Raw genomic sequence first — 56,591 nt, forward strand, 5'->3', positions numbered from 1 at the left:
CGACCGGCCAGACACCGTCGGCATCAACGGCTCCATCACAGACCACACCTCGTCAGAGATCTCCTGTCGCGTCACCGTTCAAGACTCGCCCACGACAGCGCGAAACCTCTTGATCAACACGCCCTAGTCGCCTTCGGCAACGGACATCTAGTCGCCTTCGGCAACGGACATCTAGTCGCCTTCGGCAACGGACATCTAGTCGCCTTCGGCAACGGACATCTAGTCGCCTCCGGCAACGCGACATCTAGTCAGTCGTTGCGCACTCGCGGACTCTTGCGCCAGACCGCGACGGCGGCGGCGATCAGCGGGAGCTGCAGTGGCAGCCGCGCCCAGGCGAGGGTCTTGACGGCCGGGCCGGCGTCCACCACCAGGCGCACCGTGTTGAGGTTCGCCGGGAACACCGCGATCATCAGCGCGGCAGCCGCCGCCGCGGCCCCGCGCCGGGTACGCGGCGGCAGCAGTGCCGCGCCGATGCCGATCTCCGCCGCGCCCGACGCATAGGTCAGCTGCCGCGGATCTCCGGGGATCTCCTTCGGGATGATCCCGTCGAACGGCTTGGGTGCCACGAAGTGCAGCACGCCCATGAAGATCAGCAGTCCCGAGAGCGCTTTCGCCATCCGATCAATCAGCATGGGACGAGTCTACTGACGGTTGGCCCTACTGGCTCAACCTTATTGTGGCGACACCGGCTCCAAGCGCGCCAACAGCCAGCGGCCGCCCTCGGCGGTCATCGTCGCCCAACGCGCGACGCCGATCCGCTCCGGCTCACCGGGCGCACCCTGCAGGGCGATCGACTGATCGACGAAGACCAGCACCCGCGCCCGGCTGCCGGTCCACTCGGCGACGCCGACGTCGAGGACCACCGCCGCCATCTCCACGCGCGAAGTGGTGGCGGCGGGGAACACCACGTCCGGTCCGCGCGTCAGATAGTCCGCGGCCAGCGCACCGGTCAGCCGTTCGGCCACGCGTGCACGGTCGGCCGCGTCGTCATCGGGACGGAAGTTCATCAGGTCGGTGACGGCGATCGCCGCGGCCTGACGGATCGGTGCGGCGGCATCGTCGTCGTCGTCGACCGAGGTGCCGCGCCACGCGAGGACGCCGGCCACCACGGCCACGATCACCGCCACGCTGGTCACCACGGCCCAGATCGCCACGAAACGACGATCCGCGGGCACGGTGAGTCGACGGGCGATCATGCGGCCCGCTCCGTGTCCTGCACCAGCCACCGGTCGCCGGAGCGGGTCATCAGCACGCGCACCGCGACGCGATCGGTTCCGGGGGCGCCGCCGACCAGTTCCGGTGCGGTCGCCTGCGCCACCACCAGCACCGGGACGGTGTCCCCGGATTCGGTCTGTACGCCGGCCGAGATCACCCGTCCGGTGCTGGGCGCACCCAAGCCGGCGACGGCGGCGCGCAGGTCGTCGCGCGCCTTCGAGAGCCGTTCGTGCTGAGCACCGGTGCTCACCGCGAGCACCTGGTCCACGTATTCGTCGGCAGCCCGCGGATCGGCTGACAGCATCACCTCGATGGCCTCGGTCGCACCGGTGCGCGCGGCCGCGTCCCGATCCAGCGTCTCCTGCGCCGAGGCACGATCGACCGTTGCCCACCCGGCGGCCGCGACGAGGGCGACGGCCACCACGAGGGCCGCGATCATCATCAGCCGCAGCCCGGCGCGACGACGTCGGGCCGCACGCCGCAACCCCGGCGCCGCCTCGATCCGCGCCTCCCGCTCGGCACGCTCGGCCGCGGCATAGGCCTCCCGCGCGGCGGTGAGCCGTTTGCTCTGCTCCCGCGTCGCATTCTCCCCCGTCACCTTCTCCGTCGTGCCCGTCACTGCAACTCGTCCAATCCGTTCAACAGCCAGCGATCGCCGGAGCGCCGGAACTCGGCGTTCACCGACTTGGTGCGCACCGTGGGCTCCCCGCGATCCGAGGTCACCACCACGTCGACCACCACCAGCGCGGTCCCGGAGTCCTCGTGCGCGTCGACCACGCCCACCTGTCGCGGCTCCCAGCGCACCGACCGCGTACCCGCCGGCGGCTGCGCCGACAGCGCGGTGGCCACCGAGGCGGCCAACGACGGCGTGATGAGGGTGCGCGCGTGCGCCCGGTCCTGCTCCCAGCTGGCGGCCCGCGCGGAGAACACGTCGGCAACGATCCGACCGGCCTGCTCCTGCAGCTGCGCGGTGGTGTCGACGCGTTCGACGACCGGTTCCCGCCGCTCCTCGGCCACGCCGAACGCGGTCGCCGCGGCAGCGAACAGCAGCACGGTGACGAGGCCGCGCACCACAGCGGCCCGCGGGCTCAGCGGCGCCTCGAGGCGGTCGATCAGCTTCTGCTTCCTCGGGCTTTCTGTACGTTCGGTCATGGCAGGAAGGCCACCCCCGACAGTTTGAGCCGGCCGTCGTCCGGTTCGACGACGACCCGCAAGCGCAATTGGCGCCGGATCTTGCCCGAGCTGCCGTCGGCTTTGACCGCGACGGCGGCGGCCACCAGGACCACGCCGCGGTCGCCGCTGCGACCCACCAGGCCCGCGCCGTCGACCCAGGCGCGGCCGTCGCTGCCCTGCTCCCGCACGAACTCGCTGTAGGCCTCCACCGATCGGGAGAACTCGTCGTAGAACTCGCCGGTCGCGCCGGCCAGGATCTGGCGGACCCGATTCTCGTTGTCGGCGTCGGCGGTCAGCAGCACCTGCACGCGTGCGGTCGCGGCGTCGACGAGCTCAGCGTCGCTGTACCCGTTTCCCCGCTCCTGCGCCTGCCACACCGCGAGCCCGGCCAGCACCACCGCGAGCACGGCGACCACCGCGAGGGTGAGCCGGACGCTGCGCGTCAGCCCTTCGCGCACACCGGCGTCGACTTCCGCCTCCGCCAGTCGCGCATACGCCTGCTTGCGGGCAGCGCGCGCCGCCCGCCATCGCGTCACCGCCGGATCCGAACCTCTTGCCACGGCTCGACCCTACGCGGGGCGCGGTGACCGTCTACTGGCCGATGCGCGTGTTGTAGTCCGAGCGCGCGTCGTGATCGGGGTTCAGGAAGATGGTGTCGGTCTTGATCAGTCGCCGCAGCGCCTGCTTGACCGGGTGCGGAAGGATCGTGTTGACGCCCACCCAGCCCATCGACCGCGGCGCGGTGACGCGGACGCGCGGGTGCGCGATCACCTCCACCACGCGGGCGGCGACCTGCTCGGGCCCGACCGCGGCGACCATGGAGTTGGTCTCGAGTCCGTCGATCAGCCCGGTGGTGGTGAAGGTGGGCAGCACGGTGCTGACGCGTACGCCGCGCGGCGCGAGTTCGGCGTCGAGCGCCTCGGAGAACTCGATGACCGCGGCCTTGGCGCCGTTGTAGACGGTGAGGCCGGGATTCGGCAGTCGCCCGGCGACGGAGGCGATGTTCACGATCTGTCCGCCGCGGCCGTCGATCATGCGGCGCGCCGCGGCCTGGCTGCCCAGCATCACGCCGATCAGGTCGATCTCCACCGTGCGCCGGATCAGCGCCTCGCTGTAGTCGAGGAAGGAGCCCACCGGCATGATCCCGGCGTTGTTCACCAGCACGTCGAGCGGTCCGACGCGTCGTTCGATCTCGTCGAGGAAGGCCGTGAACGACGAGGCGTCGGTCACGTCCAACTCGATGCCCTCCACGCCCAGATCGGCGGCGGCCTTGCCGACCGCGTCGGCGTCGATGTCGCCGAGCACCACGTGCGCTCCGGCCGCGAGTAACTGCGTCGCGGTCTCGAAGCCGATCCCGCGCGCACCGCCGGTGACGGCGATGACCTTGCCCGCCAACGCTTTCCGGACGTCGGCGAGACGACGATCGGCGCGGGCACGACGGGACGACAGAAGAATGGACAGCATCGCTTGCTCCCTCGCGTGCGAAGAGTTGTGGGTCAGTAGACCATCGGCGCCAGGAAGGTGGCGGCGAAGCTGCGCACAGCTTCGGGCGTGCGCAGTGAGTCGTCGGAGGCGGGAACCTCCAGGTACGAGATCACCAGGCGCACATGGATGTCCACCGCGCGGCGCAGTTGATCGTCGGGCATGGTGGCGCCGCAGGTGCGGAGCGCGCCGGCGACCCGCTCGATCACCATGTCGATGAACAGCGAGGTGATCGACGACGTGAGACTCCGGATCTCCTCGTCCTCGATCACCATGCGGTGCAGCAGCGGATCGGTGTCGATCAGCGTGGCGCCGGTGACGAACGCCTCGACCACGGCGTCGGCCGGACTCTGCCCGGCCACCGCCTCCTCCAACTCGGCCATGCCGCGCTCGAAGGTGGCGTTCGCGAGCGCGATCACCAGGTTGTCCTTGCTCGGGAAGCGCCGGTACAGCGTCGATCGGCTGACCCCCGCGGCCTTGGCCACCTGATCCATGTTCGCGGCGCGCAGACCGACCGCGGTGAACTCGGCCGCAGCGGCGGCGAGGATCGCCGTCTCCTGTTCCTCCGGGGTGGTGGTGACGCGGGTTTTGCGCGCAGCCGCCATCAGCGTCGAACCAACGTCACGGGAAGTTTGTCCTTCGGCACCGGCAACGCGCTGTAGTCCATGGGGAGACGGTAGCCCGCGGGCACGGACCATTCGTAGTCGCGCAGCAGGTTGTGCATGATCGTCTTGATCTCCATCTGACCGAAGTACAGACCGATGCACTTGTGCACGCCGCCGCCGAACGGCATCCACGCCATGCGGTGTCCCTTGTCCTCCGCGCGGTCGGGTCCGAAGCGGGTCGGATCGAAGACGTCGGGATCGGTGAAGTAGCGCGGGTCCCGGTGATTCGCGAGCTGCGGGATGGTGACCATGGTGTTGGCCGGAATGAAGTGTCCACTGATCTGCGTGTCTTTGATCGCCATGCGCGGCTGCGCGGGCACCGGCGGACACATCCGCAGCGACTCCTTCATGATGGAGTCGATCATGGTCATTCCGGCCAGGTCGTCGTAGGTCAGCTCGGCGTTCAGCTCCATCGACTGGGCGCGCGCCTGGGCCTGCCACTCCGGGTGCTCGGCCATTCGGTAGGCCATCTGGGTCATGGTGATGGTCGTCGTGTCGTGGGCGGCCATCAGCACGAAGATCATGTGGTTCACCACGTCCTCGTCGGTGAATCGCTCGCCGTCGTCGCCCTCGGCATGGCACAGCACCGAGAACAGGTCGGGTGTGGCCGTCGCCCGCTTGGCCGGGATGTGCTTGTAGAAGAACTCCTCCAGGATCTTGCGCGAGCGCAGACCCTTCCACCATCGGCCGCCGGGCACCGGCTTGCGCACCAGGGCGACGCCGGCGCGGACGGTCTCGATGAACGCCTTGTTGAGGCGGTCGGCTTCGGGCTTGCTCAGTTCCAGACCGAGGAAGATCTCCAACGCGATGTCGAGGGTGAGCTCCTTGAACTCCTCGAACAGCTTCACCTCGCCGGTGGGGAACTTCGCGACGCGGTCGACGATCACCGGCTGCATCTCGTCGAAGTAGCCCTTGAGCACCTTCGGCGCGAACGCCTGCTGCAGAATGTGCCGGTGGTGACGGTGCTCGTCGAAGTCGAGCAGCATGATGCCGCGGTTGAAGAACGGGCCGATGAAGTAGCTCCAGGCCGGGGCGTTGGCGAAGGCGCGGTCCTTGTTCATCAGGATCTCGTTGGCCGCCTCCGCGCCGTGGGCGGTGACGAATCGCGTGCCGAGCGCACTCATGGCGAAGACCTCGCCGTACTGTTCCAGCCGCTTCTGCGAGAAGTCGAACGGATCGCGACGCATGGTGAGGATCTCGAGCAGCCCGTTACGGGTGCTGACCGGGACGGGACGCAGGTCGCTGCCGACTTCCGGCTGAGCGAGCACGGGCATGGCCATGGTTCCTCCTGAAGTCGTGCCGCGAGTGCCGCAGCTCACTCCATTGGAACAGATATTTAGTTTTGTTTCTAGGGTCCGTCCGATTTCCGCGTGTTTCCCGGGCCGGTCAGCGGGCCATGAGGATGGCGTGGCAACGGCGCAGCCGCGCCTCCCACCAGGCGACTCGGTCCGGCGCGGCCAGCGGCAGGTCGTCGTCGGGCGTCACCAGTCGCAGACTCACCGCGCCGCGGCGCGGGACGAACGACGGCGCCACGTCGCGTTCCAGGAGCGCGCCGGTGCCCAACCCGCAGGCATGGTCGAGCATGGGGAGCGCGGCCGCGGTCGCCACCGAGGCCGCCATGCCGACGGCGGTGTCGAGGGCGCTGGAGATCACCACGTCCATCTTGAGGGCGGTGTTCAGCGCGAGGACCTTGCGCATGCCGCCGAGCGGGGCCACCTTGAGGACCGCGATGTCGGCCGCCTCGGCGCGGGCCACCAGCAGCGGGTCCTCGGCGCGGCGGATCGACTCGTCGGCCGCGATCGGCACGTCGACCACGCGTCGGACCGCGGCGAGCTCCTTGATGCTCGCGCACGGCTGCTCCACGTATTCGACGTCGCCGATTGCGCTGATCGCCTCGAGCGCGGTCGGGACGTCCCACGCGCCGTTGGCGTCGATCCGCACGCGCGGAATCAGCTCCCGGACGGCGGCGACCCGCTCGACGTCGTCGTGCAGGGTCTGCCCGGCTTCGGCGACCTTCACCTTGGCCGTCGTCGCCCCCGGGAAGCGGGCCAAGATCTCGGCGACCTCGCTGGCCGGCACCGCCGGCACGGTCGCGTTGACCGGCACGGTGTCGCGCACAGCCGGCGGCGGCCCCTGCCACGCCGCCTCGATGCCGGCCGCGAGCCAGTTGGCCGACTCGACGTCGTCGTACTCGAGGAACGGCGAGAACTCGCCCCAGCCCTTGAGACCGCGGAAGATCATCGCCTCGCGCACCGCGATACCGCGGAACCGCGTGCGCATCGGCAGCGACACCACCTCGGCGGTCTCCAGGATCACGTCCACGGGCGGCAGCTGAGGCTTGCTGGCCCGCACCACGAAGGTCGGCATCTCGCCGTGCTTGCTCGGGATCGCGAACGGATTGTTGTTGCCGGGCTGATAGACCATGTCCCGAGCCTACTGCGGCCACCTCCTCGGCCAGTTAGACACAAGTTCTTCCATTTGTGTCTAACTTGAGTAAGCTGTCCCCATGACGACCGACTTCTCCACCGGTGTCCGCGAGGCCGAACCCGGCATCGTCGACGAGGACGACCTCGACGCACTGCCCCTACGCCTCGGGTCCGACTCCCTACTCTGGAAGTACGCGGGCGACGTACGCATGATCCTGGGATTTCAGCGTCTCGCCGGGACGGAGAACTGCATCGAGCAGCTCGCCCAGGGCGTGGAGGACCACTCGATCATCTTCAGCGACTTCCTCGGTCGGGCGCGACGCACCGGGCCGCCGGTGATGCGGACCGTGTACTCGGACGAGCCGCAGCGCTGGGGGCGGCGGGTGCGCGATTTCCACCGGGACATCAAGGGCACCATCGCCGACGGCTCCCGCTATCACGCGCTCAACCCCGAGCTCTTCTACTGGGCGCATGCGACGTTCGTCGATCAGGTCCTGACCATGACCGACACGTTCGTCCGGCGGCTGTCGTACGAGGAGAAGGTCCAGATCTTCGAGGAGAGCAAGGTCTGGTACCAGCTGTACGGGGTGAGCCCGCGCAGCCAGCCGCAGACCTATGAGGAGTTCTGCGACTACTGGCAGTCGATGTGCGAGAAGTTCGTGCCCACGCGGACCATCGTCTACGCGACCGGCTATCTCCGGAAGGGCGTGCCCGGCCCGGCCTGGCTGCCCGCGCCGCTGTGGCGCGTGGCCGCCCGCCCGCTCAACGGCTTCCTGCAGACCGTCATCACCGGCACCCTGCCGCCCGAGATGCGCGCGGTGTGCGAGCTGCCGTGGGACGACCGCAAGCAGCGCCGCTACGACCGCTTCGCGAAGTTCATGCGGGCGGTGAACCCGGTGGTCAACAAGCTGCCGGTGCGCGTCCTGTACGTGCCGTGGGCCTACGAGGGCTGGGCCCGCGCCGGCATCGATCCCCGACCGCTGCACAACAAGCCGGCCTGATCTTCTCGCCGTTCGTCGCCCGGCGTCATCCCGCCGCCAGGGCGCGGTCGGCGAGCACCGCCGTCAGGGTCTCGGCGCGCAACAGCTCGATGAAGAGTCGCTCGGCCGCCGACTCGGTGTCCGAATCCAGGACCGCCACCAGCTTCCGCGCCAGCGCCATGCCCCGTGCACGGGGATTGCGCTCCAGGCAGGCCTGCAGCCCGGTCAACGTCACCTCGCCTCGCTGCAGCACGCGGTCGAGGAAGCGTGACTGATACTCGACCAGTCCCGCGCACCCGAGCACCGTCAGTTCCTTCGCGGTGACGTCCACGCCGCGTACCTGGGTCAGGTCTTCGACGCAGAAGCGGCGGCCGCACCACGTCCGCGGCACCGTGTTCCCACGGGTCTTCCCGGACAGCGTGGGGCACCGACAGGGTCAGCGGCTGCGGCAGGTCCTCGAGCAGTCCGTGCCACCACGCGGCCGTGGTGCGGTCGAGCACGCCCCGCCACGCCAGCGCCGCCGCACGCACCATCGCGCGTTCGGTGTAGGCGTGTGACTGCAGCCGATACACCCCGCGCCACCGGCTGCCACTCCTCGCGCGCCACCCGCCCGTGGATCTCGCTCCGCGTCAGATCGCACCCCAGCGCCTGCGCCGTGATGATCACCCCGTCCTGGTCGGCAAAGATCCGCGCCAGTTCTCCGCTCTCCCCCATGTGCTGTAGACGCAGCAGCCACCCGCCCAGTTCCCCGCGCCGCGAAACCGACGCACTTGATGGTCACAGCACACCAAGCGCAACAGTCTCGCGGCGCCCGCCGCAGATGTCGCCGGGCAGGGGTCAGGGGGCGGTCAGATATGCGGTGGCGGCGGCCAGGAACTCGCGCGGTCGGTCGCGGTGGACGCTGTGGCCGGCGTCGATGGTGGCGAACTCACCGCGGGGCAGCGCCTCCGACAGGCTGCGCAGGTGGCGCGGCGGCAGGAAGCTGCGGTCGCCGCCGGAGATCACCAAGGTCGGCGCGAGCACCGCCTGCAGCCCGTCCCACCAGTGCGGATCCGCCTGCTCGAACTGCACGCCGACTACCTCGGGCATGCTGCGGTCGAACCGGAGGAACGGCCGCGGGTCGGCGGCCAGCATCGCGAGTCCGCGCACGCGCTCCGCGAGCGTCGAGGTGGGGGTGATGGCTTCGGCCAGGTCCGCGGCATCGCGGGGCATCGGTGGCGGCTCCTCCACCAGCAGGCGCCGCACACGATCGGGTTGGGCCATCGCCAACCGCAGCGCCGAATGCGCACCGAGGGAGTGGCCCACCACGTCCACCCGGTCCAGGTCGAGGCTGTCCAGCACGGCGGCCAGGTCGTCCCGGAAGTCGTTGAGCCGATACCGCTGCGCGCGGCCGCTGCGGCCGTGCCCGCGCAGGTCCACCGCGATCACCTCCCGCCCGGCGGCGGTCAGGGCACCCGATAGTCGCCGCCACGTGGTGTGGTCGCCGCCCATCCCGTGCACCAGGAGCACCGGCGGCTCCGTCGACCCGGGGTTCCGCCCGGCGATCTGCACCGCGAGGTCGGGGCCGCTGCCGTTTCCACCGAGTACACGCACGACGACCACCCTATTCCTCGAGCCCGCCGGCGGCGACAGCGCTGTCGCCCGTTCGGAGTACCCCCGGAGGCATTCGATATGGTGCTTTCCTTGCCATCGGAGCATGCCGCCGATACCGAACGAAAGCTCTCGCATGTCCTCCAGAGTCGTCCTCGTCCTGCTCGTCACCGCCGTCGCCGCCGGTCTGCTCGCCGTGATCACGCCCGCTCCCGCCGACGCCCGCACCCGGTGCACCAAGATAGCCGTGATCGGCGACAGCAAGAGCGAACGCAAGATCGGTGCACGGCAGGTGATCATCAACGAGCTGCAGCGCCGGGGCGTCCCCTACTTCGTGAGCACCTCCAGCGGCCGCACGGTGCATCGCCCCGGCTTCGGCACCGACAAGCGCCACGGCAGCGCCATCGAGGCCGTCGGGCATGCCAAGCGGGCCGGCGCCGACTGCTTCGTCATCGCCATCGGCGGCAACGACGCCATGCGCACCCGCGGCGACCGCCGCATCCTGCGCCAGTCGATCGACGCCCTGATGACCGCCGTCGGTCGCGAGCACACGGTCGACTGGGTCACCAGCACCAGCGGCCACCTCACCGGCCGGTGGTCGCGGCACACCCTGTTCCAGATGACCGTCGAACTCGACCGTGCCCGCGCCCGGTGGCGCAACCTCGACGTGAATCACTGGGAACGCGTCCACGAGTCGCTGCCGTTCTGGTGGCGCCCGGACAACCTGCACTACAACACCGGCAACACGCCGCGGGGCCGCTACACCGTTGACTCCGCCTTCATCCGTGGCAGTCGCTAACGTCAGGGGCATGTCCCAGCCCACGCAGTCCGCACCCTCGCCCACCGACCCGCTCGCCGCCTTCGCCGGCGTCTGGCGCGGCGCCGGTGAAGGCCACTACCCGACCATCGACGACTTCACGTACACCGAGGAGATCGAACTCTCCCCGGTGCCGGGCAAGCCCTTCCTGTTCTACCGCTCACGCACCAAGGCCGGCGACGACGGCCGTCCGTTGCACACCGAGACCGGCTACCTGCGCCCGGCCGGCGACTTGGTCGAACTGCTGATCGCCCAGCCCACCGGTTTCGTCGAGATCCAGCGCGCCGCCCTGGTCGACGGCGTCCTCGACTTCACCGAGGTGACCCTCGGCGCCTCCCCCGACGCGAAGGACGTGCACGCGGTGCGGCGTCGCTTCGTGCTCGACGGCGACACCCTCTCCTACGACATGTGGATGTCCTTCGCCGACGTGCCGATGACCCATCATCTGCGCGCGGCGTTGCAGCGCGCCGCCGACTGATCCACTTGTGCGCGATTCCTTGCCGGGACTCGCCCTGGCCACCGGCGGTCTGCTCGCCGCCGCGACCGGTCTCGCGGTGGGCGGCCTGGTCGGGGTGCTGCCGATCGCCGTCGACTTCCGCGACGTCGAACTCGGCGGCCGTGCCGTTCCCTGGTGGGTCGCCGCCACTGCTGGCCCTGATCACCGCGGCCCTCGCCCACGTCACCGGCATCGCGGCCACGCGGCGGCTCTGCGCCCCGCCTCGCGTCCTTCGTCGCACTCATCGAAGTGCTCGCACCCTGAACTCCGCGACCGCGATCGCCGACCGATGCAAAACGCCCGCCCCACCGAAGTGGAGCGGGCGTTTCGTCGACCTAGGTGGTCAAGATCTCAAGCAATGATTACTTGACGATCTTGGTGACGCGGCCGGCACCGACGGTGCGGCCACCCTCGCGGATAGCGAAGCGCAGGCCCTCGTCCATGGCGACCGGCTGGATCAGCTTGACGCTCATCTCGGTGTTGTCACCCGGCATGACCATCTCGGTGCCCTCGGGGAGGGTCACGACGCCGGTCACGTCCGTGGTACGGAAGTAGAACTGCGGACGGTAGTTGTTGAAGAACGGGGTGTGACGGCCACCCTCGTCCTTCGACAGGATGTACGCCTGGCCCTCGAACTCCGTGTGCGGGGTGGTGGTGCCCGGCTTCACGATGACCTGACCGCGCTCGACGTCCTCACGCTTGAGGCCGCGCAGCAGCAGACCGGCGTTGTCGCCCGCCTGTGCCGAGTCGAGCAGCTTGTGGAACATCTCGATGCCCGTGACGATGGTCTTGGTCGAGCCCTCGCGGATACCCACGATCTCGACTTCCTCGTTCACGTTGACCTCGCCGCGCTCCACACGACCGGTGACCACGGTGCCGCGGCCGGTGATGGTGAAGACGTCCTCGACGGGCATCAGGAAGGGCTTCTCGGTCTCGCGGACGGGGTCCGGCACCGACTCGTCGACAGCAGCCATCAGCTTCTGGACCGACTCGACCCACTTGGGGTCACCCTCGAGTGCCTTCAGTGCCGAGATCGGCACGACCGGGGCATCCTCGTCGAATTCCTGGGCGGCCAGCAGTTCGCGGACCTCCATCTCGACGAGCTCCATGATCTCCTCATCGTCGACCATATCGGCCTTGTTGAGGGCGACCAGGATGTAGGGCACGCCGACCTGGCGAGCGAGCAGCACGTGCTCGCGGGTCTGCGGCATCGGGCCGTCGGTAGCCGCCACGACCAGGATCGCGCCGTCCATCTGGGCAGCGCCGGTGATCATGTTCTTGATGTAGTCGGCGTGACCGGGGGCGTCCACGTGAGCGTAGTGACGCTTCTCGGTCTGGTACTCGACGTGGGAGATGTTGATCGTGATACCACGAGCCTTCTCCTCCGGCGCCTTGTCGATCTGATCGAAAGCGAAGCTCTCGTTCAGGTCGGGGTACTGGTCAGCCAGCACCTTGGTGATGGCCGCCGTCGTGGTGGTCTTGCCGTGGTCGACGTGACCGATGGTGCCGATGTTCACGTGCGGCTTGGTCCGCTCGAACTTCGCCTTCGCCACTTGTGTCCTCCTGGACTCTGGTCTGCCGAGGCGATCCCGGCAGAAGTGATTGACAGTTTATTGCGCCGCAGCGCGGGCCGCGTAAGCGGGCGGGCGAATTACTCGCCCGTCGCCTTCGCGATGATCTCCTTCGCCACGTTCGCCGGAACCTCGGCGTACGAGTCGAAGACCATGGAGTAGTTTGCACGGCCCTGGGTCTTCGACCGGAGGTCTCCGATGTAGCCGAACATCTCCGACAGCGGGACCGCAGCCTTCACGACGCGGGCACCGCTGCGCTCCTCCATGGCCTGGATCTGACCACGGCGGGAGTTCAGGTCGCCGATGACGTCACCCATGTAGTCCTCCGGAGTCGTGACCTCGACGGCCATGATCGGTTCCAGAATGACGGGGCTTGCCATGCGTGCAGACTCCTTCAGAGCCTGCGAACCGGCGATCTTGAAGGCCATTTCCGACGAGTCGACGTCATGGTACTGACCGTCGAGCAGAGTGACCTTCAGGTTGACCAGCGGGTAGCCGGCCAGGACGCCGTACTGCATCGCGTCCTGCGCACCGGCATCCACCGAAGGGATGTACTCGCGCGGGACACGACCGCCGGTGACGGCGTTGGCGAACTCGTAGGTCGCGCCGTCTTCGGCGTCGACCAACGGCTCGAGCTTGATGATGACCTTCGCGAACTGGCCCGAGCCACCCGTCTGCTTCTTGTGGGTGAACTCGTGCTTCTCGACGGTCTTGCGGATCGTCTCGCGGTAGGCCACCTGCGGCTTGCCGACGTTCGCCTCGACCTTGAACTCGCGCTTCATGCGGTCCACCAGGATGTCGAGGTGGAGCTCGCCCATGCCGCCGATGACGGTCTGGCCGGTCTCCTCGTCGAGCTGCACCGAGAAGGTCGGATCCTCTTCGGCGAGCTTCTGGATCGCGGTGCCCAGCTTCTCCTGGTCCGACTTGGTCTTCGGCTCGATCGAGACGTTGATGACCGGGTCCGGGAAGGTCATGGACTCCAGAACGATCGGGTTCGCGACGTCGCAGAGGGTGTCACCGGTGGTGGTGTCCTTCAGGCCGATCATCGCGTAGATGTGGCCGGCCACCGCGTCGTCGACCGGGTTCTCCTTGTTGGCATGCATCTGGAAGAGCTTGCCGACGCGCTCCTTCTTGCCCTTGGTCGCGTTGAGCACCTGGGTGCCCGGATCGACCCGGCCGGAGTAGACGCGCACGAAGGTGAGCTTGCCGAAGAACGGGTGAGCGGCGATCTTGAACGCCAGCGCCGAGAACGGATCTTCCTTGCTCGGCTTACGGGTGAGGACTTCCTCCTCGTTACCCGGAACGTGGCCCTCGATCTCGCCGATGTCCAGCGGGTTCGGCAGGTAGGAGACGACGGCGTCGAGCATGGGCTGGATGCCCTTGTTCTTGAACGCCGTGCCGCACAGCACCGGGTAGACCTCGGAGTTGATGGTCATCTTCCGGATGGCGCCCTTGATCTCATCGATCGAGAGCTCCTCGCCGGCGAAGTACTTCTCCATGAGAGCTTCGTCGGACTCGGCGACCTTCTCCAGCAGCTTCTCGCGGTACTCCTCGGCGCGCTCCTGCAGATCCGCGGGGATCTCGGCGACGGTGGCCTCGGTGCCGATCGCGACGGTGCCCGGCCACAGCAGGGCCTTCATCTCGATCAGGTCGACGACGCCGTCGAAGGCATCCTCGGCACCGATCGGGAGCTGCAGCACCAGCGGGGTGGCGCCGAGACGGTCGACGATGGTCTTCACGGTGTAGTAGAAGTCCGCGCCCATCTTGTCCATCTTGTTGACGAAGCAGATGCGGGGGACGTCGTACTTGGTGGCCTGGCGCCAGACCTGCTCGGACTGGGGCTCGACGCCCTCCTTGCCGTCGAAGACGGCGACGGCGCCGTCGAGCACGCGGAGCGCGCGCTCGACCTCGACGGTGAAGTCGACGTGGCCCGGGGTGTCGATGACGTTGATCTGGTTGTCATCCCAGAAACAGGTGACGGCCGCGGAGGTAATGGTGATACCCCGCTCCTTCTCCTGCTCCATCCAGTCGGTGGTCGAGGCACCGTCGTGGGTCTCACCGATCTTGTAGTTCACACCGGTGTAGTAGAGGATGCGCTCGGTCGTCGTGGTCTTACCGGCATCGATGTGCGCCATGATGCCGATGTTGCGGACCTTGGTGAGGTCGTTCAGCACTTCCTGTGCCATGGGATTCCCTTCGGGGAGTCAGCGGAAAAAGGTCTGCGGAGTACGCGGGCCGCGGCGGTGGCCACTGCGCAAGGCTAATCCTTGGATCAGCCTTGCGCAGGGTTGTCACCAGCGGTAGTGCGCGAACGCGCGGTTGGCTTCGGCCATCTTGTGGGTGTCCTCGCGACGCTTCACAGCGGCCCCGAGGCCGTTCGAGGCGTCGAGCAGCTCGTTGGCGAGACGCTCCACCATGGTCTTCTCACGACGCTGACGGCTGAAGGTCACCAGCCAACGCAGGGCCAGGGTGTTGGCGCGGCCCGGCTTGACCTCGATGGGCACCTGGTAGGTGGCGCCACCGACGCGACGGCTCTTGACCTCGAGCGTCGGCTTGACGTTGTCCAGCGCGCGCTTGAGGGTGATGACCGGATCGGTGCCGGTCTTGTCGCGGGTCTGCTCGAGAGCCTGGTACACGATGCGCTCGGCGGTCGACTTCTTGCCGTCCAGCAGGATCTTGTTGACCAGCTGGGTGACCAGCGTGGAACCGTAAACCGGGTCCTGGATCAGCGGGCGCTTCGGTGCGGGTCCTTTACGAGGCATGGATCAGTTCCCCTTCTTTGCGCCGTAACGGCTGCGAGCCTGCTTGCGGTCCTTGACACCCTGGGTGTCGAGCGAGCCGCGGACGATGCGGTAACGAACACCGGGGAGGTCCTTCACACGACCACCGCGGACGAGCACCATCGAGTGCTCCTGCAGGTTGTGGCCTTCACCCGGGATGTAAGCGGTGACCTCGACGCCACTGGTCAGACGCACACGGGCGACCTTCCGGAGAGCGGAGTTCGGCTTCTTCGGGGTGGTGGTGTACACGCGGGTGCACACGCCACGACGCTGCGGGCTGCCCTTCAGGGCTGCGGTCTTCTTGATCGAAGCCTTGTCTTTGCGGCCCTTGCGGACCAGCTGGTTAATAGTTGGCACTAGGTTCTTTCTCCTCGTGGCCGACGTGGTGTCGGCCTGTCTTTCGTCGCGGTTGGTGCTCCGGGCAGGAAGCTCACCGCACCGGAACGGCGCTGTGAGCAACTTCCGCAACTCGCCCCACCAGGACTTCCGCCCTGGTCAATGAGTTATTCTGCACCCGTAGTCGGGCGTGTCGTACGGGGTACGACTGGTTCACGACCCCCACCCGGCAATCGAAGGTGATTCCGATTTCGGGCGGGCGGCATCTAGCGTGCTGGACACCGACGATCTACTCTACCGCCCGAGTTTCGACAGGTCAAAATGATGGACGTGGGTTTGATCGCACCGTTATCGGGTCGCGTGACGCACCGTCGACTGCCACCATGACACAGGTGTCCGGTGACTCTCGACCTCATCCCGGCGCGCTGCTGATGCGCCCCCCTCTCCCGCGGTTCGCACCGCGGCGGCCAAGTCCTCGTACTGCTCGCGATCCTGGTGTTCGCTCTGTCCCTGCGGGCGGCCGTGACCTCCCTGACGCCGCTGCTGGGCCGCGTCTCCGACGACCTCGGTTTCGGCAACGCCGCGATCGGCGCGATCGGCATGCTGCCGACCCTGATGTTCGGTGTCGCCGGACTGGTCGGTTCGGGACTCGGCAGGCGATTCGGACTGGAGATCGCCACGGTGGGCGCGGTGATCGTGACGGCCGCGGGTACCGGCCTGCGCGGCCTGGCCGGCGACACGTGGAGTCTGATGGCGCTGTCCGCGGTGGCGCTGTTCGGCATGGGCCTGGGCAACGTACTGATCCCGCCGCTGGTGAAGCGCTACTTCCCGCGCCGCATCGCGGCCAGCAGCACCGCCTACATCCTGTGCGTGCAGCTGGGCACCACGGTTCCGGCCGCAGTGGCGGTGCCGGCCGCCGACGCCGTCGGCTGGCGGTGGGCGCTCGCCGGCTGGGCGGTGATTCCACTGCTTGCCCTGGTGCCGTGGATCGCGGTGGCACAACGACGCCGCGCCGAGACATCCGGTGAGATCGAGACCGCCGCGACCCCGCGGCTGCCGGTGTGGCGCTCGCCGATCGCGTGGGGCCTGGTGTTCCTGTTCGGCATGACGTCGCTGATGACCTACTCCCTGCTGACCTGGATCCCCGAACTGCTGGCCGATGCCGGCGCCGACGACGCGCTCGGCGGGACGGCGGTCGCCGCGTTCGCCGGGGTCGGCTTCCTGGCGACCTTCGTGGCGCCGTGGCTGTGCCTGCGCTTCGCCAACCCCTACGGCTTCGTCGTCGGGTTCGCGGCCTGCATGCTCAGCGGTCTCGCCGGGCTGTACTGGGCCCCGTTGACCGGGACCATCGCGTGGGTGCTGCTGGCCGGGCTGGGCGTGAGCTCGTTCCCGATGGCCCTGACGCTGATCAACGTGCGCACGCGCACCGCGGCGGGCTCGGCATCGCTGTCCGGATTCGGCCAGGGCGTCGGCTACCTGCTGGCCTGCGCCGGGCCGCTCCTGTTCGGCATCCTGCGCGAGGTCAGCGGCGGCTGGGGGCTCTCGCTGAGTCTGCTCGTCGTCGCCACCTGCCTGATGCTGATCGGCGGCTACGTGATCTGCCGACCGCGATTCCTGGAGGACAGCCTGCCCGCCGTGTAACAGTGGAGGCTGTGACCACTTCGCTGCCCCAACGACAGGTCATCGCCGCATCTTGGCAACGGGCTCGGGACTGCGGGCTGGCCCCCGACGCCCGACCCGATCCGGTGCTCGCCGATATCTCGTCGTCGGACCCGCTGCTCGATGCGGCCCGGCCGATCCTCGCCCGCGCCGCCGAGCAGTTGCACGGCACCCCGGCGGCGCTGCTGCTGGTGGACCACCGCAGCCGGATGGTGGCGCGGGTAAGTGCCGACGCGTCCCTGGAGCGCACCCTCGCCGACGCCGGTGCGGTCACCGGCGCGACCTTCACCGAGGCCGCGATGGGCACCACCGCGCTGGGCACCGTCGCCGAGGTGCGCGGCGAGGTGGTGATCAACGCCGAGGACCACTACCTGGAGCAGTTCCGGTTCCTGAGCTGCTTCGGGCAGCCGATCATCCATCCCACCACCCGCCGGGTGGCCGGCATCCTGTGCATGACCCAGGCCGCGCCGCGCCTGAATCCGCTGTCGGTGCCACTGGTCCGCGGGGTGGTCGAGGACATCGCCGATCGCCTGCTGTCCCGCTCGTCGTCGGACCACCGCCGGGTGATCGCGGCCTACGAGAAGGCCGCGGAACGACGCGACACCGCGGTCGCCGCCCTCGGCGACGACCTCCAGCTGTCCAACTCCCTGGCCGCGCAACTGTTGGCGCCCGGCGACTTCGGCACTTTGCGACAGCTGGTGGAACAGAACGACGTGCCGCCGACGATCACTCTCCTCTCCGGGGTCACCGTGGCGGTGCAGGCCGTGCGCGTGCCGTCCGTCCGGCATGCCGCGGTGTTCCGCCTCCGTCCGCAGCTGTCCGACTTGTCGCCGGCGTCGTTGCCCTCGCGCAGCACTGCGGCCGGCGCGCCCACGGTGGCGATCTGCGGCGAGCCCGGCACCGGCCGGACCGCCCGCGCATTCACGGTGGCCGATCGGGCGGCCGCGGTGGTGATCGACGTGCCGGCCGCGCTGATCGACGACGCCCCGATCGACCTGGCCGCCGCGCTGCGCCTGGCTCGCAGCCGCGGGCACGGCGTGGTGATCGACGGCGCCGACCTCCTCGACGAACGCTCCCTGGCGCTGCTGCAGTCCGCGGTGAGCGCCCGCAGCGGCGCCGAACCGCCGATCGTGGTGGTGACCGGACCACCCGACACACTCGGCCCCGGCGCGGCGGCCCTGGTGGCGCGCTGCCGCCACCGCACCACCCTGCCGCCGCTGCGCCAGCGCAGCACCGAACTGGCCGCGCTCGCGCAGGAGTTCCTGCGTGCCGACAGCCTCGAACTGGGCGCGGACGCCGCCGACGCGCTGGCATCGCAGGACTGGCCCGGCAACTTCCCCGAACTGGCGATGGTGCTCGAGCAGGCCGCCGCGGTGGCCCGCGCCCGCGGGTCGCGCACGCTGGACGTGCACGATCTGCCGCGCGACTACCGCGGTTCCGCGCGCGTATCCCGCCTCCTGGGTCTCGAGCACGCCGAACGCCTGGCGATCGTCGACGCCCTCGACGCCGCCGGCGGCAACAAGAGCCATGCCGCCAAAACCCTCGGCATCAGTCGCACCACCCTGTACGCCCGCATCCGGGCCCTCGACATCGGGCGCTGACCGCACCCGGTCCACAGCTGTTCACGGCTGTCCATCGGCGCTGTTCAGTTTCCGGACAGCGCGACCTCAGCGAATAGGGGCACACTGAGATCTGCGCCACAGTGGCGCAGATCTCATATGCCCCGTATCGCCGGTCCGCCCCCGAGGCGGCCGGGAGGAGGATCCGATGACCGCCGTCTTGACCCCCGCACTTCTGCCCGCCGTGGCCGACTTCGTCTCCCGTGATCGACAGCTGCTGATCGGCGGCGCCTGGGTGGACGCCGCGTCGGGCGAGAAGTTCGAGACCGTCGACCCGGCGACCGGCGAGGTGATCACCCGAGTCGCCAAGGGCACCGCGGAAGACATCGACCGCGCCGTCGCCGCCGCCCGTGCCGCCTACGAGGGCCCGTGGTCGCGGATGAAGCCCAATGAGCGCGAACGCCTGATCTGGAAGGTCGGCGACATCCTGTCCGAGCGCGCGGAGATCTTCGGCCAGCTCGAGGCCCTCGACAACGGCAAGTCGGTGGCCATCGCCACCGCCGTGGACGTGGGCTGGTCGGCCGACGTCTGGCGCTACAACGCCGGCCTGGCCACCAAGATCAAGGGGTCGTCGATCACCCCGTCCATGCCGTTCGCACCGGACGGCCAATTCCACGCCTACACCCGCCGCGAGTCGCTGGGCGTGTGCGGCCAGATCATTCCGTGGAACTTCCCCATCCTGATGGCCACCTGGAAGCTGGCGCCCGCGCTGGCCGCAGGCAACACGGTGGTGCTCAAGCCTGCCGAGCAGACCCCGCTCAGCGCGCTGCTGCTCGGTGAGGTCTTCGAGGAGGCAGGATTCCCGCCCGGCGTGGTCAACATCGTCACCGGTTTCGGCGACGCCGGTGCCGCGCTGTCGGCCCACATGGACGTGGACAAGGTGGCGTTCACCGGTTCCACCGAGGTCGGCAAGAAGATCGTGCAGGCCGCCACCGGCAACCTGAAGAAGGTCACCCTCGAGCTCGGCGGCAAGAGCCCGAACATCGTCTACGCCGACGCCGATCTGGAGGCCGCCGTCGCCGGTTCGGTCGCCGCCTGGATGTTCAACCACGGCCAGTGCTGCGTGGCCGGCACCCGGATGTTCGTGCAGCGGGAGATCTTCGACGACTTCACGCAGGCCGTGGCCGACGCGGCCGCCGCCGCCAAGATCGGCCCGGGTCTGGATCCGACCACCGAACTGGGTCCGCTGGTCTCGCAGGAGCAGTTCGACCGGGTCAACGGCTACATCCAGCAGGGCCTGGCCTCCGGTGCGCGCGCGCTGACCGGCGGCAACCGCTGGGGCGATCGTGGCTACTTCATCGAGCCGACCGTATTCGTGGACGTGGAGCCCCACTACTCGATCGTCGAAGAGGAGATCTTCGGCCCGGTGGTGGCCGCCCTGCCGTTCGACGACGAGGAGGACGTGGCCCGCGCCGCCAACAACTCCATCTACGGCCTGGCCGCCGGGATCTGGACCAAGGATCTGTCCAAGGCCCACCGCACCGCGGCCGCCGTGCAGGCCGGCTCGGTGTGGGTCAACCAGTACAACGGCTTCGACACCGCGCTGCCCTTCGGCGGTTTCAAGCAGTCCGGCTGGGGCCGTGAACTCGGCGACTCCGCCATCGACGCCTACACCCAGGTCAAGTCCGTCAACATCGCGCTCTGACCCCTCGCGCTTCCGCGACACCCCTCAGCGAAACACCCTCAACAAGTACACCCCTCAAGGAGATCACCGTGAAGACCAAAGCTGCTGTCCTGCTGGGCCCGGGCGAACCGTTCCAGATCATGGAGCTCGAGCTCGATCCGCCCGGCCCCGGCGAGGTGCTGATCAAGTACACCGCCGCCGGCCTGTGCCACTCGGACCTGCACCTGACCGACGGCGACCTGCCGCCGCGCTACCCGATCGTCGGCGGCCACGAAGGCTCCGGCATCATCGAGGAAGTCGGCCCGGGCGTGACCAAGGTGAAGCCCGGCGACCACGTCGTCTGCAGCTTCATCCCGAACTGCGGCACCTGCCGCTACTGCTCCACCGGGCGTCAGAACCTGTGCGACATGGGCGCCACCATCCTCGAAGGCTCCATGCCCGACGGCACGTTCCGCTTCCACGGTCCGGACGGCCAGGACTTCGGCGCGATGTGCATGCTCGGCACCTTCGCCGAGCGGGCCACCATCTCCCAGCATTCGGTGGTCAAGGTCGACGACTGGCTGCCGCTGGAGACCGCCGTTCTGGTCGGCTGCGGCGTCCCGTCCGGGTGGGGTACCGCCGTCAACGCGGGCAACCTCCGCGCAGGCGACACCGCGGTGATCTACGGCATCGGAGGCCTCGGCATCAACGCCGTCCAGGGCGCGGTGTCGGCCGGCTGCAAGTACGTGGTCGTCGTCGATCCGGCGGAACTCAAACGGGACACCGCGCTGAAGATGGGCGCCACGCACGCCTTCGCCACCGCCGAAGAGGCAGCGGAGAAGGTCAACGAGCTCACCTGGGGTCAGGGCGCCGACGCGGCGCTCATCCTGGTCGGCACCGTCGACAAGGAGGTGGTCAGCAACGCCACCGCCATCATCGGCAAGGGCGGGCGCGTGGTGATCACCGGCCTGGCCGACCCGGCCGAGCTCACCGTGCAGGTCTCCGGCACCGACCTGACGCTGAACCAGAAGACGATCATGGGCACGCTGTTCGGGTCGATGAACCCGCAGTACGACATCGTCAAACTGCTGCGCCTGTACGACGCCGGCGAGCTCAAGCTCGACGAGCTGGTGACCCAGCGCTACTCGCTGGAGCAGGTCAACGAGGGCTACCAGGACCTGCGCGACGGCAAGAACATCCGAGGCGTCATCAACCACGCCTCCTGATCGAGCCGCGACCGCTCTGACGCGGTTCCCGATTGACGATTCCGCTCCCGCGCGCCTTCAGAAGGTGCGCGGGAGCGGAGTCGTCAATCGGGAAAGATCTCCGCGCGGGATTTCCTGATGGGATAGCGTCCGGTGGGGATTTGTCGGATACTGGCGGCGCTATGAACAGCCAAGGACCGCTGCCCCCAGCCCGACATCCGGGCGCACCACCGCGACCCCCGCGGCCAATGCCTGCGCCCGGGGTACCGCCGCATGTGGGTGGCGGCCCACCGCATCAGTACGGATACCCGCCGAGCGCGCCCGGCCCGACGCAGCAGATTCCGCGCCAGACCGGCCGCGCGAGCGAAGACCGGTTCCTTCCGCCGCCTCGACAGACCGCAGGGCAGGTCGCGCGCGCACGAGGAGTAGAAACCGCCGAGGCCGCGCCCCGGCGCGATCTTCCAGAGCGAGTGAGCGACGGCCGAATGGCCGGCGCCTACACGTTCGTGGCCATCGCGGTCGGAGTGGCGCTCTGGGGCGCGCTCTTCGTTCTCGGTGGGACGCCGATACTGGCTCTCGTCATCGCACCTCTTGCGATGTGCGTCGGGGTCGCCCTCGCCGCGGAAACAACGAAGTCACGTCGCCTGGCATTGACCTGCTCCGGCATAGCGCTGCTCCTGGGCGCGTTGGTCGCCTCACAAGCGCTACTGAACGTCGCCGTTCTCATCCCGCCGGAACTACTGGCCCTTCTGGTACCGGCGTTGTGTGGACTGGCGTGGAGTATCGCTCGTTCCAGAGATCCGCTCACATCTACGCTGGTAGCAGTGGCTGCTTCGCTGCCAGTCGTTCTGTTGTTCCTTGCCACTGAGGCAGGAATAGCGCTGCGCACCGGCCAATACCTGATGTTTCTCCTGCCTGCGCTGCCCGTCGTCATCGCGTGGGTGTCCGCCTACCTCGATCCCCGCAGCAAGATGGAATTCGCCAGCCCGCCGCGGCGGGTCGCACCCATGGGTCCGCAGCGCATCGTCGTCGGGCACACTGCGGACGGGCAGGCCGTGTACGGCGTGGGTACGCCCCCGCACGGGCCCAGCACCGGACCGAACGGCCTGGCGATCGCATCGTTCGTCTTCGGACTGACGGCGTTGAGCATTGTGGCGGTCATCCTCGGACACATGTCGAGTGCGCAGAGCAAGCGCGAGGGACAGCCGCGCTCCGGATTCGCCCTGGCCGGAATCATCCTCGGCTACATCACCCTGGCCGTGCAGGTCACCGTCGTCGCCTGGTACGTCCTGATCGTCCTGCAACTCAGCGCGCTCTGAGCGCATTCACGCTCGCAACGGTTCCCGATTGACGATTCCGCTCCCGCGCGCCTTCTGAAGGTGCGCGGGAGCGGAGTCGTCAATCGGGAAGGAACTCCGCGCGGGCGGGTCAGTCGGCGATCGAGTGCGGCAGGCGGACCGAGCCGGGGGCCGGCTTGGCCGGGCGCGACGGCGGCGGCACCATCGGGCCGACGTTGCCGTCGGGTGCGGTGTCGAGGTCCACGACGACCGGCGCATGGTCGCTGGGCTTAGTGCCCTTGCGCGCCTTGCGATCCACCCACGCCGCCTGCACTCGCTCGGCGACGGGCGCCCCGGCCACCACCAGGTCGATCCGCATGCCCAGGTCCTTGTGGAACATGCCTGCGCGGTAGTCCCAGTACGAGTAGATCTGCGCCTGCGGCCAGTGCGCACGCTGCACGTCGACCATGCCCAGGTCGAGCAGGCCGGCCAGTTCGGCCCGCTCGGCGTCGGTGACGTGGGTGTGCCCGACCAGGGCGGTCGGGTCGAAGACGTCCCGGTCGGCGGGGATGATGTTGAAGTCGCCGCACACCATGGTCTGGGCGGCGTCGTCGGCCACCGCGGACCGCAGCTTGCTCAGCCAGTTCAGCTTGTAGCGGTAGTGGTCCGAATCCACTTCCCGCCCGTTGGGCACGTACACCGACCAGATCCGGAGGCCGCCGCACACCGCGGAGATCGCCCGGCCCTCCGGCGCGGCGGTCGGGTCCGGGAAGCCGGGCGCCTCGGGGAAGGCGATCCGGACGTCGTCGAGCCCCACCTTGCTGAGGATCGCGACCCCGTTCCACTGCCCCTGACCGAAGTGTGCGAACTCGTAGCCGCGCGCGGCCAGCTCCTCGCCCAGTTCGGCGGCGAAGGCCTCGTCGGTGGCCTTGGTCTCCTGCAGGCACACCACGTCGGGCTCGCGCTCGTCCAGCCACGGCAGCAGCCGCGGAATCCGCGGCTTCACCGAGTTCACATTCCACGTCACCACTCGCATGCGCCCACGGTAGCCGCGCGGCGGCGCGGCCACCGAATCCGGCGGTCGCAGACCGTTGTTCGCAGGTCAGACGGGGCGTATCGTCGAAAGATGACCAGTGATCCGGCGGTCAGCAATGGGGATGTCTACAAGGTCGTCTTCGAGAACGATCGGGTTCGGGTGCTCGAGTACACCGACCGACCCGGTCATCGCACGACGCCCCACCGGCATCCCGACAGCGTCATGTACACGCTGAGCAGCTTCCGCCGACGACTGATCAGCGGCGACGCGGCCCGCGAGGTGCAGATGGACGCGGGGTTCGTCGGGTGGCTGCCCGCGCAGGAGCATGCCGGGGAGAACATCGGCGACACCGCCACCCACGTGCTCTTCGTCGAGCTCAAGGAACCGCCGCCGCACCCCGGCCCCACCGCGGAGCCGCACCTCGGCCCGGCCGACTGACGGCCGTCGCCGATCACCAGACGTCGACGGCCCCGCCGGCACTCGGGGGCGGCGGGGCCGCCGCCGCCTCGAGCAGTCGGGCGATCAGCCCGCGGGTCTGCGCCGGATCGATCACGTCGTCGATCTCCCCGTACCGTGCGACGTTGAGCGCCGAGGCGTGTTCGCGCAGGTGCGCGGTCAGTTCGACGACGGTGCGCTCGCGTTCGGCGTCGTCGGCGATGGCCGCGAGCTCGGCGCGCATGGACAGTCGGACCGCACCCTCCAGCCCCATCGGGCCCAGGTGTGCACCCGGCCAGGCCAGCGTCAGCAGCGGTTCGCGGGTGCTGCCGCCGAGCATCGCCTGCGCGCCGAGACCGTAGCCGCGCCGCAGGATCACGCCGACCAGCGGCACGGTCAGCGCGGCACCGGCGATGAGCAACCGCGAACAGTGCCGCACCATCGCGGTGGCCTCGGCCGCCGGACCCACCATCATGCCCGGGGTGTCCACCAGCGAGAGCACCGGAAAACCGTTGGCCTGGCACAGCTGCAGGAAGCGGCTGGCCTTGTCGCCCGCGTCGGCGGTGATGGCCCCGGCCACGTACTGGGTGTCGTTGCCCAGCACGCCGACGGTCCGGCCCTCGATGCGCCCCAGCGCCGTGACCAGCTCCGGGGCGAACTCGCTCCGCAGGACGGTCACCGACTCCGCATCGCACAGGGTCTCGATGATGGGCATCGGGTCGTAGGCCACGTTCTCGGTCTCCGGGACCAGGGTGCGCAGCACCGTCTGATCCGGCGCCGACCAGGTGGGCGTCGCGCCCAGGAAATAGCCCAGCAGGTCGCGGGCGGCCTCCTCCACGTCGGCCTGCTCGACGGCCACGTCGACCACACCGTTCGCGGCCATCACCTCCAGGGGGCCCACGTCGGCGGCCGCGACGTCACCGAGCCCACCGCCGGCGATCATCGCGGGGCCGCCCATGCCGAGGGAACTGCGGTCGGAGGCGACGATCAGGTCGGCACAGCCGGCGATCACCGCGTTACCGGCGAAACAGTTGTCGTCGACCACGGCGATGCGCGGCACCTTGCCGGACAGCCGCGCCCACGCCGCGAAGGTGGGGGTGTCCAGGGCCGAGGCCAACGGGATGTCGGTGTCGCCGGGTCGGCCGCCGCCGCCCGCCGCGAAGAACAAGGTCGGCAGGCGCAGCCGTTCGATGACGTCGAGGAGACGATCGGTCTTGACGTGCCCGCGCATGCCCTGAGTTCCGGCCATCACCAGGTAGTCGTACGACAGCACGGCGCAACTGCGGCCGTCGATCGTCGCCAGGCCGCCGACGATGCCGTCGGCCACGGTCCGATCCAGCAGTTCGTCGACGGACCGCCGGTCCTCCTGGGCACCGGTCACGAACCGGCCGTACTCGACGAACGATCCGGGGTCGACGACGGCGGCGATGTGCTCGCGGGCGGTGCGGCCGCCCCGCGCATGCAGCTTGGCGACGGCGTCGGGCCGCGCCGCGTCCTCGGTCAGGGCCCCGCGTGCCAGCACTTGGAGCAGGTCCGCGCGGATGCCGAGGAGGTCGGCGGGAGTGTCAGACATCCAGCGCCGCCTTCACCTGCTGCACCCACGCCGCGGTCACCTGCGCGCGTCGCGCCGAGTCGTCGGAGAGGGTGTCGGCCAGGCCGAAACCACGCGCCAGGTCCAAGGTGATCTGGGCCAGTCGGTGGGCCGTGGCCCCGTGCGCGCCGGTGGGATCCAGACCGGCCACGGTGAGCTTGTGCGCCGCCCGGGCCAGCTTGGCTTCCAGCGGCAGAATCAGTTCGCGCAGGTTCTCGTCGGAGGCCGCCGCCGCCCACACCTGCAGGGCCGCCTTGAACTGCAGACCGGTGTAGATAGAGACCGCCCGCTCCACCACGGCGTCGATCCGTTCGGGCCCCTCGGGCAGGTTTTCCAGAGTCTGGGCCGCCTCGGCGGTCATCACCTCGAACATCGACTCGAGCACCGCGGTGATGAGGTCCTCCCGCGCGGGAAAATGATGCTGGGCCGCGCCCCGAGACACCCCGGCCGCTTCGGCGACCGCGGTGACCGTCGTGGCCGACCACCCCTTGGCGGCCAGCATGTCGACGGTCACCGACAGCAACCGCTCGCGGGTCTGACGCGAACGTTCCTGCCGGGGTTCCCGGGCCGCGACGGTCACGAGGAGCTCGCGTCCCAGGAGGGCTTGCGCTTGGACAGGAACGCCGTCATGCCCTCGCGTGCCTCGTCGGAACCGAACAGCGCCATCGACTCGGCGGCCCGCGCGGCGACCGCTTCGTCGAAACCGTCGAGCAGGTCGGCGGTGGTCAGCGCCTTCGACGCCGCCAGCCCCTGCGGCGAGGCCTTGCGCACGCTCTCGCAGATCGCCGCCACCTGCGCCTGCAGGTCCTCGGCGGAATCGGCTGCAGCGGTGAGGAATCCGCTGGCCACCGCGGTCGGGGCGTCGAAGGTCTCACCGGTGAGGAAGTAGCGACCCGCCGAGCGCGCGGTCATCTTGGCCAGCAGCACCACCGAGATCATCGACGGGGCCAGCCCCAGCCGCGACTCGGTCAGCGCGAAGCTCGAGCGGGGTCCGGCGACGGCGATGTCGGCCGCCCCGACCAGACCGAAACCGCCGGCGCGGACGTGGCCGTCGATCATCGCGATCACCGGCTTGGGCAGGTCCAGGAACGACCGCATAAGCGACGACATGGAGCTGCCGACCTCGGCGGTGGCCTCCTCCGGCGTGAGCCCGCGGCCCACCGCTTCCCCCAGATCCGCACCGGCGCAGAAGGTTCCACCGGTGTGGGTCACCACCACCGCGCGGACGGCGGGGTCGGCGCCTGCCGCTTCGATCGCCTCCCGCAACTGCCGCACCAGCGTGGAGCTGAGGGCGTTGCGATTGTGCGGTGAGTCGAGCGTGATGGTGGTGACGGCCGCGTCGGTGGCCGTGCGAACCAGGGTCTCGGGGGTGTCGGTCATCGCGAATCCGTCACTCTCAGTACGACTTCGGCAGGCCGAGGCTGGCCTGCGCGACGAAGTTGAGGATCATCTCCCGGCTCACCGGAGCGATCTTGGCGATCCGGGACAGTGCGATCATCGGCGCCACCCCGTACTCCACGGTGAGGCCGTTGCCGCCCATCGAGTGCACCGCCTGATCGACAGCGGCCACCGCCGCGTCGGCGGCGGCCAGCTTGGCCATGTTCGCCGCTTCCGCGGCGCCCCAGTCGTCGCCGGAGTCGTACAGCGAGGCGGCCTTCTGCATCATCAGCTTGGCCATCTCGGTGTCGATCTTGATCTTCGCCAGCGGATGCGAGATCGCCTGGTGCGTCGCGATCGGCGCCTTCCAGACGGTGCGGTCGTTGACGTACGCGACGGCCTTGTCGAGCGCGTAGCGGGCCATACCGACCGCCGAGGCCGACGCCATGATGCGCTCCGGGTTCAGACCGGCGAACAGCTGCGACAGTCCGGCGTCCTCCGAGCCGACGAGGGCGTCGGCGGGCAGGCGCACGTCGTCGAGGAACAGTGCGAACTGCTTCTCCGGGTTCACCAGCTCCATCTCGATGACCTTGGCTTCGAGGCCGGGGGAATCGGTGGGCACCACGAACAGCGCGGGCTTGAGCTTGCCGGTCTTGGCGTCCTCGGTGCGGCCCACGATCAGCACCGCGTCGGCCTGGTCGACGCCGGAGATGAAGACCTTCTGGCCCGACAGCAGCCACTCGTCGCCGTCCCGGCGGGCGGTGGTGGTGATCATGTGCGAGTTGGAGCCCGCGTCCGGCTCGGTGATGCCGAAGGCCATCGTGAACGTGCCGTCGGCCAGGCCCGGCAGCCACCGCTGCTTCTGCTCGTCGGTGCCGAAACGGGCGATGATGTTGCCGCAGATGGCCGGGGAGACCACCAGCATCAGCAGCCCGGTACCCGAAGCGGCCAGCTCTTCCATGACGATCGCGAGCTCGGCCATGCCGGCACCGCCGCCGCCGTACTCCTCGGGCAGGTTGACACCGATGAAGCCCAGCTCACCGGCTTCCTTCCACAGCTCGTCGGTCTTGCGGCCCTGGCGGGCGCAGTCCTGGAAGTACTGCGGGCCGTACTTTGCGCCCAGCGCGGCCACGGCCGCGCGCAGTTCGGTGTGCTCAGCGGGTTCGGTGAACTTCATTTACGCCTCAATCTCTTCGGAAGTGGATTCTTCGGCCTCGTCGGCGATCACGGCGAGGACGTCCCCGACGGACAGCTGCTGGCCTTCGGTCACGGCGAGCACGGCCACCACGCCGTCGCTCGGGGCGCTGATGGTGTGCTCCATCTTCATCGCCTCCAGCCACAGCAGCGGCTGGCCCTGGGTGACGCGATCGCCCTCGGCGACCGCGACGCGGATCACCGCGCCGGGCATCGGCGCCAGCAACGATCCGGGGCGGGCCACCGACGACGGGTCGATGAACCGGGGTGCGCGCGTGAACGCGACACCGGCACCGGGCCAGTCGACGAAGACCTGCTCACCGACCACCGCCACGCGGTAGCGGCGGGCCACGCCGTCCACCAGCAGCACCGCCTCGGTGGGCGTCCAGGAAAGCGCTTCGACGCCCTCGAGGTCGGGCAGTTCCACCGCGCCGCGGGTGATGCGGTAGTCGACCACGGTCTCGGCGGTCTCACCCGCGTGGGTCGACACGTAGGTCTTGCGCTGGTAGCCGGAGGCCATGTTGCGCCAACCCGACGGCAGCCCGGTCAGCACCGTCGCGGCCGCACGATTGGCCGCCGACTGGGCCAACGCCGCCGCGGCCGCGGCCACCCGCACGCTCTTCTCGTCGGCCAGCGGAGCCGACAGCGCCGCCAGTCCCACGGTGTCCAGGTAGGCGGTGTCGGTGTCCCCGGTGAGGTACTGCTCCTCGCGGAGGATGTTCACCAGCAGGTCGCGGTTGGTCACCACACCGTGGATCTCGGCGTCGGCGAGGCCGCGGGCCAGCATGGCCGCGGCGCGCGTCCGGGTCGGCGCCCACGAGATCACCTTGGCGAGCATGGGGTCGTAATAAGTGGAGATCTCGCTGCCGTCGGCCACGCCGGAATCCACCCGCAGACCCGGACGGCTCAGCAGCCCGAACTGCACATCGGAGGGAATGTCGATGGTGTGCACCGTGCCCGACTGCGGCTGCCAGTCCTGCGCCGGATCCTCGGCATACAGGCGGACCTCGATCGAGTGGCCGGTGGCGGTGGGTTCGGGACCGTCCAGCGGCTCCCCTTGCGCCACCCGCAACTGCCACGCCACCAGGTCCACGCCGGTGGTCATCTCGGTGACCGGATGCTCCACCTGGAGCCGGGTGTTGGTCTCCAGGAAGAAGAAGCGGCCGTCGCCGGCGGCGAGGAACTCCACGGTGCCCGCGCCGGTGTAGCCGATCGACGATGCCGCGGTGCGCGCCGCGTCGTACAGCGCGGTCCGCATCTCGGCGCCGATCCGCTCGACCAGCGGGGCCGGGGCCTCCTCGATCACCTTCTGGTGGCGACGCTGAATGGAGCATTCGCGCTCGCCCACGGCCCAGACGCCGCCGTGCGTATCGGCCATCACCTGCACCTCGATGTGGTGACCGCGCTCGATGTACGGCTCGCAGAAGACGGTGGGGTCGCCGAAGGCCGACTCGGCTTCGCGGCGGGCCGCCGCGACGGCGTCCTCGATTTCGTCGAGTGCTGCCACGATGCGCATACCGCGGCCGCCGCCGCCGGCGGAGGCCTTGATGAGCAGCGGCAGGTCGGCCTCGGTCACCGCGGCCGGATCCAGATCCGACAGCACCGGCACCCCGGCGGCCTTCATGGCCTCCTTGGCGTTGACCTTGGAGCCCATCGCGGTGATGGCGGTCGGCGGCGGGCCGATCCAGATCAGACCGGCATCGATCACCGCCTGCGCGAACTCGGCGTTCTCGGACAGGAATCCGTAGCCCGGATGGATGGCGTCCGCACCGGCGCGCTGCGCCGCGGCGATCACCAGGTCGCCGCGCAGGTACGTCTCGGCGGAGGTGGCGCCGGGCAGGCGCACCGCCGCATCGGCGGCCCGCACGTGGGGCGCGTCGGCGTCGGGGTCGGAGAAGACGGCCACCGTGCCGATACCCATCTCGCGGCAGGTCGCGAAGACGCGGCAGGCGATCTCGCCGCGGTTGGCCACCAGGACGGAAGTGATTTGGTTGCTCATGAGTTCCTCACATCCGGAAGACGCCGAAGTTGGTGGCGCCTTCGATCGGGGCACCGGCGATCGCCGAGAGGCTCATGCCGAGCACGGTGCGGGTGTCCCGGGGGTCGATGACCCCGTCGTCGTACAACATGCCCGACAGGAACATCGGGACCGATTCGGCTTCGATCTGCGCCTCGATCATGGCGCGCAGACCGGCGTCGGCTTCTTCGTCGACGACGCCGCCGCGGGCCTCGGTGGACGCGCGGGACACGATCGAGATGACGCCGGCCAGCTGGGCGCCGCCCATCACCGCCGACTTGGCGCTGGGCCAGGTGAACAGGAAGCGGGGGTCGTAGGCGCGGCCGCACATGCCGTAGTGACCGGCTCCGTAGCTGGCGCCGATCAGCAGCGACAGGTGCGGAACTTTCGAGTTGGACACCGCGTTGATCATCATCGAGCCGTGCTTGATGATGCCGCCCTGCTCGTACTCCTTGCCCACCATGTAGCCGGTGGTGTTGTGCAGGAACAGCAGCGGCGTGTCGGTCTGGTTGGCCAGCTGAATGAACTGGGTGGCCTTCTGCGCTTCGGCGCTGAACAGCACGCCCTGCGCGTTGGCCAGGATGCCCACCGGGTAGCCGTGGATCGTGGCCCAGCCGGTGCACAGCGAGGTGCCGTACTCGGGCTTGAACTCGTCGAAGTCGCTGTCGTCGACCACGCGTGCAATCACCTCGCGCGGATCGAACGGCACCTTCAGGTCGGGCCCGACGATGCCGAGCAGGTCCTCGGAGCTGTACCGGGGTTCGGCCACCTCGGCCGACGGCACGGGCCCCTTCTTGCGCCAGTTGAGCCGGGCGACGATCCGCCGCCCGATGCGCAGGGCGTCCTGTTCGTCGGCGGCGAGGTAGTCGCCGAGACCGGAGACCCGGGCGTGCATCTCGGCGCCGCCGAGCTCCTCGTCGTTGCTCTCCTCGCCGGTGGCCATCTTGACCAGCGGCGGACCGCCGAGGAACACCTTGGAGCGTTCCTTGATCATCACCACGTGGTCGCTCATGCCCGGCACGTACGCCCCACCGGCGGTGGAGTTGCCGAAGACCAGGGCGATGGTCGGGATCCCCGCCGCCGACAGGCGCGTCAGATCGCGGAACATCCGGCCGCCCGGAACGAAGACCTCCTTCTGGGTGGGCAGGTCCGCACCGCCGGACTCCACCAGGGACACCACCGGCAGGCGGTTCTCCATGGCGATGTCGTTGCAGCGCAGGATCTTCCGCAGTGTCCACGGGTTGGAGGTGCCGCCCTTGATGGTCGGGTCGTTGGCCACGATGAGGCATTCGACGCCCTCGACCACGCCGATGCCGGCCACCACGGAGGCGCCGACGGCGAACTGGGAGCCGTAGGCCGCCAGCGGGCACAGCTCCATGAACGGCGAGTCCTCGTCGATCAGCATCTCGATGCGCTCGCGGGGCAGGAGCTTGTCGCGCTTGCGGTGGCGGGCGACGGCGCGTTCGCCGCCGCCGTCGAGCACCTTGCGGAACTCCAGGTCGAGCTCGGCGAGCTTGCCGTTCATCGCCTCCACATTGGCGAGGAAGTCGTCGGAGGAGGTGTCGATCTTGCTCTGGAACACGGTCACTGCTGGTACCCCAATCGCTTTGCTGCCAGGCCGAGGAGAATCTCGTTGGTGCCGCCGCCGATACCGATGATCCGCATGTCGCGGTACTGCCGCTCCACCTCGGATTCGGTCATGTAGCCCATGCCGCCGAACAGCTGCACGGCCTTGTTGGCCACCCATTCACCGGTCTCGACGGCGGTGTTCTTGGCGAAGCAGACCTCGGCGATGAGGTCCTGCTCGCCCGCGGCGTAGCGATCGACCACGGCCCGGGTGTAGACCCGCGCGATGTCGATCTTGCGTGCCATCTCGGTGACGCTGTCCTGCACGCTCTGCCGCGAGATGAGGGGGCGACCGAAGGTCTCCCGATTGCGCACCCATTCGAGGGTCAGGTCCAGGCAGCGCTGCGCTTGCGCGTAGGCCTGCACGGCCAGCGCGGCGCGCTCGGTGACGAAGGCCTGCGCGATCTGCATGAAGCCGGAGTTCTCCGCGCCGACCAGGTTGGCCACCGGCACCCGGGCGTCGACGAAGGACAGTTCCGCGGTGTCCGAGGCCCGCCAGCCCATCTTGTCGAGTTTGCGATCGACGGTGAAGCCGGGCGTGCCCTTCTCGATCACCAGCAGCGAGACGCCGGCGGCGCCGGGGCCGCCGGTGCGCACCGCCGCGACCACGAAGTCGGCGCGAACACCCGAGGTGATGAAGGTCTTGGCGCCGTTGACCACGTAGTGGTCGCCGTCGCGCACCGCGGTGGTCCGCAGGTGCCCGACGTCGCTGCCGCCGCTGGGTTCGGTGATGGCCAGCGAGCCGATCTTGGTGCCGTCGATGGTGGGGCGCACCCACTTGTCGATCTGCGCCGGATCGCCCGCGGCGATCAGGTGCGGCAGGGAGATGCCGCTGGTGAACAGCGAAGCGAAGACGCCGCCGGAGACACCCTGCTGGTGCAGTTCCTCGCACAGGATGGAGGCGTCGATCAGGTCGCCGCCGGCGCCGCCGACCGCTTCCGGGAAGGCCAGTCCGATCAGACCCAGTTCGGCGGCCTGCACGTGCAGTTCGCGCGGGATCTCGCCGTCGGCTTCCCATTGATCCTGGTACGGGAGAATGTGACGGGCGGCGAAGCCGGCGATGGATTCGCGCAGGGCTCGGCGTTCCGGGGTCTCCCAGTCGGCGTTGCTGATGGGCATAGTGCTCCTACTCGGGTCGCGCTGAAGTCGGGTCGGGTCAGGGCAGGAAACGCTGCGGGATCGGCACGTGCCGCGAACGCAGCCACTCCCCCAGCCCCTTGGCCTGGGGATCGAAGCGGACGTTCTCGGCCACGCCGCGCCCGAGGATCCCCTCGATCACGAAGTTGACGGCGCGCAGGTTCGGCAGCCGGTAGCGGTGCACCACCAGGTCCGCGGCCTCGGGCAGCAGTTCCTTGAGCTTGTCGGTGCTGAGCAGCGCGTCGAGCCAGGCGTACTCGTCGTCGCCGCGCGCCCACACGCCGACGTTGGCGCTGCCGCCCTTGTCGCCGCTGCGCGAGCCGATGATCGTGCCGAGCGGTGCCATCACCGTGGGCCCCCAGTCGGTGGTCGCGGCCGGCGCCGGAGCGTCCTCGTCGACCACCAATGCCGCGCGCACCGGCGACGGTTCGATCTCCACCGACACCCCGTCGGGCTGGGTGACGCGATGGTGCACCAGTGCGACGTCGACGTAGCCGGGTTCGAAGACGCCGTAGGGCGAGCCGTGGCCGGGCGGGGCGGTCATGGTGAAGCCGGGGAAGCTGGCCAGGGCTAGCTGCACCGCGGTGTCGGCGAAGCCGCGGCCCACCTTCTTCGGGTCGGTGTCGCGGGCGACGCAGTGCAGGATGGCGCTGGCCTGTTCCTCGGTGTCGGCGTCGGGGCGGTCGTGCCGCACCAGCGTCCATTCCAGTTCGGCGGGACGGCTGGGCAGTTCCGCTTCGAACTGGGTCCGGAACAGTTCGGCCTTGGCCTCGATGTCCATGCCGGTGAGCACCACGGAGATCTCGTTGCGCAGGCCCGCCAGGTTGTTCAGCGAGACCTTCAGGTCGGTCGGCGGGGCCTCGCCGGTGGCGGCCGAGATGTGCACGCGATCGGGACCCTGCTGCGTCAGCTGCACCGAGTCCAGGCGCGCGGTGGCGTCCGGGTTGTAGTAGCGCGGGCCGCGGACCTCGTAGAGCAGCTGCGAGGTGACGGTACCGATGTTCACGGCGCCGCCGGTGCCCTCGTGCTTGGTGATCACCGACGAACCGTCGGGATGGATCTCGGCGATCGGGAAACCCAGGTGACCCATCTCGATCTCGGTGAAGAACGAGTAGTTGCCGCCGGTGGCCTGCGCCCCGCATTCGATGATGTGGCCGGCTACCACGGCGCCGGCGATCGCGTCGAGATCGTCGTAGCCCCAGCCGAAGGCCGCGGCCGCGGGCCCTACGGCCAGCGAGGCGTCGGTGACGCGTCCGGTCACCACGATGTCGGCGCCGCGGGTCAGCGCGGTCTTGATGCCGAAGCCGCCGAGGTAGGCGTTGGCGGTCAGCGGACTGCCGAGGTTCAGTGCGGCGGCCTGCTTGACCAGGTCGTCGCCGGAGACGAAGGCGATCTGCGCGTCGATGTCGAGCTCGGCGGCCAGTTCCCGCAGCGCCACCGCGAGGCCGTGCGGGTTGAGCCCGCCGGCGTTGGTGACGATCTTGACGTCCCGGTCCCGAGCCAGGGCCAGGTTCTCCCGCATCTGGTGCAGGAAGGTCTTGGCGTAGCCCGTGCTCGGATCCTTCATCCGGTCGCGACCCAGGATGAGCATGGTCAGCTCGGCCAGATAGTCCCCGGTGAGGTAGTCCAGCTCGCCGCCTTCGAGCATCTCCTGCACCGCACTGAAGCGGTCACCGTAGAAGCCCGAGGCATTGCCGATGCGTACGACGTCGGTCATGTGCGTCCCTAACTGCTGATGTGTCTGCTGGTGTGGTGCTGATCCGCTCGAGGGGATCTATCCCTGGGCGGCGCGGCCCGCTCCGGGCGGACCGGCGAAGACCTGCGCGATAGCGGCCCACTGGCGGGCGTCGTCGCCGACCACCTCCAGCGCGAGGTCGTCGAAGTGGCGGCGCTGGGTGATGAGTTCGCAGAAGTCGACGGCCGGGCCGCGGACCACGTCGGTCGCATCCTCCGGGCCCCAGACCCACAACTCGCCCGACGGTGCGGTGATCTCCCACCGGAACTCGGACTCTGGTGCGGTCAACCCGTTGACCATGTAGGCGAAGTTGCGCGTGCGCACGCCCAGGTGCACCACGTTGCGGATGCGGTCGGTGCTCTCGCGTTCCACGCCGAGGGCGTCGGCCACGTCGAGCGCGTGCGCCCAGGTCTCCATCAGGCGGGCGGTGGCCATCGACGGCGCCGACATCGGCGGGCCGTACCAGGGCAGCTTGGTGCCTTCCGGGACCGCGGTGAGGGCGCCGGCCAGTCGGCCGCGGGTGGCCCGCCAGTCGGCGAGCAGTTCCTGCGGGTCGCGCGCGGCCTCGACCGCGGCACCCTCGTCGACGAAGCCCTCCGGGTCGGCGAGGGCATCGGCCAGCTGCGCGATGAACCCGTCGGGGTCGGTGACCGCGAGCAACGAGGCGCGGTCGGTCCACAGCAGGTGGCCGATCTGGTGGGCGATGGTCCAGCCTTCGGCCGGCGTCGGCGTGGCCCACTGCTCGGCGGTCAGCGGCGCGACCAGCTCGTCGAGGGAGTCCGATTCGGCATCGAGCGCGGAAACCAGGTCGTCAATGAGAGCCATGCGACGAGTGTCACATCCGCCCCGGAAAAAATCAAGCGCGCTTGATTGTTTAGTGTCCGGCGCACCGCCGGTGCCCGCTCAGCCGGTGAAGAGCACGTCCCCGCCGGCGGTGGCCAGCAGCACGTCACCGTCGTACAGCTCCGCGGTGAAGACACCCAGCCGCCGCCCGACCTTCACCGCGCGGGTCCGCACCTGCAGGGTGCGTCCGTCCACGGCCGGCGACCGGAGGAACGCGATGCTGAAGTCGACGAGTTGGTAGTCCACGCCCGCCGGTGCCGCGGCCTGGCCGGCCAGGGACAGTGCCTGGGCGACGACGGCCGCGATCACGCCGCCGTGCATGGTGCCCATGATGTTGCCCATCCACGGCTCGGTGACGCTCGCGAAGCAGACGTTCCCGTCGTCGTCGACCGAGACCGAACCGCCGAGGAGTCGGCCCAGTTCGCCGAGGGGTGCGCGGCCGTCGACGAGGTCGGCGACGATCTCGCGCCCGCCGCGTGCGAGATCGGCGGTCGGCAGCGGAGCCGCCGCCGGCGGCGCCACCGGCTCGGCCAGATCCGCCGCATCGCCGTCGACCACGAGGTCACGTCCCACCCGGACGCTGCGGGCGACACCGGTGCACAGCAGGCGGCCGTCACGTCCGGTGATGCGCACCGTCGACACGCCGTACGGCTCTCGTCGCATGGACACCTCGGAGGTGCCGTCGAGCATCTCGTCGACCGTCGGCCGATCCAGCATCGACATCGTCAGCCGCGCCTGCACCGTGGACCCGGATCCGGAGTAGAAGAACGACAGGCCGCCGATGTCGTCGAACAGCACGGTGAGCGCCGGCAGATCGATCAGGCCGCGATGGTCGGTCACGCCCGGTCCGAGGGCCTGCACCATGTCGGCGAGCGGCGCTCCGGCGCGACGGCCGATGCCGAAGGAGGTGAAGGGATCGTTCTCAGTCAGGCTGGTCATGTCCCTAGTCCTATCAACACCCCGGCACCGCCGCCGCATCGCATGCCCTATCGTTCGCATCGTGGACTTCCGAATCGAAGACATCACCGAAGAAGAGATCGACCGGCGCCTGAGCGTGGTGGAGCCGCTGACCGACTCCGTGCGGCAGCTGGTCGATGCGGTGATCCGCAGCGAGGTCAGCGACGAGCGGCTCGCGGCAGCCAAGGAGAAGGTCGACGCGATCGTCGCCGACCTGCGCGAGCAGCAGCGACCGGGCAGTTTCGGGACGCCCTACACCAAGGAATTCATCGGCATGCCCTGGGGCAATGCCGCGGTCGGGGCCCGCAACGCGGTGGCTCCGCCGCTGCGCATCCAGCGCTCCCCCGGCCTCGCCGAATGCGAGATGGTGCTCGGTGCCGCGTACGAGGGCCCGGGCGGTTGCGTGCACGGCGGTGTGGCGGCGCTGCTGCTCGACCAGTTGGTCGGCGAGGCCGCCAGCACCGACGGGCTGCCGAGTTTCACCGGCACCCTCACGGTGAAGTATCTGCGCCCCACGCTGCTCGGTCCGTTGAGCGCCCGCGCCGAGGTGACCCGCCGCGAAGGTCGGAAGACTTTTGTGCACGCCACGATGTCCGACGCCGACGGCGTGACCGTCGAGGCCGACGCGATCATGATCTGCCCCAAGGATTTCGTCCTTCCCACCGGCGACGCTCTGCCGCCGGCTGCCGACCGTCGATTGGACCGATGATGTGTGACGACCACGGTGCGACGACGCCGTTCAGCGAGGCCGAAGCAGCCGCCGTTAGTGCGTTCACCGAGCGCCTCGGACTCGACGGCATGATCGATGTGCACACGCACTTCATGCCCAAGCCGGTGCTCGACAAGGTGTGGGCGTACTTCGATTCGGCGGGCCCGATGCTGGGCCGCGAGTGGCCGATCGCGTACCGCGCGGACGAGGAACGACGGGTGGCGGCGCTGCGCGCGTTCGGCGTGCAGGCCTTCTCCTCGATGCTGTACCCGCACAAGGCGGACATGGCGGAGTGGCTCAACGGCTGGGGCGCGGATTTCGGTGCGCGCCACCCGGATTGCCTGCAGACCGCCACGTTCTTTCCGGAGCCGACCGCGGCGCGCTACGTGGCCGAGGCGATCGAGAACGGCGCCGAGGTGTTCAAGTCGCACATTCAGGTGGGCGCCTACTCGCCGCTGGATCCGCTGCTCGACGACGTGTGGGGCGTGCTGGAGCAGACCCAGGTCCCGGTGGTCATCCACTGCGGATCCGGCCCGGCGCCCGGCGAGTACACCGGCCCCGCACCGATTCGTGAACTGCTGCAACGCTTTCCAAAGCTGTCGCTGATCGTCGCGCACATGGGCACCCCCGAGTACGAGGAGTTCCTCGCGCTGGCCGAGGAGCACGACGAGGTGCGGCTGGACACCACGATGAGCTTCACCGACTTCTCCGAGGAAGGCGCTCCGTACCCGCCGGAACTGCTCCCCCGGGTCGCCGCGCTGCAGGAGAAGATCCTGTTCGGTTCGGACTTCCCCAACATCCCCTACAGCTACGTCCACGCGCTGCGGGCCTGCGAGCGGCTGGGACTCGGCGACGACTGGATTCGCTCGGTGCTCCACCACAACGCGGCGGCCCTGTTCGGGCGCTGACCCGCCCGAAACGCCCGTTTCGCCGACGGTGATCTGGCACACGTTCTAGATTCGGTGACATGGCCGAGACTGTGACCGGATTGCTGACCGAACGCGCCGACGACGACGGCACCGCGATCCTCTCCGATCAGGGCTCGTGGACCTGGCGCGAGTACCTGGCCGACGCCCGCCGGACCGCCGCCGCGGTGCTGAGCGCTACCGATTCCGGCCGCCCCATGCACGTGGGCGTGCTCCTCGGAAACTCGCCGCAGATGCTGATCGCGCTGGCCGCCGGCGCCCTCGGCGGCTATGTGACGGTGGGCGTCAACGACACCCGGCGCGGCGCCGAGCTGCTCGCCGATCTGCGGCGCGCGGACTGCCAGGTACTGCTGGTGGATGCTGCCCACCGGCCCCTGCTCGACGGCCTCGACCTCTCCGGGATCACGGTGCTCGACGTCTCCGAACCGGAGTGGCAGCAACGGCTGGACACCGCCGAAGAACTTGTGCCGCACGCGATTCCGGGCCCGATGGATCCGTTCATGCTCATCTTCACCTCGGGCACCAGCGGCGAGCCGAAGCCGGTTCGCTTCGCGCACATGATGATTCCGTTCGCCGGTCCGCCGCTGGTGGAGAAATTCGGCATCACCGAGCGCGACGTCTGCTACCTGTCGATGCCGCTGTTCCATTCGGCCGCATTGCTCGGCGGCTACTGCGTGGCGTTGGCGAGCGGGGCGGCGATGGTGCCGACGCCGTTCTCGGCGTCGACCTTCGTCGACGACGTCCGACGGTACGGCGTGACCTACATGAACTACGTCGGCAAACCGCTCGCCTACATTCTCGCGACCCCCGAACGGCCCGACGACGCCGACACCACGCTGCGCGCCGCGTTCGGCAACGAGGCCACCGATCGGGACATCGACGAGTTCGCCCGACGCTTCGACTGCGCGGTCTGGGACGCCTTCGGCTCCACCGAGCTGGCCATCATCATCACGCGCGAGCCCGGGACGCCGCCCGGCTCCATCGGCAAGGGCTTCCCCGGGGTGGCCGTGTACCACCCCGGAACCGGCGTCGAATGCCCGCGCGCGGTGTTCGACGAGCACGGCGCGCTGGCCAACGCCGAAGCGGCCACCGGCGAACTGGTGAACACCCACGGCGGCGGCCTGTTCACCGGCTACTACAACAACGACGCCGCGACCAGCGAGCGGCTCCGCGACGGCATGTACTGGTCCGGCGATCTCGCCTACGTGGACGAGAACGACTGGATCTATCTGGCCGGCCGCTCCGGCGACTGGATGCGCGTGGACGGGGAGAACCTCGCCGCCGGGCCCATCGAGCGTGTGCTGCAGCGGCTGCCCGCACTCAACCGGGTCGCGGTGTACGCGGTGCCCGACGAAGTGGTCGGCGACGCGGTGATGGCCGCCGTCGTCCTCAACGACGACGCCACGCTCACCCCGGACGAGCTCACCGAATTCCTTGCCGCGCAACCGGATCTGTCGCCGAAGGCGTGGCCCACGCATGTGCGGATCGCCGACGATCTGCCGACCACCGCGACCAACAAGATCCTCAAGCGGACGCTGAAGGAGCAGGGCCTGACCACCGACGATCAGCTGTGGAGCCGGCCCGCCCGCTCCACGTCGTACGCCGCGGTCTGAGGGCTGCTCCGTGCACCTGGTGATCGGCGGGAACGGTTTCCTCGGCTCGCACCTGGTGCGCCGCCTGCTCGACGACGGGCAGCAGGTCCGCGTCCTCACCCGCGCCTCCAGTGACCTTCGCACGCTGGGCGGACTCGACGTGGAGCACGTCACCGGCGACCTGTTCGACGCCGCTGCCGTCGATGCCGCGATGGACGGATGCGCGACGGTGTACCACTGCGCGGTGGACACCCGCGCCTGGCTGACCGACCCCGCGCCGCTGTACCGGACCAACGTCGAGGCGCTGCGGTCGGTGCTCGACGTCGCCGCCCGCCGCGACCTGAACCGTTTCGTGTTCACCAGCACCCTGGCGACCATCGGGCGCGGCGACCGCCGGTCCGTGGTGGACGAGACGCAGGCCTTCAACTGGCCCGATTCGGCACCGCACTACGTACGCGCCCGGGTGGCCGGCGAGACGTTGGCGCTGAGCTACGCGGCCGACGGTCGGGTGCCGGTGACCGCGATGTGCGTGGCCAACACCTACGGCTCCGGTGACTGGGCCCCGACGCCGCACGGCGCGTTCGTCGCCGCGGCGGCGCTGGGCAAGCTGCCGTTCACCGTCCGCGGCATGCGGACCGAGTCGGTCGGGATCGACGACGCCGCAGCCGCCCTGGCGCTGGCCGCCGCGCACGGTCGCGTCGGCGAGCGCTACATCGTCGCCGAGCGCTACCTGGACCTGGGCGAGGTGGTGGCCGCGGCGGCGTCCGCCGTCGACCGCGATCCGCCGCGCCTGGTGCTGCACAAGCCCACGCTGTACCTCGCGGGCGCAGCCGGGTCGGCGTTCGCCGCGCTGACCGGCAGGCCGCAGAAGCTCAGCCTGGACTCGGTGCGCCTCATGCACGCCTTTCCTCCGATGCGCCACGCCAAGGCCGAGCGCGAGCTGGGCTGGCAGCCGCGCCCGGTCCTCGACGCGATCGCCGACGGCGCCCGCTTCTGGCGCGACCTGGCCGCCTCTCGCCGCCGCTGACACCGTCGGCTTCCCGCGAGACGAGTCCGCTCCCGCGAGAGGTCTCGGTTGCCGCGGGCCTTCCAGTGGCCCGCGGGAACGGAAGCCTCTCGCGGGAGCGGAGAGCTCTCGCGGGAGCGAACCCGGAGCGGCGGTCAGATGGGGGTGATGGGGATGGAGGGGCCGCGGTCGGTGAAGCGGAAGTCGGCGCCGGAGGAGAAGCGGGTGATGGCCACCTCCCCGGATTCGGGCAGCTCCTGATCGCCGCGGGTGAAGCGGACTTCCAGGCCGCCGTCGGCCGCGGTGGCGGAGACGGCCAGGAACGGGTCGAGCGCGGTGGCCATGGCCTGCAGCGGTGCGAGGTAGTCGACGGTGAGCAGCGCCAGCCAGCCGCCGTCGGTCATCGCGGGTGAGTCGGCGGGCAGGTGGACCACGACGTCGTCGCCGTCGACCCGCACCTCGACACCGGTGTACTGCGCCGGCCCGAGGATGGGATGCAGCGACAGCACCTGCGCCACCGAATCCGCGTCGCGTCCCAGCCCCAGCGCCCGCTGGAGCCGCTCGGCGGTGAGGCCGCTGATGCCGGTGAGCTGCTTGCCGAAGATCTCCCGGACCTGCTCCTCACTCTCCGCGCGACGTCGCACGCTGAGCTGGAAGCCGAGCGCGAGCAGTTGGTGCTGCAGCGCGACCTCTTCGGCGATGCGCACCAGGGCGCTGGTGGAGAACTCGCGGAACTGGAGGTCGTGCACCAGCGGGCCGCGGTAGTCGGTCATGCCGTCGGCGTCGGCGGGATCGATCGGGCTCAGCCCCACGCTCGCCGCGCGCGTGGTGAACACGTGCTCGGCATCCGGCGGGAGCGGAAGCTCGGCGCGTTCCGGATCGATGGTGACCGTCCACGCGCAGTGCGGGGTCCGGTCGGTCGGCACCCGCGGGGGCCGATGGATCGGCCGGATGCGCGCGCGCCGGTTGGTGGCGATCGCGGTGGCGTCGAAGGTGGGGTCCTCGATGTCGTGGCACATGGCGGTGACGTACTCGTCGCCGAGCGGCTCCACATCCATCAGCGCGCCGCAGTGGTCGAGCACGAAGGCGCCATGATCGTGATCGGTCACCTCGTAGCGGAAGTCCATGAACTGCGGCGGCGCACCGATGTCGAGCTGGATGGCCTTGAACATGTCCTCGACGCCGTCGCCGTCGATGGCGAGTGCGGCCCGCATCCGGCTGGTGTAGACCGGGCTCGACGCCATCCACTCCTCGATCGCGACGGCGGTCATGGTCTCGCGACCGAACGCGCTGATCAGGTGGGCCATTCCGCTGCGGTCGATCAACTGCCCGGACAGCAGCAGCTCCGGCACCAGGATGGCGAGCTGCGTCTGGTCGAGGACGGAGTACCCGTCGCGGCAGGTGGTGCGCTCGGTCATGTCGGTCACCAGAGCGCGACCGGCGCCTGGCCGATCGGGTACCAGCCGGGCAGGTTCCCGGGAGCGGCCTTCTCGATGCGCGCCAGCATGCCGTCGCTCATCTTCTTGTCCTTCATCAGCTCGATGAACAGTGCGCTGACGTTGCCGTAGTCGAAGAAGTCGCGCTGCCAGGAGAACTGGAAGTTCCCGGCGTACTTGAACCAGCTGCCCTGAATCCCGTTGAGCGCGTAGTGCGATCCGTCGTCGCGGGTGGCCTCGTAAACCTGCTTCCACAGGCCGAGCATGTCGCCGGTCTTCTCGTCGATCACCCACGCCTGGTACGGGTAGGTCCAGCCTTCGAGGCCCTCCATCTCCTGCCCGAGGGCCAGGTCGCGGATCTCGTCGCGGCCGACGGCCATGAAGTCCTTGTGCGGTCCGTAGTTCCAGCCGTAGGTGGCGTCCTCGGTGTAGAACTCGGACAACGGGCGCCAGTCGCCCGCGCGCTCGGCCTCGTCGTTGGCCGTGAGCCAGCGCTCCACCATCTCGTCGAGCTCAGCGCGATCGAAAGGTCCGTGGTCAGTCACACTTGTCTCCAGTCTTGAGGTATTCGGGTCTTGAGGGTGTTCGGAATCAGTCTTCGACGATCCGCAGTGCCTGCGTGGGGCAGTACTGCACCGCGGCGGTCACTGCGGCGCGCTGCGATTCGTCGGGGTTCGGGTTGAGGATCTCCACGTGATCGCGGTGTGCGGCAAAGACATCCGGCGCTTCCATCTCGCACATGCCGTGTCCCTGGCAGAGGTCCAGATCCACTTCGACGCGCATCAGACGCTCCGGCGGCGGTACCGCACGTTGCACGGCTTGGCCAGCTGGACCACCATCTTGGAGTGGTCGTTGCGGTACGAGTCGGCCGGCTGCGCCAGCTCGAACTCGTAGTTCTGCAGCAGCACCGAGAAGATCGCCTTCAACTGCATCATGGCGAATTGCGCACCGACGCAACGGTGTCGGCCGGCCCCGAACGGGATCCACGTCCACCGGTTGGCCAGATCCTCTTGGCGCGGAACCAGATTGCGGTCCGGGTCGAAGGCGTCGGGGTTCGGGAAGTCCTGCGGCAGACGGTTGGAGACGGCAGGCGAGACCGCGATGGTCTGCCCCGCACGCACCTGATGTCCCTCGATCACGAAATCCTCCTGCACCACCCGCATGAGCACGATGAGCGGCGGGTGCAGGCGCAGCGTCTCCTTCAGTGCCGCTTCGAGTTTCGGGATCTGGCGCATGGCGGCGAACGAGTATTCCGCGCGCCCTTCGCCCTTGTCCTCGTAGATGTCGTCGAGCTCGGCGACCACCTGATCGAGGTAGTCGGGGTTGCGCAGCAGTTCCAGCAGCGTCCACGCCGCGGTGCCGGAGGTGGTGTGGTGACCGGCGAACATCATCGAGATGAAGATGCCGGTGACGGTGTCCGGGCTGAACATCAGCGTGCCGTCGTCGTTGCGGACCGACACCAACACGTCCATCAGGTCGCGGTCGTCCTTGTCGGCCGGCGGGTTCGCGATCCGCCCCTCCATCACGCCGCTGATGAACTCCACCAGCTCCGCGCGGGCCGCGTCCCGACGGCGGAAGCTCTCGATGTCCGCGTGGGCGTCCACGTAGGCCATCGGGTCGGTGCCCTTCTCCAGATCGTGGTAGAGATCGGCGATGTGGGCGTTGAGTTCCTCGCGGAACTTGCGTCCGATCAGGCACGACGACGACGTGTACAGCGTCAGCTCGCCGAAGAACTCCAGCAGGTCGATCTCGCCTTCGTCGCCCCAGTCGGCGATCATCCGTTCCACCTCGGCGGGGATGGTGACCGCGTGCTGCTTCATGTGCGGCCCCTTGAGGGCCTGGTTGTGCAGCATCTCGCTGCGCCGCTCCGGGCTGGTGTCGAAGACGACGCCCTCGCCGAAGACCGGCGTCATGAAGGGATACGCCGCGGCTTGATCGAGCAGTTCGTCGGGCGCGCGGAAGAACTCCTCGTTCGCCGCGGCTCCGGAGACCAGCACGATCTCGCGGTCGGCGAGCTGGAACATGCCGATGTCGCCGCACTCCTCGCGGACCCGCCAGAACAGCGCGATCGGATCGGTGGCCAGCTCGGTCAGATGCCCGTGGGATTCCTCGCCGCCGGAAACGCGACGCGGGGTGAGCAGCGTGGTCATCAGTGGTTTCCCTTCTTGGCGATTGCGCCTTCGGCTTCGATCTCCAGTTCGCGCAGGTGCGCGCCGCGCGGCATGGTGACCATCGCGTGAATGCCCTGCGCCAGGTGCTCGGGGCTCAGGAAGTTTCCGTGCCGGGCCAGCCCGAACTTGATCCAGTCGTTGAGCATGTCCTCGGTCTGCTTCTGGTCGAGGTTCATGCCCATCCCGGTGAGCGTCTGCCCGGGCCGGACCACGCCGACGCGGACGCCGGTGCCCTCCAGCTCCATGCCGATGGTGGCGACCAGGCCGTCGATCCCCGACTTGGCGGCGACGTACGCGGCCGACCACGGGCGGGGTCGCTTGGCGACGTCGGACCCGATGAAGACGAAGTCGCCGCGGCCGCGTTCGATCATCGGTCCGATCGTCGCGCGGTAGATGCGGAAGGCCCCGTTGAGGTGGATATCGATCTGCGCGGCGAACTCGTCCGGCGTGATCTGGTGGGTCAGGCCGATCGCCAGGTCACCGGCACCGGCGACGACGATCTCCAGCCCGCCGAGCGCCTCGCTGGCACGGGCCACCGCGTCGACCACCGACGCGTCGTCGGTCACGTCCATGCGGACCGCGACCGCTTCGCCGCCGGCGGCGCGGATCTTGTCGGCGAGTTCGTCGAGGACGTCGAGGCGACGCGCGGCCAGGGCCACCGGATAGCCGGCGGCCGCGAACCATTCGGCGGTCGCGGCACCGATGCCCGACGACGCTCCGGCCACCAGGACGGGACGACGCTCCGGATGCGGAATCAGTGCCATCAGCGGGCCTGCACCGTCATCGGGAGGTGCGCGAAGCCGCGCACATTGACCGAGTGCACGCGCTCGGCGGCGGCCTCGTCGATCTCGTAGCTGCGGACGGTTCGAGCCAACTCGGCCAGCCCGATGTTGGTCTCCAAGCGCGCGAGGTGCGCGCCGAGGCAGAAGTGGGTGCCGAGGCCGAAGCTCATGATGGTGCGGCTCACGTCGCGGCCCAGGCGGAAGCGGCCGGCGTCGGGCCCGAAGACCTCTTCGTCGCGGTTGGCCGAGCCCACCAGCAGCAGGATCCGCTGCCCGGCCTCGATCCGGTGACCGCCGAACTCGACGGCTTCGCTGACGCGCCGCAGCAGCATCTGCGTCGACGTGTCGTAGCGGAGGGTCTCCTCCACCCAGTCGCTCACCTGCTGCTCGCCCGGGTCGTCGAGCACCTTGGCCAGTTCGCCGCGATTGCGGTTGCCCCAGAACACCGAGTTGGCCAGCAGTTTGGTGGTGGTCTCGTTGCCGGCCACCACCATCAGCATCATGAAGCCGATGATCTCCTCGTCGCTCAGCCGCGCGAGTTCGCCGTCGTCGCCGACCATCTCCGCTTGGATCAACGCCGACACCAGGTCGTCGCCGAGGTTCTTCCGGCGGTCGGCGAGCAGCTCGGTGTAGTAGCGGTGCAGCTCGAGGTAGGCGTAGATCGCCGCCTCGGGGACGTCGGTGACGCCCTCCTCGCGGTGGATCAGCAGGTCCGACTGGGTGCGCAGGTGCGCCCGATCGGCGGGGCCGACACCCAGCAGTTCGGAGACCACGTCCATCGGCAGCAGGCCGGCGAAGTCGTTGACGTAGTCGAACTGACCCATCTGCAGGCACTTGTCCCAGTGCTGCGCGGTGAGTTCGGCGATCCGCCCGGCCAGCTCGCTGACGCGACGCGGCGTGAATCCCTTGGAGACCAGCTTGCGCAACCGCAGGTGGCGCGGGTCGTCCATGGCCAAGAAGCTCATCGACTTCTCCGCGTGCGGGGTGTACGACGCCGGGTCGATGGACACGCCCCAGCTGTTGGAGAGGCGCACGTTGTCGCGGAAGCCGGCGGCCACGTCGGTGTGCCGGGCCAGGGCCCAGAAGTCGCCGTCGGAGTTGTAGTACACCGGCGCTTCGGCGCGCAGGCGCGCGTACGTCGGGTACGGGTCTTCGTGCAGGTCGTACGAGTAGGGGTCGAACGGGATGAGCGTCTGCATCCCCCGGTCGGCTGCGGCAGTCATCGGGTCTCCTGATCGAGAGGGGGCTGATCGGTCAAGAGCAGTCGTGCGGCGGCGACGAGCCGCTCGGACGTCTGCTCGTAGGTGAGGTGGCCCATGCCGGCGTGCACCAGGCCGCCGGCGTAGAGCATTTCCAGGGCGTCGACGACGGGGCCCGGATCGGCCGGATCGGTGTCGAGGGCTTGGGCCAGGCGCTGCCGGATGAAGCCGCCGACGCGCAGTCGCAGGTGTTCGACGTCGGGGTCGGCGCCGAGCAGCGCGACGGTCACCGCGCCGCCGAGCTGCCCCTCCCCGGCCACCACCATCGACACCCCGCGCAGCACCTGCGCGACGCGTTCGACGGGGTCGAGGTCCGGGTCGGGCGCGGGCACGCCGTCGGCCAGCCGGCGCCAGAAGACCTCGGCCACCAGGTGGTTCTTCGACGAGAAGTAGGTGTACGCGGTGGCCGGCGCCACGCCGGCGCGCTTGGCCACCGCCCGCACCGTCAGCCCGTCGAAGCCGTCCTCGTTGAGCACCTCGACGGCGGCATCAGCGAGCCTGGCCACCGTCTCGGCCTGTTGCGGCGTGAGACGGCGGCGCGTGGATTCCTGGGACACGACGCTGGACATGTGACCGACGCTACACTAGGTTCAGATTCGAGTCCAGACACCTGTCCAGATGGAGTTCCAGCACATGACTCTTCGCCCTGATTTCGCCTCCGACCTGCTGATCGACGGCAAACTCGTCGCCGGGTCCGGCGGCACCTACGACGTCGTGGACCCGGCCACCGAGGAGGTGATCGGCCAGGCGGCCCAGGCCACCGCGGCCGATATGGACGCCGCGATCGCCGCCGCGCGGGCCGCCTTCGACACCACCGACTGGTCCCGCGACCACGCCTTCCGCGCGACGTGCCTGCGCCAGCTGCGCGAGGCACTGGCCGGGCACTTCGACGAGCTGCGCGAGCTGACCGTCGCCGAGGTCGGGTGCCCCGTGTTCCTCACCCACGGCCCGCAGCTGGAGGGCCCGATGAACGACCTCGACTACTTCGCCGGGCTCGCCGAGAGCTACGACTGGACCGTCGACCTCGGTGAGGCGTCGCCGATGGGCATCAAGAACCATCGCGAGCTGCGGTCGGAGGCGGTCGGCGTGGTCGGTGCCATCACCCCGTGGAACTTCCCGCACCAGATCAACTTCGCCAAAATCGGCCCGGCCCTGGCCGCCGGCTGCACCGTGGTCCTCAAGGCCGCCCCGGACACCCCGTGGTGCGCGGCCCTGGTGGGCAAGGTGATCGCCGAGGAGACCGACATCCCGGCCGGCGTCATCAACATCGTCACCTCCACCGACCACGAACTCGGCGCGCAGCTGACCGCCGATCCGCGGGTGGACCTGATCTCGTTCACCGGCTCCACCGCCACCGGGCGCGCCGTGATGGCCAGTGCCGCAGCGTCATTGAAGAAGGTGTTCCTGGAACTCGGCGGCAAGTCCGCGTTCCTGGTGCTCGACGACGCCGACCTCGGCGCCGCCTGCGCGATGGCCGCCTTCAACGTGGTGACCCACGCCGGCCAGGGCTGCGCCATCACCACCCGCCTGGTGGTGCCGCGCGAGAAGCTCGCCGAAGCCACCGAACTGACGCGCAACGCCCTCGCCGGGCTGCCCGCCGCCGACCCGACCGAGCCCGGAACCATTTGCGGCCCGCTGATCTCCGCGCGCCAGCGCGACCGCGTCGAGGAGTACATCGCCCTCGCGGTGGCCGAGGGCGGCACCGTCGAGACCGGCGGCGGCCGACCCGCGGACCGCGAACACGGCTACTTCGTCTCCCCCACGCTGATCTCCGGCCTGGACAACTCCGCCCGCGTCGCGCAGGAGGAGATCTTCGGTCCGGTGCTGGTGATCCTGGCGCACGACGGCGACGACGACGCGATCGCGATCGCCAACGACTCCCCCTACGGCCTCTCCGGCCAGGTGTGGGGCACCGACCCGGCGCGCATCAACCACGTGGTCGACGGTGTCCGCACCGGAACCATGGGCATCAACGGCGGCATCTGGTACTCCGCCGACGTGCCCTTCGGCGGCTACAAACAGTCCGGCATCGGCCGCGAGATGGGCGTCGCCGGCTTCGCCGAATACCTGGAGACCAAGGCCGTCGCCCGCCCCGCCTGACGCCTGATCTCGACCCACCAATCCCCTTCTGCTGCACCCACTCTCGAAAGGAACCCCACCCATGAGCCGTTTCACCGACAAGGTCGCGATCGTCACCGGCGCCGCCGGCGGCATCGGCGAGGCCTACGCACGCGCGTTGGCCGCTGAAGGAGCCACCGTGGTGATCGCCGACGTCAACGACGAAGCCGGCCAGGCGGTGGCCGACTCCCTCGGCGGCCTCTACGTGCACACCGACGTCGCCGATCCGGACTCGGCGGCCGCGCTCGCGGCGGCCGTCGTCGAACGCCACGGCAAGATCGATCTGCTGGTGAACAACGCCGCCATCTACGGCGGCATGAAGCTCGACTTCCTCATCACCGTGCCGTGGGACTACTACAAGAAGTTCATGTCGGTGAACCTCGACGGCGCCCTCAACGTGACGCGCGCGGTGTACCCGCACATGCCCTCCGGCAGCGCGATCGTGAACCAATCCTCCACGGCCGCTTGGCTCTACAGCGGCTTCTACGGTCTGGCCAAGGTCGGCGTGAACGGCCTCACCCAGCAGCTCGCCGTCGAGCTCGGCGGGCAGGGCATCCGGGTCAACGCCATCGCCCCCGGCCCGATCGACACCGAGGCCACCCGCACCAGCACCCCGCAGGAGATCGTGCAGGAGATGGTGAGCCGACTGCCGCTCAAGCGCCTGGGCACCCCGGAAGACCTGGTCGGCATGTGCCTGTTCCTGCTGTCGGCCGAGGCCGACTGGGTCACCGGCCAGATCTTCAACGTCGACGGCGGGCAGGTCATCCGTTCATGACCGACGACACGCTGCGGCTCGGCTACGTCGGCCTGGGCAACATCGGCGCCCCGATGGCCGGGCGGCTGGCCGCCTGGCCCGGCGGTCTGGACGTCTTCGATCTGAACGACGAGGCGGTCGCCGCGCTGGTCGCCAACGGTGCGACGGCGGCCGCCGACCTCGCCGCGCTCGCCGCATCGGCCGACGTGATCGGCATCTGTGTGGTGAACGACGCCCAGGTCCGCACCGTGGTCGACGGCCTGCTCCCCACCGCCCGCGACGGCGCCGTGATCACCGTGCATTCGACCATCTCCCCGGAGACCGCGGTGGAGTTGGCCGCGGTCTGCGCCGAGCGCGGCGTGACGCTGCTCGACGCCCCCATCTCCGGCGGCGCGCCGGGCGCCGAGCAGGGTCGCCTGGCGATCATGTTCGGCGGCCCGCGCGCGGCCTACGAGTCGATCAAGGAGCCGTTCACGCTGGCCGGCGACATGCTCGTACACGCCGGCGAGGTGGGCGCCGGCACCCGAATGAAGTTGGCGCGCAACCTGTTGCACTTCATCTCGTTCGCCGCGACCACCGAAGCGGCTCGCCTCGCGGAGGCCTCCGGCCTCGACCTGGCCAAGCTCGGCCGCGTGGTGCGGCACACCGATGCCATCACCGGCGGCGCCGGCGCGATCATGCTCCGCGAGACCACCACCCCGATCGACCCGGACGACTTCTGGTATTCGATCTTCACCCACGTCCGCGAGTTGGGCGAGAAGGACCTCGGCCTCGCCCTCGCCGCCGGACGGCAGCTCGGCGTCGACCTTCCGCTCGGCGAACTCGCCCTGCGCGACCTGGCCGCCGGCCTCGGCGTCCCCCATCCCGAAGGAGAACAGGCATGACCGAATCGACCACCGGACCGTCCGCGCAGCGCCAGAAGGGCCTGCGGGTGATGTCGGAGGTGTACGGCTGGGAGATGGCCGACGGCCCGGGCGACTTCTTCGCCCACACCGCCGACCAGGTCTTCGGCGAAGTCTGGTCGCGCGAGGGCCTGTCCCACCGGGACCGTCGCCTGATCCTGCTGGGGGCGCTCGCGGCCAACGGCATGGTCGACGTCGCCGAGATCCAGGCCGGTGCCGCCCTCGGCAACGGTGAGCTCACCCCGGAGGAGCTGAACGAGATCGGCCTGTTCCTCTGCTACTACGTGGGCTGGCCGCTGGGCACCAAGATGACGATGATGTTCGGCGAGCAGATCAAGCAGCACAAGAAGAAGTAGCCGCCCGCGCGGCAGCAAGAAGGGGCCCGTCCGACCGCTCATGCGGTGGACGGGCCCCTTCCTCATGGAGCTCGGGTCAGGCGGTGGCCCCCAGGTAGGCGGACTCGAGGCGGCCGAGGTCGCCCGCGAGTTCGCTTGCGGGACAGTCGATCGCGACGTTTCCGTGCACCAGCACCACCGCGCGGTCGGCCACTTCCAGCGCCAGCCGCACGTGCTGCTCCACCAGGATCATCGCGGTGTCCTGCTCCTCCGCCACGGTGCGCAGCACCGGCAGGATCGACTCGACGATCACCGGTGCCAGGCCCATGCTGAGCTCGTCGATCAGCAGCACCTTCGGCTTCTGCAGCAGGGCCCGGGCGATCGCGAGCATCTGCTGCTCGCCTCCGGAGGTCTGCCCCGCGGCCACTTTCATCCGCTTGCCGAGCGCCGGGAACCATTCCAGCGCCTGGTCCAGGCCCTCGCGGACCGGCGCCCGACGCGACGACCGGATCGCTAGACGCAGATTCTGCTCGCACGACAGGCCGCGGAACAGCGCCCGGTCGTCGGGTACCAACACGAGGCCGGCCCGCACCGCGGACCGCGGATCGCCGGAGCGCACGGCGACACCGTCGACCTCCACCTCGCCGTCGAGCCGCGGGTACAGGCCCGCGAGCGTCTCCAGCGTGGTGGTCTTGCCCGCACCGTTGGGACCGAGGAACGCGATGATCTCGCCGCGCTCCACGGTCAGGTCGATGCCGCGCACCACCGGGCTGTCCTCCCGGTAGCCCGCATCCAACTTCTGCAACGTCAGCATGCTCACGCCTGCACCTCTTCGTTCGTTTCGGCCACCGGGGTGCCGAGGTAGGCGCCGATCACGTCGGCGTTGGCACGGATCTCGTCGGGCGTACCGGTGGCGATGAGCTTGCCCAGATCGAGCACGATCACCCGGTCGCACACCGACAAGACCAGGTCCATGTCGTGGTCGATCAGCAGCATGGTGACGCCGCCGTTGCGGGCCGCGGCCAGACGCTCACCGAGCCAGCGGCTCTCCGACGAGTCCAGGCCGGCGGCCGGCTCGTCGAGCAGCGCGACTTGCGGCTGCCCGGCGAGCACGCGGGCCACCGAGACCAGCTGGCGCTGGCCCTGCGACAGACCCGCAGCTTCGACGTCGGCCAGGTGCGCGATGTCGAGCAGCGCCAGCACCTCCTGCACGGTCGCCGCGGCATCGTGGTTGTCCCGTCGCACACCGACGGTGACGTTCTCGGCCACCGACAGGTCGTCGTACAACTCGATGTCCTGGAACGTGCGGCCCAGGCCGACCCGCGAACGACGATGCGGGGCCATCCCGCTCAGTTCGGTGCCGTCCAGGGTCACCGTGCCGGTGCTCGACGCGAACCCGCTGATGGCGTCGACCAGGGTGGTCTTGCCCGCACCGTTGGGTCCGATCAGGCCGACGATCTCGCCGGGTCGCAGCGCGAAGCTGACCCCGTCGACGGCTACCACCTGGCCGTAGCGGACGCTGACGTCGTCGACGGTCAGCACCGGAATAGCGTCGGCGGGGATCGGGGTGCGCTCGACGACGAGCGGCTTGTCGCTCTCGGCGTCGATCGTCTCGGCGACCGGCGCGGCCTTGCGGCCGCCCAGGAACGCCGGGCGCGGGATCTGCTGGAACTGGCCGACGATGCCGTCGGGACTGGTCACCACGGTCACCACCAGCAGGATGCCGCTGACGAGCAGGTAATAATCACCGATGTCGAGCACGTACGACAGCACGGCGCCGGGCGCCATCACACCGGCCAGCAGCGCACCCGAGACGGACGTGACGCCGGCGATGTAGAAGATGACGAACAGGCCGATGCCGGAGAGCACGCGGTAGGAGTCGGCGGTCGCCAGCGTCTGCTGGCTGGCCAGCAGGACGCCGCCGAGTCCGGCGAGGAACGACGCGATCGCGAAGGCCAGCAGCTTGGTGGCGCCCACGTTGATGCCGGAGGCGGCCGCCGAGCGTTCGTTGGCGCGCACCGCGAGCATGGACGCGCCCAGCCGCGACCGACGCAACCACACCACGGCCAGCGCGCAGAGCACCAGAACCACCAGGACCATCAGGCCGAAGGCGATGCGCGGGTAGCCTTCGCCGCGACCGATGCCCAGATCCAGACCGAAGAACGACGGCTCCTTGATCGGCGCGCCCTGCAGGCCGCCGTTGAAGCTCGGATTGCGGAACCAGAACGCCTCGAGGAACACGGCGAGCGCGAGGGTGGCCACCATCAGCGGCAGACCACGCACCCGGAGGGCGGGTAGTCCGACGACGACACCGATGGCCGCCGCGACGAGCGCCGCGAGCAGTGCCCCGAGCGGGAACGGCAGACCCATGTTGACGGTGAACCGCGACAGCGAATAGGCCGCGGCACCGGCCAGGGACAGCTGCGCCAGCGAGACCTGGCCGGCGTAGCCGGTGACGACCACCTGGCTGAGCGCGATGATGCCGTAGATCAGGCTCATGATGACGGCCAAGCGCATGCTGCCGGAGGTGCCGAACAGCGCGGCCAGCGCGATGCCCACGCAGATGACGGTGGGGATCAGCACGTGGTTCGGGCGCGGTGAGCGACCCAGATCCTGCCGGATCACCGAGCCTCGACCGGGGAGTCGTTGGCCGCGGGCGAGCAGGAAGATGATGATCAGCAGCAGCGGCACGGCCTCGGCGACACCCGCATCCGGGAACCAGTCATAGGTGACCTGCAGCTTGGTGGCCTCGGACTGCAGCATGCCGATCAGCAGGCCTGCGGCCACGGTCAGACCGATGCTGGAGAAGTTGCCGACCAGCGCCGCGGCGAGCGCGGGCACGATGAACATGGTGTACGCGACCGAGTTGAGCGGCACCATCGGCGCAATGAGGACACCGCCGATGCCTGCGGTGGCCGACGACAGCGCCCAGTTCGCGACGGCGATCCGGTCCGGCGACAGGCCGGTGACCAGCGCGCCCTTCTCCGATTCCGCGGCGGCTTCGGTCGCGATGCCGAAGCGCGTGTAGCGCAGCACCAGCGCGGCCAGCACGGCCAACCCGACGATGACGCCGGCCAACCAGAAGTTGGCGGTGGAGACGGAGACGTCGCCCACCTTGATGGTCTCGTTGGGGAAGATCCGGCCCACGGTGGGCGAGTCGGGTCCGATGCGCAGGGCCAGGAGCGCCTGGATCACCAGCATCACGCCGATCGCGGCGACCGCCTTGGCCAGGGCCGGCGCGGTGCGCAGCGGCCGGAAGACGATCAGATAGAGCAGCACCCCGAGCAGCGCGGAGATCGCGACGGAGACGATCAACGCGGGCAGCACATCCCATTTGCCGCCGAGATCCACCGTGGTGGGGAAGCCGGGGATGGGATTGAGGAGTTCGCCTTGGCGGAGGTAGGCGTAGGTGTAGGCCGCGTAGAGCGCGATGGCGCCGGTCGCGAAGTTCACCACGCCGGAGCTCTTGTAGGTCATCACCAAGGCCAGGCCGAGCGCGGCGAAGACCGCGCCGTTGCCTAGGCCGAGGGTGAGGAAGGCCAAATGGTCAGTCATGGATGAAGGTGCCGTTCAGAGGAGGCGGAGGCGGAAGAGCCGGAATGCGGAGGCGGGAAACCGGAATCCCGGGGAAGAAGCGGAGGGTCCGCCGGGACGCACAGCGTCCCGGCGAACCCCCGCGGATAATGCGTCGATCAGTTGACCGTGACCGTGTCGGTGTACTTCAGGTTCTCGCCGACGTTGCTGACGAGGATCGAGCGGCTGCACAGCGACGGCAGCTGCGGGACGGCCTTGCCGTCGCAGGTGAAGGTCAGGCCCGGTGCAGCGGGCACCGGCACGTCCTTGGCGCTGCGCAGCGCGGCCTTCATCTGTTCGGGGCCGACGCCGTCGCCGGGCAGCGAGCCGCCGACCTGGGCCAGCGCCATGACGACCTGGTAGCCCAGGTAGCCCAGACCCTGCGGGTCGGTGTCGGGCGCGTACTTCGCCATCACGCTGCGGTACTGGGTCACGCTGTCGTCGTCCGAGGACAGGTTCACGGTGGTGAAGGCCTTGGCGCCCAGCACGGCATCCTCACCGACGGCGTCGATGACCGGCTTGTCGAGGCAGCTGGCGATCAGGTACTTCTGCACGTCCGGTGCGGCGGTCTCCAGCGCCTTGATGCCCTGGATGCACTGGCGGGTGTCACCGAGGATGGTCACCGCGTCCGGGTTGTCGGACAGGCCCGCCTGGATCTGCGGGGTGGGGTCGGCGGTGGCCGCCGGGATCGTCACGACCTTCAGATCCACGCCGGCCTGCTTGAACATCGGCTCGCCGAGCGCCTTCACCGAAGCGGCGGCGTCGCCGGTGTCGCCGATCAGGACGGTGACCTTCTTCAAGCCGTCCTTGGCGGCGGTGGCGGCCTGGCCGCCGAGCACGGAGATGATGCCGCCGGAGATCATGAACGCATCCGGGCTGATCATCTCGGCCTGGGAGACCGGAGCCTGAGCCACGTAGGGAATGCCCGCACCCGAGATGATCGGGAGCATCACGGCACCCTGCGCACCGAGTGGCGTCACGACGGCGGAGACCTTCTTCTCCACCATCTCGTTGGCGCACTTGGTCGCGCTGGCCGGCTCCTCGTGCTGCTTGCAGACCACGAGTTCGATCTTGTGGCCGCCGATGCCACCGCCGTTCTCGTTGATGTACTGGGCCGCCGCTTCACCGCCCTCGCGCACCATGGGCAGCGAGATCTGGCCGCCCTCGGGAGCGATGAAGCCGATCTTGATCGCTTCGCCGGTCGCCGGATTGCTCGGCAGCTCCGTCGTCTTGCCCGTCGAGTTCGACGCGGTGTCGTCGTCCGAGGAACACGCGGTGAGTCCGCCCAAAACGAGTGCCGCGGCGGCGCCCATGACGGCAGTGGATTTCGCTGCGCGTTTGAAGCCGGTGGATACGTTCACTTGCAGATCCCTTCGATAAAGGTTGTCCGCCAGAATGTAACGTGTTCCAGATCTCACACGGCCGCGTATCAGAAAACCCGCCGGACACGTTTTGGTCTCGGCGGGTTTATCTGCAACTGCCCAGGTCAGCGCAGTTTGTCAGTCGGCGATCTTGACGACGGCCTTCCCTAGCACACGTCCTTCAGCGAGGTCGGTGAGGGCCCGCGGCAGGTCCTCAAGGGGGTAGGTGACGTTCACCGGTGGCCGCATCCCGGCCTCGATCATCTCGTTCAGATCGTCCTGCAGCAGGGCAGGCACCTCGGGATGCGTGCGGATGTATTCGCCCCACGCGGCGCCCACGATCGCGATGTTGCGGAACAGCACCCGATTGAGCTTGATGGTGGGGATGCCGCCCGCGGCGAACCCGATCACCACGAAACGGCCGTCGGGTGCGACGGTGCGGACCGCCTCGTCGAACACCTCCCCGCCGACCGGGTCGATCATCACGTCGACACCGCCGTCGGACAGTTCGAGGACGCGATCCTTCCAGCCGTCGGTCAGCTGCACCACTTCGTCGGCGCCGAGTTCGCGCAACATCTCTTCGGCACCGGTGCGGTGCACGATGGCGATGACCTTGGCGCCCATGGCCTTGGCCACCAGGATCGACGCCGTGCCGACGCCGCCCGCCGCGCCGAGGACGCCGACCACCTCGCCGGGCGCGGTCTGCGCGCGCAGCTTCAAGGCGAACAGCGCGGTCTGGAAGTTGATGCCCAGCGACGCGCCCTCGTCGAAGCTCAGCGCATCGGGCAGCCGGAACAGCTGCTGCTCGGCGACGGCCACCTGCTC

At 69.3% G+C, this 56,591-nt stretch carries 54 protein-coding genes (1 of these 54 running past the window's edge); 17 read left to right on the plus strand and 37 right to left on the minus strand.

All coding sequences use genetic code 11. From position 1 onward, the window contains the following. Nucleotides 1-248 precede the first annotated feature (248 nt). The 9 genes from ABD989_RS15665 to ABD989_RS15705 form a co-directional block, all read right to left on the minus strand. Nucleotides 249-632, minus strand: coding sequence for a DoxX family protein (locus ABD989_RS15665; protein ID WP_345314171.1), 384 nt, complete (start codon nt 630-632; stop codon nt 249-251). Nucleotides 633-671: 39 nt separating this feature from the next. After that, a complete protein-coding gene (locus ABD989_RS15670) occupies nt 672-1,196 on the minus strand; it encodes a hypothetical protein (RefSeq protein WP_345314172.1) in 525 nt (174 codons plus the stop codon). Beyond that, on the minus strand, nt 1,193-1,834 hold the full coding sequence (locus tag ABD989_RS15675) for a hypothetical protein (RefSeq protein ID WP_345314173.1): 642 nt from the start codon (nt 1,832-1,834) through the stop codon (nt 1,193-1,195). The genes ABD989_RS15670 and ABD989_RS15675 overlap by 4 nt, the downstream gene beginning before the upstream one ends. Next, entirely contained in the window at nt 1,831-2,367 is a 537-nt protein-coding gene (locus tag ABD989_RS15680) for a hypothetical protein (RefSeq protein ID WP_345314174.1), read from the minus strand. The genes ABD989_RS15675 and ABD989_RS15680 overlap by 4 nt, the downstream gene beginning before the upstream one ends. Beyond that, nucleotides 2,364-2,948 carry a hypothetical protein gene (locus ABD989_RS15685; RefSeq protein ID WP_345314175.1) on the minus strand — a complete coding sequence of 195 codons (585 nt, stop codon included), beginning with the start codon at nt 2,946-2,948 and terminating at the stop codon, nt 2,364-2,366. Before ABD989_RS15685 ends, ABD989_RS15680 begins: the two co-directional genes overlap by 4 nt. Before the next feature lie 31 nt (nt 2,949-2,979). Next, entirely contained in the window at nt 2,980-3,852 is an 873-nt protein-coding gene (locus ABD989_RS15690) for an SDR family oxidoreductase (protein WP_345314176.1), read from the minus strand. A gap of 32 nt (nt 3,853-3,884) precedes the next feature. Beyond that, nucleotides 3,885-4,475, minus strand: a complete 591-nt coding sequence (locus tag ABD989_RS15695) for a TetR/AcrR family transcriptional regulator (protein ID WP_345314177.1) — start codon at nt 4,473-4,475, stop codon at nt 3,885-3,887. Beyond that, on the minus strand, nt 4,475-5,815 hold the full coding sequence (locus ABD989_RS15700) for a cytochrome P450 (RefSeq protein WP_345314178.1): 1,341 nt from the start codon (nt 5,813-5,815) through the stop codon (nt 4,475-4,477). The genes ABD989_RS15695 and ABD989_RS15700 overlap by 1 nt, the downstream gene beginning before the upstream one ends. A 106-nt stretch (nt 5,816-5,921) precedes the next feature. Further along, nucleotides 5,922-6,959 (minus strand): o-succinylbenzoate synthase, encoded by a 1,038-nt coding sequence (locus ABD989_RS15705; protein ID WP_345314179.1) that lies wholly within the window; start codon nt 6,957-6,959, stop codon nt 5,922-5,924. A gap of 82 nt (nt 6,960-7,041) precedes the next feature. Between ABD989_RS15705 and ABD989_RS15710 the strand changes: the two genes are divergently transcribed. Beyond that, nucleotides 7,042-7,962: an oxygenase MpaB family protein gene (locus tag ABD989_RS15710; RefSeq protein WP_345314180.1), complete on the plus strand. Its 921-nt coding sequence runs from the start codon at nt 7,042-7,044 to the stop codon at nt 7,960-7,962. Nucleotides 7,963-7,987: 25 nt separating this feature from the next. Here ABD989_RS15710 and ABD989_RS15715 read toward each other — a convergent pair whose 3' ends face one another. Both ABD989_RS15715 and ABD989_RS15720 read right to left on the minus strand, forming a co-directional pair. Beyond that, nucleotides 7,988-8,272, minus strand: coding sequence for a hypothetical protein (locus ABD989_RS15715; protein ID WP_345314181.1), 285 nt, complete (start codon nt 8,270-8,272; stop codon nt 7,988-7,990). Between the two features lie 506 nt (nt 8,273-8,778). Then, nucleotides 8,779-9,534, minus strand: a complete 756-nt coding sequence (locus tag ABD989_RS15720) for an alpha/beta fold hydrolase (protein WP_345314182.1) — start codon at nt 9,532-9,534, stop codon at nt 8,779-8,781. Nucleotides 9,535-9,667: 133 nt separating this feature from the next. Between ABD989_RS15720 and ABD989_RS15725 the strand changes: the two genes are divergently transcribed. Together ABD989_RS15725 and ABD989_RS15730 are read left to right on the plus strand one after the other, a co-directional pair. Next, entirely contained in the window at nt 9,668-10,330 is a 663-nt protein-coding gene (locus ABD989_RS15725; protein ID WP_345314183.1) for a hypothetical protein, read from the plus strand. Between the two features lie 10 nt (nt 10,331-10,340). Further along, a complete protein-coding gene (locus ABD989_RS15730; RefSeq protein WP_345314184.1) occupies nt 10,341-10,826 on the plus strand; it encodes a heme-binding beta-barrel domain-containing protein in 486 nt (161 codons plus the stop codon). A 380-nt stretch (nt 10,827-11,206) separates the two neighbouring features. On the opposite strand, the gene tuf is transcribed toward ABD989_RS15730, so the two are convergent. The 4 genes from tuf to rpsL form a co-directional block, all read right to left on the minus strand. Further along, a complete protein-coding gene (gene tuf / locus ABD989_RS15735) occupies nt 11,207-12,397 on the minus strand; it encodes an elongation factor Tu (protein WP_345314185.1) in 1,191 nt (396 codons plus the stop codon). A gap of 98 nt (nt 12,398-12,495) precedes the next feature. Next, nucleotides 12,496-14,601, minus strand: a complete 2,106-nt coding sequence (gene fusA, locus ABD989_RS15740) for an elongation factor G (RefSeq protein ID WP_345314186.1) — start codon at nt 14,599-14,601, stop codon at nt 12,496-12,498. A 105-nt stretch (nt 14,602-14,706) separates the two neighbouring features. Further along, complete coding sequence (gene rpsG, locus ABD989_RS15745) at nt 14,707-15,177, minus strand: 30S ribosomal protein S7 (RefSeq protein ID WP_246992057.1); 471 nt, start codon at nt 15,175-15,177, stop codon at nt 14,707-14,709. A 3-nt stretch (nt 15,178-15,180) separates the two neighbouring features. Next, nucleotides 15,181-15,552, minus strand: a complete 372-nt coding sequence (rpsL, locus tag ABD989_RS15750; RefSeq protein ID WP_246992059.1) for a 30S ribosomal protein S12 — start codon at nt 15,550-15,552, stop codon at nt 15,181-15,183. A gap of 474 nt (nt 15,553-16,026) precedes the next feature. Here rpsL and ABD989_RS15755 point away from each other — a divergent pair, with 474 nt between their 5' ends. The 5 genes from ABD989_RS15755 (at nt 16,027) to ABD989_RS15775 (ending at nt 22,936) form a co-directional block, all read left to right on the plus strand. Beyond that, nucleotides 16,027-17,172: an MFS transporter gene (locus ABD989_RS15755; protein ID WP_345314187.1), complete on the plus strand. Its 1,146-nt coding sequence runs from the start codon at nt 16,027-16,029 to the stop codon at nt 17,170-17,172. Nucleotides 17,173-17,183: 11 nt separating this feature from the next. Beyond that, nucleotides 17,184-18,791: a sigma-54-dependent Fis family transcriptional regulator gene (locus ABD989_RS15760; RefSeq protein ID WP_345314188.1), complete on the plus strand. Its 1,608-nt coding sequence runs from the start codon at nt 17,184-17,186 to the stop codon at nt 18,789-18,791. A 166-nt stretch (nt 18,792-18,957) separates the two neighbouring features. Further along, the gene (locus ABD989_RS15765) at nt 18,958-20,454 is read left to right on the plus strand and encodes an aldehyde dehydrogenase family protein (RefSeq protein ID WP_345314189.1); all 1,497 of its coding nucleotides are present in this window, start codon (nt 18,958-18,960) and stop codon (nt 20,452-20,454) included. Nucleotides 20,455-20,522: 68 nt separating this feature from the next. Continuing rightward, nucleotides 20,523-21,638, plus strand: a complete 1,116-nt coding sequence (locus tag ABD989_RS15770; protein ID WP_345314190.1) for an NDMA-dependent alcohol dehydrogenase — start codon at nt 20,523-20,525, stop codon at nt 21,636-21,638. 464 nt (nt 21,639-22,102) lie between these two features. After that, a complete protein-coding gene (locus ABD989_RS15775; RefSeq protein WP_345314191.1) occupies nt 22,103-22,936 on the plus strand; it encodes a DUF4190 domain-containing protein in 834 nt (277 codons plus the stop codon). Nucleotides 22,937-23,045: 109 nt separating this feature from the next. Here the strand turns inward: ABD989_RS15775 and ABD989_RS15780 are convergent, their stop codons facing one another. Further along, on the minus strand, nt 23,046-23,930 hold the full coding sequence (locus ABD989_RS15780) for an exodeoxyribonuclease III (protein WP_345314192.1): 885 nt from the start codon (nt 23,928-23,930) through the stop codon (nt 23,046-23,048). Between the two features lie 90 nt (nt 23,931-24,020). On the opposite strand from ABD989_RS15780, the gene ABD989_RS15785 reads away from it, so the two are divergent. Continuing rightward, complete coding sequence (locus ABD989_RS15785; RefSeq protein ID WP_345314193.1) at nt 24,021-24,368, plus strand: cupin domain-containing protein; 348 nt, start codon at nt 24,021-24,023, stop codon at nt 24,366-24,368. Nucleotides 24,369-24,381: 13 nt separating this feature from the next. On the opposite strand, the gene ABD989_RS15790 is transcribed toward ABD989_RS15785, so the two are convergent. The 10 genes from ABD989_RS15790 to ABD989_RS15835 form a co-directional block, all read right to left on the minus strand. Continuing rightward, nucleotides 24,382-25,938 (minus strand): acyl-CoA carboxylase subunit beta, encoded by a 1,557-nt coding sequence (locus ABD989_RS15790; RefSeq protein WP_345314194.1) that lies wholly within the window; start codon nt 25,936-25,938, stop codon nt 24,382-24,384. Beyond that, on the minus strand, nt 25,931-26,536 hold the full coding sequence (locus tag ABD989_RS15795; RefSeq protein WP_345314195.1) for a TetR/AcrR family transcriptional regulator: 606 nt from the start codon (nt 26,534-26,536) through the stop codon (nt 25,931-25,933). Before ABD989_RS15795 ends, ABD989_RS15790 begins: the two co-directional genes overlap by 8 nt. Continuing rightward, nucleotides 26,533-27,336, minus strand: coding sequence for an enoyl-CoA hydratase family protein (locus ABD989_RS15800; protein ID WP_345314196.1), 804 nt, complete (start codon nt 27,334-27,336; stop codon nt 26,533-26,535). The genes ABD989_RS15795 and ABD989_RS15800 overlap by 4 nt, the downstream gene beginning before the upstream one ends. Nucleotides 27,337-27,352: 16 nt before the next feature. Continuing rightward, nucleotides 27,353-28,510, minus strand: a complete 1,158-nt coding sequence (locus ABD989_RS15805; RefSeq protein ID WP_345314197.1) for an acyl-CoA dehydrogenase family protein — start codon at nt 28,508-28,510, stop codon at nt 27,353-27,355. After that, a complete protein-coding gene (locus tag ABD989_RS15810; RefSeq protein ID WP_345314198.1) occupies nt 28,511-30,526 on the minus strand; it encodes an ATP-binding protein in 2,016 nt (671 codons plus the stop codon). Between the two features lie 7 nt (nt 30,527-30,533). After that, entirely contained in the window at nt 30,534-32,132 is a 1,599-nt protein-coding gene (locus tag ABD989_RS15815) for an acyl-CoA carboxylase subunit beta (protein ID WP_345314199.1), read from the minus strand. After that, nucleotides 32,129-33,289: an acyl-CoA dehydrogenase family protein gene (locus ABD989_RS15820; RefSeq protein WP_345314200.1), complete on the minus strand. Its 1,161-nt coding sequence runs from the start codon at nt 33,287-33,289 to the stop codon at nt 32,129-32,131. The genes ABD989_RS15815 and ABD989_RS15820 overlap by 4 nt, the downstream gene beginning before the upstream one ends. Before the next feature lie 37 nt (nt 33,290-33,326). Next, on the minus strand, nt 33,327-35,024 hold the full coding sequence (locus ABD989_RS15825; RefSeq protein WP_345314201.1) for an acyclic terpene utilization AtuA family protein: 1,698 nt from the start codon (nt 35,022-35,024) through the stop codon (nt 33,327-33,329). Between the two features lie 57 nt (nt 35,025-35,081). Then, complete coding sequence (locus tag ABD989_RS15830; protein ID WP_345314202.1) at nt 35,082-35,867, minus strand: TIGR03084 family metal-binding protein; 786 nt, start codon at nt 35,865-35,867, stop codon at nt 35,082-35,084. Nucleotides 35,868-35,945: 78 nt separating this feature from the next. Next, nucleotides 35,946-36,824 (minus strand): PaaI family thioesterase, encoded by an 879-nt coding sequence (locus ABD989_RS15835; protein ID WP_345314203.1) that lies wholly within the window; start codon nt 36,822-36,824, stop codon nt 35,946-35,948. 61 nt (nt 36,825-36,885) lie between these two features. Between ABD989_RS15835 and ABD989_RS15840 the strand changes: the two genes are divergently transcribed. The 4 genes from ABD989_RS15840 to ABD989_RS15855 are packed head-to-tail and all read left to right on the plus strand — an operon-like array spanning nt 36,886 to nt 41,096. Next, nucleotides 36,886-37,551 carry a PaaI family thioesterase gene (locus ABD989_RS15840; RefSeq protein WP_345314204.1) on the plus strand — a complete coding sequence of 222 codons (666 nt, stop codon included), beginning with the start codon at nt 36,886-36,888 and terminating at the stop codon, nt 37,549-37,551. After that, nucleotides 37,551-38,459: an amidohydrolase family protein gene (locus ABD989_RS15845; protein ID WP_345314221.1), complete on the plus strand. Its 909-nt coding sequence runs from the start codon at nt 37,551-37,553 to the stop codon at nt 38,457-38,459. The genes ABD989_RS15840 and ABD989_RS15845 overlap by 1 nt, the downstream gene beginning before the upstream one ends. Before the next feature lie 59 nt (nt 38,460-38,518). After that, nucleotides 38,519-40,090 (plus strand): fatty-acid--CoA ligase FadD1, encoded by a 1,572-nt coding sequence (gene fadD1, locus ABD989_RS15850; RefSeq protein ID WP_345314205.1) that lies wholly within the window; start codon nt 38,519-38,521, stop codon nt 40,088-40,090. Between the two features lie 10 nt (nt 40,091-40,100). Next, nucleotides 40,101-41,096, plus strand: coding sequence for an NAD-dependent epimerase/dehydratase family protein (locus ABD989_RS15855; protein ID WP_345314206.1), 996 nt, complete (start codon nt 40,101-40,103; stop codon nt 41,094-41,096). Nucleotides 41,097-41,230: 134 nt separating this feature from the next. Here the strand turns inward: ABD989_RS15855 and ABD989_RS15860 are convergent, their stop codons facing one another. The 7 genes from ABD989_RS15860 to ABD989_RS15890 all read right to left on the minus strand — a co-directional run bounded on the left by ABD989_RS15860 (nt 41,231) and on the right by ABD989_RS15890 (nt 47,292). Then, the gene (locus ABD989_RS15860) at nt 41,231-42,493 is read right to left on the minus strand and encodes a hypothetical protein (RefSeq protein ID WP_345314207.1); all 1,263 of its coding nucleotides are present in this window, start codon (nt 42,491-42,493) and stop codon (nt 41,231-41,233) included. Between the two features lie 5 nt (nt 42,494-42,498). Then, complete coding sequence (locus ABD989_RS15865; RefSeq protein WP_345314222.1) at nt 42,499-43,014, minus strand: nuclear transport factor 2 family protein; 516 nt, start codon at nt 43,012-43,014, stop codon at nt 42,499-42,501. 88 nt (nt 43,015-43,102) lie between these two features. Beyond that, nucleotides 43,103-43,294, minus strand: a complete 192-nt coding sequence (locus ABD989_RS15870; protein ID WP_246992100.1) for a ferredoxin — start codon at nt 43,292-43,294, stop codon at nt 43,103-43,105. Further along, nucleotides 43,294-44,661: a cytochrome P450 gene (locus ABD989_RS15875; protein ID WP_345314208.1), complete on the minus strand. Its 1,368-nt coding sequence runs from the start codon at nt 44,659-44,661 to the stop codon at nt 43,294-43,296. The genes ABD989_RS15870 and ABD989_RS15875 overlap by 1 nt, the downstream gene beginning before the upstream one ends. After that, nucleotides 44,661-45,446: an SDR family oxidoreductase gene (locus ABD989_RS15880; protein WP_345314209.1), complete on the minus strand. Its 786-nt coding sequence runs from the start codon at nt 45,444-45,446 to the stop codon at nt 44,661-44,663. Before ABD989_RS15880 ends, ABD989_RS15875 begins: the two co-directional genes overlap by 1 nt. Further along, nucleotides 45,446-46,687 carry a cytochrome P450 gene (locus ABD989_RS15885; RefSeq protein ID WP_345314210.1) on the minus strand — a complete coding sequence of 414 codons (1,242 nt, stop codon included), beginning with the start codon at nt 46,685-46,687 and terminating at the stop codon, nt 45,446-45,448. Before ABD989_RS15885 ends, ABD989_RS15880 begins: the two co-directional genes overlap by 1 nt. Then, nucleotides 46,684-47,292, minus strand: coding sequence for a TetR/AcrR family transcriptional regulator (locus ABD989_RS15890; RefSeq protein ID WP_345314211.1), 609 nt, complete (start codon nt 47,290-47,292; stop codon nt 46,684-46,686). The genes ABD989_RS15885 and ABD989_RS15890 overlap by 4 nt, the downstream gene beginning before the upstream one ends. Before the next feature lie 64 nt (nt 47,293-47,356). On the opposite strand from ABD989_RS15890, the gene ABD989_RS15895 reads away from it, so the two are divergent. The 4 genes from ABD989_RS15895 (at nt 47,357) to ABD989_RS15910 (ending at nt 50,853) form a co-directional block, all read left to right on the plus strand. Continuing rightward, nucleotides 47,357-48,823 (plus strand): aldehyde dehydrogenase, encoded by a 1,467-nt coding sequence (locus ABD989_RS15895; protein ID WP_345314212.1) that lies wholly within the window; start codon nt 47,357-47,359, stop codon nt 48,821-48,823. Between the two features lie 61 nt (nt 48,824-48,884). Further along, the gene (locus ABD989_RS15900) at nt 48,885-49,616 is read left to right on the plus strand and encodes an SDR family oxidoreductase (protein ID WP_345314213.1); all 732 of its coding nucleotides are present in this window, start codon (nt 48,885-48,887) and stop codon (nt 49,614-49,616) included. After that, nucleotides 49,613-50,479, plus strand: coding sequence for an NAD(P)-dependent oxidoreductase (locus ABD989_RS15905; protein WP_345314214.1), 867 nt, complete (start codon nt 49,613-49,615; stop codon nt 50,477-50,479). The genes ABD989_RS15900 and ABD989_RS15905 overlap by 4 nt, the downstream gene beginning before the upstream one ends. After that, nucleotides 50,476-50,853, plus strand: coding sequence for a carboxymuconolactone decarboxylase family protein (locus ABD989_RS15910; RefSeq protein WP_246992115.1), 378 nt, complete (start codon nt 50,476-50,478; stop codon nt 50,851-50,853). The genes ABD989_RS15905 and ABD989_RS15910 overlap by 4 nt, the downstream gene beginning before the upstream one ends. A gap of 76 nt (nt 50,854-50,929) precedes the next feature. On the opposite strand, the gene ABD989_RS15915 is transcribed toward ABD989_RS15910, so the two are convergent. From ABD989_RS15915 to ABD989_RS15930, 4 genes are all read right to left on the minus strand, one after another. Continuing rightward, a complete protein-coding gene (locus ABD989_RS15915) occupies nt 50,930-51,652 on the minus strand; it encodes an ABC transporter ATP-binding protein (protein WP_246992116.1) in 723 nt (240 codons plus the stop codon). Then, nucleotides 51,649-54,387, minus strand: a complete 2,739-nt coding sequence (locus tag ABD989_RS15920; protein WP_345314215.1) for an ABC transporter permease subunit — start codon at nt 54,385-54,387, stop codon at nt 51,649-51,651. Before ABD989_RS15920 ends, ABD989_RS15915 begins: the two co-directional genes overlap by 4 nt. Nucleotides 54,388-54,524: 137 nt before the next feature. Continuing rightward, complete coding sequence (locus ABD989_RS15925) at nt 54,525-55,766, minus strand: ABC transporter substrate-binding protein (protein ID WP_425556548.1); 1,242 nt, start codon at nt 55,764-55,766, stop codon at nt 54,525-54,527. A 138-nt stretch (nt 55,767-55,904) separates the two neighbouring features. Continuing rightward, nucleotides 55,905-56,591, minus strand: partial view of an NADPH:quinone oxidoreductase family protein gene (locus ABD989_RS15930; RefSeq protein WP_345314216.1) — the 3' portion only. Its footprint extends 282 nt past the window's final position; only the last 687 of its 969 coding nucleotides appear in the window; its start codon lies off the right edge, out of view; the stop codon is at nt 55,905-55,907.

Origin of the sequence: Gordonia alkaliphila, assembly GCF_039542465.1 — a bacterium.
Lineage (GTDB): Bacteria > Actinomycetota > Actinomycetes > Mycobacteriales > Mycobacteriaceae > Gordonia > Gordonia alkaliphila.

What these genes read in the sequence shown, in the direction of transcription:
- ABD989_RS15665 (WP_345314171.1), bottom strand. Translation starts at nt 632, where the DNA reads ATGCTGATTGATCGGATGGCGAAAGCGCTCTCGGGACTGCTGATCTTC.
- ABD989_RS15670 (WP_345314172.1), bottom strand. Translation starts at nt 1,196, where the DNA reads ATGATCGCCCGTCGACTCACCGTGCCCGCGGATCGTCGTTTCGTGGCG.
- ABD989_RS15680 (WP_345314174.1), bottom strand. Translation starts at nt 2,367, where the DNA reads ATGACCGAACGTACAGAAAGCCCGAGGAAGCAGAAGCTGATCGACCGC.
- ABD989_RS15690 (WP_345314176.1), bottom strand. Translation starts at nt 3,852, where the DNA reads ATGCTGTCCATTCTTCTGTCGTCCCGTCGTGCCCGCGCCGATCGTCGT.
- ABD989_RS15695 (WP_345314177.1), bottom strand. Translation starts at nt 4,475, where the DNA reads ATGGCGGCTGCGCGCAAAACCCGCGTCACCACCACCCCGGAGGAACAG.
- ABD989_RS15700 (WP_345314178.1), bottom strand. Translation starts at nt 5,815, where the DNA reads ATGGCCATGCCCGTGCTCGCTCAGCCGGAAGTCGGCAGCGACCTGCGT.
- ABD989_RS15705 (WP_345314179.1), bottom strand. Translation starts at nt 6,959, where the DNA reads ATGGTCTATCAGCCCGGCAACAACAATCCGTTCGCGATCCCGAGCAAG.
- ABD989_RS15710 (WP_345314180.1), top strand. Translation starts at nt 7,042, where the DNA reads ATGACGACCGACTTCTCCACCGGTGTCCGCGAGGCCGAACCCGGCATC.
- ABD989_RS15725 (WP_345314183.1), top strand. Translation starts at nt 9,668, where the DNA reads ATGTCCTCCAGAGTCGTCCTCGTCCTGCTCGTCACCGCCGTCGCCGCC.
- ABD989_RS15730 (WP_345314184.1), top strand. Translation starts at nt 10,341, where the DNA reads ATGTCCCAGCCCACGCAGTCCGCACCCTCGCCCACCGACCCGCTCGCC.
- fusA (WP_345314186.1), bottom strand. Translation starts at nt 14,601, where the DNA reads ATGGCACAGGAAGTGCTGAACGACCTCACCAAGGTCCGCAACATCGGC.
- rpsG (WP_246992057.1), bottom strand. Translation starts at nt 15,177, where the DNA reads ATGCCTCGTAAAGGACCCGCACCGAAGCGCCCGCTGATCCAGGACCCG.
- ABD989_RS15765 (WP_345314189.1), top strand. Translation starts at nt 18,958, where the DNA reads ATGACCGCCGTCTTGACCCCCGCACTTCTGCCCGCCGTGGCCGACTTC.
- ABD989_RS15775 (WP_345314191.1), top strand. Translation starts at nt 22,103, where the DNA reads ATGGCCGGCGCCTACACGTTCGTGGCCATCGCGGTCGGAGTGGCGCTC.
- ABD989_RS15780 (WP_345314192.1), bottom strand. Translation starts at nt 23,930, where the DNA reads ATGCGAGTGGTGACGTGGAATGTGAACTCGGTGAAGCCGCGGATTCCG.
- ABD989_RS15785 (WP_345314193.1), top strand. Translation starts at nt 24,021, where the DNA reads ATGACCAGTGATCCGGCGGTCAGCAATGGGGATGTCTACAAGGTCGTC.
- ABD989_RS15790 (WP_345314194.1), bottom strand. Translation starts at nt 25,938, where the DNA reads ATGTCTGACACTCCCGCCGACCTCCTCGGCATCCGCGCGGACCTGCTC.
- ABD989_RS15800 (WP_345314196.1), bottom strand. Translation starts at nt 27,336, where the DNA reads ATGACCGACACCCCCGAGACCCTGGTTCGCACGGCCACCGACGCGGCC.
- ABD989_RS15805 (WP_345314197.1), bottom strand. Translation starts at nt 28,510, where the DNA reads ATGAAGTTCACCGAACCCGCTGAGCACACCGAACTGCGCGCGGCCGTG.
- ABD989_RS15810 (WP_345314198.1), bottom strand. Translation starts at nt 30,526, where the DNA reads ATGAGCAACCAAATCACTTCCGTCCTGGTGGCCAACCGCGGCGAGATC.
- ABD989_RS15820 (WP_345314200.1), bottom strand. Translation starts at nt 33,289, where the DNA reads ATGCCCATCAGCAACGCCGACTGGGAGACCCCGGAACGCCGAGCCCTG.
- ABD989_RS15825 (WP_345314201.1), bottom strand. Translation starts at nt 35,024, where the DNA reads ATGACCGACGTCGTACGCATCGGCAATGCCTCGGGCTTCTACGGTGAC.
- ABD989_RS15830 (WP_345314202.1), bottom strand. Translation starts at nt 35,867, where the DNA reads ATGGCTCTCATTGACGACCTGGTTTCCGCGCTCGATGCCGAATCGGAC.
- ABD989_RS15835 (WP_345314203.1), bottom strand. Translation starts at nt 36,824, where the DNA reads ATGACCAGCCTGACTGAGAACGATCCCTTCACCTCCTTCGGCATCGGC.
- ABD989_RS15845 (WP_345314221.1), top strand. Translation starts at nt 37,551, where the DNA reads ATGTGTGACGACCACGGTGCGACGACGCCGTTCAGCGAGGCCGAAGCA.
- fadD1 (WP_345314205.1), top strand. Translation starts at nt 38,519, where the DNA reads ATGGCCGAGACTGTGACCGGATTGCTGACCGAACGCGCCGACGACGAC.
- ABD989_RS15860 (WP_345314207.1), bottom strand. Translation starts at nt 42,493, where the DNA reads ATGACCGAGCGCACCACCTGCCGCGACGGGTACTCCGTCCTCGACCAG.
- ABD989_RS15865 (WP_345314222.1), bottom strand. Translation starts at nt 43,014, where the DNA reads ATGGTGGAGCGCTGGCTCACGGCCAACGACGAGGCCGAGCGCGCGGGC.
- ABD989_RS15870 (WP_246992100.1), bottom strand. Translation starts at nt 43,294, where the DNA reads ATGCGCGTCGAAGTGGATCTGGACCTCTGCCAGGGACACGGCATGTGC.
- ABD989_RS15875 (WP_345314208.1), bottom strand. Translation starts at nt 44,661, where the DNA reads ATGACCACGCTGCTCACCCCGCGTCGCGTTTCCGGCGGCGAGGAATCC.
- ABD989_RS15880 (WP_345314209.1), bottom strand. Translation starts at nt 45,446, where the DNA reads ATGGCACTGATTCCGCATCCGGAGCGTCGTCCCGTCCTGGTGGCCGGA.
- ABD989_RS15885 (WP_345314210.1), bottom strand. Translation starts at nt 46,687, where the DNA reads ATGACTGCCGCAGCCGACCGGGGGATGCAGACGCTCATCCCGTTCGAC.
- ABD989_RS15890 (WP_345314211.1), bottom strand. Translation starts at nt 47,292, where the DNA reads ATGTCCAGCGTCGTGTCCCAGGAATCCACGCGCCGCCGTCTCACGCCG.
- ABD989_RS15895 (WP_345314212.1), top strand. Translation starts at nt 47,357, where the DNA reads ATGACTCTTCGCCCTGATTTCGCCTCCGACCTGCTGATCGACGGCAAA.
- ABD989_RS15900 (WP_345314213.1), top strand. Translation starts at nt 48,885, where the DNA reads ATGAGCCGTTTCACCGACAAGGTCGCGATCGTCACCGGCGCCGCCGGC.
- ABD989_RS15905 (WP_345314214.1), top strand. Translation starts at nt 49,613, where the DNA reads ATGACCGACGACACGCTGCGGCTCGGCTACGTCGGCCTGGGCAACATC.
- ABD989_RS15910 (WP_246992115.1), top strand. Translation starts at nt 50,476, where the DNA reads ATGACCGAATCGACCACCGGACCGTCCGCGCAGCGCCAGAAGGGCCTG.
- ABD989_RS15920 (WP_345314215.1), bottom strand. Translation starts at nt 54,387, where the DNA reads ATGACTGACCATTTGGCCTTCCTCACCCTCGGCCTAGGCAACGGCGCG.